Origin of the sequence: uncultured Aliivibrio sp., from assembly GCF_946479765.1 — a bacterium.
Lineage (GTDB): Bacteria > Pseudomonadota > Gammaproteobacteria > Enterobacterales > Vibrionaceae > Aliivibrio.
Genome location: NZ_CAMLHO010000001.1, coordinates 115,343 through 173,013, shown reverse-complemented (window position 1 = coordinate 173,013; position 57,671 = coordinate 115,343). Strand labels below are relative to the sequence as shown.

Annotated in this window: 48 protein-coding genes, 1 tRNA gene, 1 pseudogene and 2 riboswitches (2 of these 52 running past the window's edge); of the genes and pseudogenes, 38 read left to right on the top strand and 12 right to left on the bottom strand. The window is 41.0% G+C overall.

What is annotated here, in order from left to right; translation table 11 throughout:
• From Q1K78_RS00800 to thiH, 12 genes are all read left to right on the top strand, one after another.
• Positions 1-227, top strand: partial view of a YigZ family protein gene (locus tag Q1K78_RS00800; protein ID WP_300173366.1) — the end only. The gene continues 388 nt to the left of window position 1, outside the view; the window shows 227 of its 615 coding nt (coding positions 389-615); its start codon lies beyond the left edge, outside the window; it ends in the stop codon at positions 225-227.
• 53 nt (positions 228-280) lie between these two features.
• Positions 281-1,738, top strand: a complete 1,458-nt coding sequence (locus Q1K78_RS00795) for a TrkH family potassium uptake protein (protein WP_300173363.1) — start codon at positions 281-283, stop codon at positions 1,736-1,738.
• Between the two features lie 32 nt (positions 1,739-1,770).
• Positions 1,771-2,295: a menaquinone-dependent protoporphyrinogen IX dehydrogenase gene (gene hemG, locus Q1K78_RS00790; RefSeq protein WP_300173361.1), complete on the top strand. Its 525-nt coding sequence runs from the start codon at positions 1,771-1,773 to the stop codon at positions 2,293-2,295.
• A 118-nt stretch (positions 2,296-2,413) separates the two neighbouring features.
• A tRNA-Trp gene (locus Q1K78_RS00785) sits at positions 2,414-2,490 on the top strand.
• Between the two features lie 313 nt (positions 2,491-2,803).
• Complete coding sequence (locus tag Q1K78_RS00780; protein WP_300173358.1) at positions 2,804-2,998, top strand: hypothetical protein; 195 nt, start codon at positions 2,804-2,806, stop codon at positions 2,996-2,998.
• 103 nt (positions 2,999-3,101) lie between these two features.
• Positions 3,102-3,168: riboswitch (Fluoride riboswitch) on the top strand.
• A gap of 124 nt (positions 3,169-3,292) precedes the next feature.
• A complete protein-coding gene (locus Q1K78_RS00775; protein ID WP_300173355.1) occupies positions 3,293-4,672 on the top strand; it encodes a voltage-gated chloride channel family protein in 1,380 nt (459 codons plus the stop codon).
• A gap of 271 nt (positions 4,673-4,943) precedes the next feature.
• Positions 4,944-5,055, top strand: a riboswitch (TPP riboswitch).
• Between the two features lie 189 nt (positions 5,056-5,244).
• Positions 5,245-7,194 (top strand): phosphomethylpyrimidine synthase ThiC, encoded by a 1,950-nt coding sequence (gene thiC / locus Q1K78_RS00770; protein ID WP_300173353.1) that lies wholly within the window; start codon positions 5,245-5,247, stop codon positions 7,192-7,194.
• An 87-nt stretch (positions 7,195-7,281) separates the two neighbouring features.
• Positions 7,282-7,962, top strand: a complete 681-nt coding sequence (gene thiE, locus Q1K78_RS00765) for a thiamine phosphate synthase (RefSeq protein WP_300173350.1) — start codon at positions 7,282-7,284, stop codon at positions 7,960-7,962.
• The gene (locus Q1K78_RS00760) at positions 7,955-8,806 is read left to right on the top strand and encodes a HesA/MoeB/ThiF family protein (protein ID WP_300173347.1); all 852 of its coding nucleotides are present in this window, start codon (positions 7,955-7,957) and stop codon (positions 8,804-8,806) included. The genes thiE and Q1K78_RS00760 overlap by 8 nt, the downstream gene beginning before the upstream one ends.
• Positions 8,799-9,011 carry a sulfur carrier protein ThiS gene (gene thiS / locus Q1K78_RS00755; RefSeq protein WP_300173345.1) on the top strand — a complete coding sequence of 71 codons (213 nt, stop codon included), beginning with the start codon at positions 8,799-8,801 and terminating at the stop codon, positions 9,009-9,011. Before Q1K78_RS00760 ends, thiS begins: the two co-directional genes overlap by 8 nt.
• A 1-nt stretch (position 9,012) precedes the next feature.
• Entirely contained in the window at positions 9,013-9,783 is a 771-nt protein-coding gene (locus Q1K78_RS00750) for a thiazole synthase (RefSeq protein WP_300173343.1), read from the top strand.
• A 22-nt stretch (positions 9,784-9,805) separates the two neighbouring features.
• On the top strand, positions 9,806-10,918 hold the full coding sequence (gene thiH / locus Q1K78_RS00745) for a 2-iminoacetate synthase ThiH (protein WP_300173341.1): 1,113 nt from the start codon (positions 9,806-9,808) through the stop codon (positions 10,916-10,918).
• Positions 10,919-11,039: 121 nt separating this feature from the next.
• Here the strand turns inward: thiH and Q1K78_RS00740 are convergent, their stop codons facing one another.
• Both Q1K78_RS00740 and Q1K78_RS00735 read right to left on the bottom strand, forming a co-directional pair.
• Entirely contained in the window at positions 11,040-12,833 is a 1,794-nt protein-coding gene (locus Q1K78_RS00740) for an aminopeptidase P family protein (RefSeq protein ID WP_300173339.1), read from the bottom strand.
• A 64-nt stretch (positions 12,834-12,897) separates the two neighbouring features.
• Positions 12,898-13,863: a LysR family transcriptional regulator gene (locus tag Q1K78_RS00735; protein WP_300173336.1), complete on the bottom strand. Its 966-nt coding sequence runs from the start codon at positions 13,861-13,863 to the stop codon at positions 12,898-12,900.
• A 97-nt stretch (positions 13,864-13,960) separates the two neighbouring features.
• Between Q1K78_RS00735 and Q1K78_RS00730 the strand changes: the two genes are divergently transcribed.
• Entirely contained in the window at positions 13,961-15,190 is a 1,230-nt protein-coding gene (locus Q1K78_RS00730; protein ID WP_300173334.1) for a multidrug effflux MFS transporter, read from the top strand.
• A gap of 118 nt (positions 15,191-15,308) precedes the next feature.
• Positions 15,309-15,593 carry a hypothetical protein gene (locus Q1K78_RS00725; protein ID WP_065594514.1) on the top strand — a complete coding sequence of 95 codons (285 nt, stop codon included), beginning with the start codon at positions 15,309-15,311 and terminating at the stop codon, positions 15,591-15,593.
• Positions 15,594-15,670: 77 nt separating this feature from the next.
• On the opposite strand, the gene Q1K78_RS00720 is transcribed toward Q1K78_RS00725, so the two are convergent.
• Positions 15,671-16,579, bottom strand: coding sequence for a DMT family transporter (locus Q1K78_RS00720; protein WP_300173328.1), 909 nt, complete (start codon positions 16,577-16,579; stop codon positions 15,671-15,673).
• A gap of 126 nt (positions 16,580-16,705) precedes the next feature.
• On the opposite strand from Q1K78_RS00720, the gene rmuC reads away from it, so the two are divergent.
• Genes rmuC through tatC form a run of 7 tightly spaced genes read left to right on the top strand, consistent with a single transcriptional unit; the run spans position 16,706 to position 22,755 of the window.
• Positions 16,706-18,226 carry a DNA recombination protein RmuC gene (gene rmuC, locus Q1K78_RS00715; protein ID WP_300173325.1) on the top strand — a complete coding sequence of 507 codons (1,521 nt, stop codon included), beginning with the start codon at positions 16,706-16,708 and terminating at the stop codon, positions 18,224-18,226.
• A 56-nt stretch (positions 18,227-18,282) separates the two neighbouring features.
• Positions 18,283-19,047, top strand: a complete 765-nt coding sequence (gene ubiE, locus Q1K78_RS00710) for a bifunctional demethylmenaquinone methyltransferase/2-methoxy-6-polyprenyl-1,4-benzoquinol methylase UbiE (protein ID WP_300173323.1) — start codon at positions 18,283-18,285, stop codon at positions 19,045-19,047.
• Positions 19,048-19,057: 10 nt separating this feature from the next.
• Positions 19,058-19,681 carry an SCP2 domain-containing protein gene (locus Q1K78_RS00705; RefSeq protein ID WP_300173509.1) on the top strand — a complete coding sequence of 208 codons (624 nt, stop codon included), beginning with the start codon at positions 19,058-19,060 and terminating at the stop codon, positions 19,679-19,681.
• Positions 19,678-21,309 (top strand): ubiquinone biosynthesis regulatory protein kinase UbiB, encoded by a 1,632-nt coding sequence (gene ubiB, locus Q1K78_RS00700; protein WP_300173320.1) that lies wholly within the window; start codon positions 19,678-19,680, stop codon positions 21,307-21,309. The genes Q1K78_RS00705 and ubiB overlap by 4 nt, the downstream gene beginning before the upstream one ends.
• Positions 21,310-21,364: 55 nt before the next feature.
• The gene (gene tatA / locus Q1K78_RS00695) at positions 21,365-21,616 is read left to right on the top strand and encodes a Sec-independent protein translocase subunit TatA (RefSeq protein ID WP_300173318.1); all 252 of its coding nucleotides are present in this window, start codon (positions 21,365-21,367) and stop codon (positions 21,614-21,616) included.
• Between the two features lie 3 nt (positions 21,617-21,619).
• Positions 21,620-21,997, top strand: a complete 378-nt coding sequence (gene tatB / locus Q1K78_RS00690) for a Sec-independent protein translocase protein TatB (protein WP_300173315.1) — start codon at positions 21,620-21,622, stop codon at positions 21,995-21,997.
• A 2-nt stretch (positions 21,998-21,999) separates the two neighbouring features.
• Positions 22,000-22,755: a Sec-independent protein translocase subunit TatC gene (gene tatC / locus Q1K78_RS00685; protein WP_300173313.1), complete on the top strand. Its 756-nt coding sequence runs from the start codon at positions 22,000-22,002 to the stop codon at positions 22,753-22,755.
• Between the two features lie 1,700 nt (positions 22,756-24,455).
• Here tatC and Q1K78_RS00680 read toward each other — a convergent pair.
• Entirely contained in the window at positions 24,456-25,217 is a 762-nt protein-coding gene (locus Q1K78_RS00680) for a TatD family hydrolase (protein WP_300173310.1), read from the bottom strand.
• 135 nt (positions 25,218-25,352) lie between these two features.
• Between Q1K78_RS00680 and hemB the strand changes: the two genes are divergently transcribed.
• Positions 25,353-26,366 (top strand): porphobilinogen synthase, encoded by a 1,014-nt coding sequence (gene hemB, locus Q1K78_RS00675; protein WP_300173306.1) that lies wholly within the window; start codon positions 25,353-25,355, stop codon positions 26,364-26,366.
• A 186-nt stretch (positions 26,367-26,552) separates the two neighbouring features.
• On the opposite strand, the pseudogene gppA reads toward hemB, so the two are convergent.
• Both gppA and rhlB read right to left on the bottom strand, forming a co-directional pair.
• A pseudogene (gene gppA / locus Q1K78_RS00670) lies at positions 26,553-28,040 on the bottom strand (guanosine-5'-triphosphate,3'-diphosphate diphosphatase); the annotation flags it as partial.
• Between the two features lie 34 nt (positions 28,041-28,074).
• On the bottom strand, positions 28,075-29,379 hold the full coding sequence (rhlB, locus tag Q1K78_RS00665; RefSeq protein ID WP_300173304.1) for an ATP-dependent RNA helicase RhlB: 1,305 nt from the start codon (positions 29,377-29,379) through the stop codon (positions 28,075-28,077).
• 112 nt (positions 29,380-29,491) lie between these two features.
• Between rhlB and trxA the strand changes: the two genes are divergently transcribed.
• From trxA to fre, 6 genes are all read left to right on the top strand, one after another.
• On the top strand, positions 29,492-29,818 hold the full coding sequence (trxA, locus tag Q1K78_RS00660; RefSeq protein ID WP_300173301.1) for a thioredoxin TrxA: 327 nt from the start codon (positions 29,492-29,494) through the stop codon (positions 29,816-29,818).
• A gap of 238 nt (positions 29,819-30,056) precedes the next feature.
• Positions 30,057-31,316, top strand: coding sequence for a transcription termination factor Rho (gene rho, locus Q1K78_RS00655; protein ID WP_300173507.1), 1,260 nt, complete (start codon positions 30,057-30,059; stop codon positions 31,314-31,316).
• A gap of 159 nt (positions 31,317-31,475) precedes the next feature.
• Positions 31,476-32,471, top strand: coding sequence for a hypothetical protein (locus Q1K78_RS00650; RefSeq protein ID WP_300173298.1), 996 nt, complete (start codon positions 31,476-31,478; stop codon positions 32,469-32,471).
• A gap of 90 nt (positions 32,472-32,561) precedes the next feature.
• The gene (gene ubiD, locus Q1K78_RS00645; RefSeq protein ID WP_300173296.1) at positions 32,562-34,409 is read left to right on the top strand and encodes a 4-hydroxy-3-polyprenylbenzoate decarboxylase; all 1,848 of its coding nucleotides are present in this window, start codon (positions 32,562-32,564) and stop codon (positions 34,407-34,409) included.
• Complete coding sequence (locus Q1K78_RS00640; RefSeq protein WP_300173293.1) at positions 34,406-34,669, top strand: 2Fe-2S iron-sulfur cluster-binding protein; 264 nt, start codon at positions 34,406-34,408, stop codon at positions 34,667-34,669. Before ubiD ends, Q1K78_RS00640 begins: the two co-directional genes overlap by 4 nt.
• 89 nt (positions 34,670-34,758) lie before the next feature.
• Entirely contained in the window at positions 34,759-35,469 is a 711-nt protein-coding gene (fre, locus tag Q1K78_RS00635) for an NAD(P)H-flavin reductase (RefSeq protein WP_300173291.1), read from the top strand.
• Between the two features lie 123 nt (positions 35,470-35,592).
• Here the strand turns inward: fre and Q1K78_RS00630 are convergent, their stop codons facing one another.
• Genes Q1K78_RS00630 through hemC form a run of 4 tightly spaced genes read right to left on the bottom strand, consistent with a single transcriptional unit; the run spans position 35,593 to position 39,705 of the window.
• Positions 35,593-36,777, bottom strand: a complete 1,185-nt coding sequence (locus Q1K78_RS00630; RefSeq protein WP_300173288.1) for a heme biosynthesis HemY N-terminal domain-containing protein — start codon at positions 36,775-36,777, stop codon at positions 35,593-35,595.
• A complete protein-coding gene (locus Q1K78_RS00625; RefSeq protein ID WP_300173286.1) occupies positions 36,774-38,009 on the bottom strand; it encodes a uroporphyrinogen-III C-methyltransferase in 1,236 nt (411 codons plus the stop codon). The genes Q1K78_RS00630 and Q1K78_RS00625 overlap by 4 nt, the downstream gene beginning before the upstream one ends.
• Positions 38,006-38,767 carry a uroporphyrinogen-III synthase gene (locus Q1K78_RS00620; RefSeq protein ID WP_300173282.1) on the bottom strand — a complete coding sequence of 254 codons (762 nt, stop codon included), beginning with the start codon at positions 38,765-38,767 and terminating at the stop codon, positions 38,006-38,008. Before Q1K78_RS00620 ends, Q1K78_RS00625 begins: the two co-directional genes overlap by 4 nt.
• 2 nt (positions 38,768-38,769) lie before the next feature.
• Positions 38,770-39,705: a hydroxymethylbilane synthase gene (gene hemC, locus Q1K78_RS00615; RefSeq protein ID WP_300173279.1), complete on the bottom strand. Its 936-nt coding sequence runs from the start codon at positions 39,703-39,705 to the stop codon at positions 38,770-38,772.
• A gap of 255 nt (positions 39,706-39,960) precedes the next feature.
• Here hemC and Q1K78_RS00610 point away from each other — a divergent pair, with 255 nt between their 5' ends.
• On the top strand, positions 39,961-42,477 hold the full coding sequence (locus Q1K78_RS00610) for a class I adenylate cyclase (RefSeq protein WP_300173277.1): 2,517 nt from the start codon (positions 39,961-39,963) through the stop codon (positions 42,475-42,477).
• Between the two features lie 157 nt (positions 42,478-42,634).
• Positions 42,635-44,839 carry a DNA helicase II gene (gene uvrD / locus Q1K78_RS00605; RefSeq protein WP_300173274.1) on the top strand — a complete coding sequence of 735 codons (2,205 nt, stop codon included), beginning with the start codon at positions 42,635-42,637 and terminating at the stop codon, positions 44,837-44,839.
• Between the two features lie 54 nt (positions 44,840-44,893).
• Here the strand turns inward: uvrD and rarD are convergent, their stop codons facing one another.
• On the bottom strand, positions 44,894-45,805 hold the full coding sequence (gene rarD / locus Q1K78_RS00600) for an EamA family transporter RarD (RefSeq protein WP_300173272.1): 912 nt from the start codon (positions 45,803-45,805) through the stop codon (positions 44,894-44,896).
• A gap of 181 nt (positions 45,806-45,986) precedes the next feature.
• Between rarD and recQ the strand changes: the two genes are divergently transcribed.
• The 3 genes from recQ (at position 45,987) to polA (ending at position 52,152) form a co-directional block, all read left to right on the top strand.
• The gene (gene recQ / locus Q1K78_RS00595) at positions 45,987-47,822 is read left to right on the top strand and encodes an ATP-dependent DNA helicase RecQ (RefSeq protein WP_300173269.1); all 1,836 of its coding nucleotides are present in this window, start codon (positions 45,987-45,989) and stop codon (positions 47,820-47,822) included.
• 162 nt (positions 47,823-47,984) lie between these two features.
• Complete coding sequence (locus Q1K78_RS00590; RefSeq protein ID WP_300173267.1) at positions 47,985-48,656, top strand: 7-cyano-7-deazaguanine/7-aminomethyl-7-deazaguanine transporter; 672 nt, start codon at positions 47,985-47,987, stop codon at positions 48,654-48,656.
• Positions 48,657-49,356: 700 nt separating this feature from the next.
• Positions 49,357-52,152: a DNA polymerase I gene (polA, locus tag Q1K78_RS00585; RefSeq protein WP_300173264.1), complete on the top strand. Its 2,796-nt coding sequence runs from the start codon at positions 49,357-49,359 to the stop codon at positions 52,150-52,152.
• A 734-nt stretch (positions 52,153-52,886) separates the two neighbouring features.
• Here the strand turns inward: polA and yihA are convergent.
• Positions 52,887-53,534: a ribosome biogenesis GTP-binding protein YihA/YsxC gene (gene yihA, locus Q1K78_RS00580; protein WP_300173262.1), complete on the bottom strand. Its 648-nt coding sequence runs from the start codon at positions 53,532-53,534 to the stop codon at positions 52,887-52,889.
• Positions 53,535-53,821: 287 nt separating this feature from the next.
• Here yihA and Q1K78_RS00575 point away from each other — a divergent pair, with 287 nt between their 5' ends.
• From Q1K78_RS00575 to hemN, 5 genes are all read left to right on the top strand, one after another.
• Positions 53,822-54,439, top strand: coding sequence for a c-type cytochrome (locus Q1K78_RS00575; protein ID WP_300173260.1), 618 nt, complete (start codon positions 53,822-53,824; stop codon positions 54,437-54,439).
• 157 nt (positions 54,440-54,596) lie between these two features.
• Positions 54,597-55,238, top strand: coding sequence for a class I SAM-dependent methyltransferase (locus tag Q1K78_RS00570; protein WP_300173505.1), 642 nt, complete (start codon positions 54,597-54,599; stop codon positions 55,236-55,238).
• Positions 55,238-55,792: a Der GTPase-activating protein YihI gene (gene yihI / locus Q1K78_RS00565; RefSeq protein WP_300173258.1), complete on the top strand. Its 555-nt coding sequence runs from the start codon at positions 55,238-55,240 to the stop codon at positions 55,790-55,792. Before Q1K78_RS00570 ends, yihI begins: the two co-directional genes overlap by 1 nt.
• Positions 55,793-55,794: 2 nt before the next feature.
• Positions 55,795-56,286 (top strand): DUF2489 domain-containing protein, encoded by a 492-nt coding sequence (locus Q1K78_RS00560; protein ID WP_300173256.1) that lies wholly within the window; start codon positions 55,795-55,797, stop codon positions 56,284-56,286.
• Between the two features lie 106 nt (positions 56,287-56,392).
• Positions 56,393-57,671 carry the 5' portion of an oxygen-independent coproporphyrinogen III oxidase gene (gene hemN, locus Q1K78_RS00555; RefSeq protein WP_300173254.1) on the top strand. 95 nt of this gene lie beyond the right edge of the window, so the window shows 1,279 of its 1,374 coding nt (coding positions 1-1,279); the start codon lies at positions 56,393-56,395; its stop codon lies off the right edge, out of view.

Here is a 57,671-nt window from a genome sequence, read left to right as displayed (position 1 = left end):
TTGAAACGGAAGAAAAACGCATTACGGCTCATGTTATTTTGCATTGTGACTATAACTTAGTTAGTTTGGTCGAAACATTGCTTCACCAATACGAAGGACAACAAGTAAGTGCCGACTATAGTGATAAAGTTGTTATGACGTTAGAGCTAGAGAAACGTGTCATTACTGAATTTAAAACCGCAGTAATTAATAAAAGCGGTGCCAAAATTGAATTTCCAACCCAGTAATTCAGTTCATATAAACCATTAGGATGTGAGTGACGCGAAGCGTTCAATAAATCATGCAGTTTCGTTCAATTATTCGAATCGTGGGTATTTTACTCGCGGTTTTTAGTTTTTTTATGCTGGCTCCAGCTCTTGTCGCGTTTATTTATCGTGATGGTGCAGGTGTTCCGTTTGTTATTACCTTTTTCTTATTATTGGCTGGAGGCGGTGCGCTTTGGTTTCCAAACCGACAGCATAAACGCGAATTAAAATCTCGCGATGGCTTCCTCATCGTTGTACTTTTTTGGATGGTAATCGGCAGTGCCGGAGCGCTGCCATTTTTGCTTTCTGGCTCTCCTGATATTTCGATAACCAATGCATTTTTTGAGTCCTTCTCTGGTTTGACAACAACAGGGGCTACAGTTCTTACTGGGTTAGATCATTTACCTAAAGCGATCTTATTCTACCGACAACTCCTGCAATGGTTTGGTGGTATGGGTATTATCGTTTTGGCTGTTGCTATTCTGCCAGTGCTAGGCATTGGTGGTATGCAGCTTTATCGTGCTGAAATTCCTGGTCCTGTGAAAGATACTAAAATGACCCCCCGAATTGCAGAAACCGCAAAAGTACTTTGGTATATCTACTTAACCTTAACGATTGCTTGTACTTTAGCGTTTTGGGCTGCCGGAATGGATTGGTTTGATGCTATTTCTCATAGTTTCTCAACCATTGCGATTGGTGGATTCTCTACCCATGATGCGAGTATGGGCTATTTTAATAGCCCAGTAATTAATGGAATTACAGTGGTATTTTTACTTATCTCTGCCTGTAACTTCTCATTGCATTTTGCCGCATTTGCCTCAGGCGGTGTGCACCCTAAATATTATTGGAAAGACCCAGAATTTAGAGCGTTTATCTTTATCCAAGTGCTACTGTTTTTAGTGACCTTCTTATTGTTATTAAAGCACAGTACCTACGATTCAATTGGCGCAGCGGCAGATCAAGCGTTATTCCAAACCGTATCGATTTCGACAACGGCAGGTTTCACAACCACTAGCTTTTCTGAGTGGCCATTATTTTTACCTGTTTTATTATTGTTTTCTTCGTTCATCGGTGGTTGTGCAGGCTCAACCGGTGGCGGTATGAAAGTCATTCGTATTTTATTATTGTCACTTCAGGGCATGCGTGAGTTAAAGCGCCTTATTCACCCAAGGGCTATATTTACCATAAAGATTGGTACAAAGGCATTACCTCAACGAGTGGTTGATGCCGTGTGGGGTTTCTTCTCTGCTTATGCCTTGGTGTTTGTCATCTGTATGTTGGCATTAATTGCGACGGGCATTGATGAGTTAACTGCTTTCTCTGCGGTAGCGGCGACATTAAATAACTTAGGTCCAGGCCTAGGCGAGGTTGCGGTGCATTTTGGTGAGATAAATGATTCAGCAAAATGGATTTTAATTATCTCAATGCTATTTGGTCGTTTGGAAGTATTTACCTTACTTATTTTATTCACGCCGACGTTTTGGCGTAGTTAGTTTTTAGTATTAAAAAGTTTTAAGAGGTTACTGTGGAAAGAGTATTACTTCTTCACTCAAGCCGTGAAGGTCAAACGATTAAGATATTGGATTATATTGCGACTAAGTTCGGCGATGATGTTGATTGTCAGTTGGTGGATGTACATCAACCATTAACGGTGTCATTGTCAGATTATGATCGAGTAGTGATTGGCGCTTCTATTCGTTATGGTCACTTGAATAAAAAGCTGTATCAATTTATCGCTCAGAACCAAGCTGATTTAGAGCAAGCGAACGCTTCATTTTTTATCGTCAATCTTACTGCTCGTAAAGAGGGGAAAGATACACCAGAAACCAGTGCGTACTTTAAGAAGTTCTTACTTAAATCGCCTTGGGTTCCTAAATTGCAAGATACCTTTGCCGGTGCGTTGTTTTACCCACGTTATAATTTCTTTGACCGCTTTATGATTCAATTAATCATGAGAATGACGGGTGGAGAGACAGATCCAACCAAAGAAGTTGAATATACGAATTGGCAACGCGTTGATCAATTTGTTGAAAAGATTAAAAAAGGTTAAGTTTTATCCGTTTTTGATGAAATTGTGCGATAGAAGTAGAAATTTTAGTTTAGATGCTATTTTTTAGCATACTAGCTATGGATTTTCTTGTAAAAGTCATTACAATAGCACGCATAACAGGGGTGTAGCTCCAACTGGCAGAGCAGCGGATTCCAAATCCGCGTGTTGGGAGTTCGAATCTCTCCACCCCTGCCATATTTAGAGAAGGCTCATATCGAAAGGTATGAGCCTTTTTGCTATCTGGCATTTGGAAAAGAAAAAATAGGTTGGAAATGTTTTTCTAGTGTTCTGAATCTATACTTAAAAGAAAAGCAAGTGGGGTTGGTTCATTGATCTCAAAGACTTATGGGTGTGATGGAATGCTCTGTATGACTGTTATTTGAAGTTACTATTTATTGTTAAAAATGGTTTAGACGTTAAAGTAGTTAATTAATGTGATCTATGTCTTGTTTTTTGAGGCGTAGATAGTAAAATCTGCTGCTTAATTAATCTCTAGGGTTTTATAAAAATGAGTTACGATTTAGGTTCTGTTTATCTTGGTCAAATTGCGGCAAAGAACATGCTGAATGAAGCTATGTATGGCAAGCAACAACCAAGAAACAAAAAAACAGCAGTAACGAAAAAACTTTGGAAAGGATTCGAAAGTATTAATACTAAAATGGTGAAAGCGGTAAGTGGCTATACACCTGTATTAACTTGGTAAGTGATTTTACTGAATACGTTAAAAGGCGCTTAAATTTAGCGCCTTTTTATTTGCCATTTATAAATGATAGGAGTAGCATTTCATAGGTTGATTGGTTTTAGAACCGATCACGGGTGATGGATTCCCACCTTTAACCGCTCTAATTTAGAGATAATGATTCCTACTGTAGCGTACCCGATCGGATGACTCTATCATTATGGGGTAGATCCGTCTATAGTAGAGCCGTTTGTTATTTCTCTTCTCTCCTAAGATAGTCTATCCTTTTGATTAACCATATATTAAAAGATAGAACTTATGGCACACCCACTTAATCGTAATCTGCAAAATTTTTACCAAATGTTCAGATGGACACTGTTTGTGATCCCTGTAGCGCTATTGGTTGGTTCATTCAACGCCTTCTTTCTATGGCTATTAAGTGAGGCAACTCAAACTCGAATTGATAATCCTTGGTTGATTTACTTATTGCCTTTGGCGGGTTTAGTTATTGTTTATAGCTATCGTAACTGGGGTAAAAACTCTGCCGGTGGTAACAATTTAATCATGGATGAAATTCACCAAGCGGGTGAGGGTATCCCTGTCAGAATGGGACCATTAGTACTGCTTACCACGGTTATCACGCATCTATTTGGTGGTTCGGCGGGTCGAGAAGGTACAGCGGTTCAGATTGGTGGCGCAACGACGGATTTATTATCAAGAGTATTTAAGTTATCTGAAGATGACCGACGAATGATGCTAACCGCGGGTGTTGCCGCAGGGTTTGCGTCTATCTTTGGAACTCCATTTACAGGGGCTATCTTTGCGCTTGAAGTGTTGTTTATTGGACGTATTAAATTCAATGCCATTATTCCAGCGTTATTGGCCGCAATTCTAGCGAACGTCGTTGCTTCTGCTTGGGGGGCTCATCATACCCATTACCTAATTAGTTTTGATCAAGTCAGCACGTTATTTGGTCATGCGGTAGATATTGACTTGGTACTAATGGCTAAGGTAATTGTGGCCGCGATTGCGTTTGGTTTAGCGGGCTATTTATTTGGTGAATTAACTCATGGATTTAAAGACGTATTCAATGCCACGCTTAAAAATCCATATTTAATAGTGGTTGTTGGTGGCTTAATGGTCATTGCAATTACTCAACTTATTGGTAACTACGATTACATTGGTATCGGCGTATATCCAAGTCGAGATGGTGGTGTGAGTATTACCTCGGCGTTTAGTGCGGGTGGTGCTGAATGGTACAGTTGGATTTTGAAACTGCTATTAACGGCAATTACTTTGGCGGCGGGTTATAAAGGCGGTGAAGTAACTCCATTATTTTTTGTTGGTGCAACCTTAGGTAACTTCTTGGCGTGGGTGATGGGTGCGCCAGTTGATCTGTTTGCGGCATTAGGATTCTTAGCAGTATTTGCGGCAGCAACCAATACACCTTTAGCGTGTACCATCATGGGGGTTGAATTGTTTGGTGCGGATTACTTACCTTACTTTGCGCTAGCGTGTTATACGGCGTATTACTTTAGTGGTCATACGGGTATTTATTCTTCTCAACGTGTAGCGGTATCTAAAACACTTGAGCATGGCCGCGATCATGATGGTTCGAATAAAATTGGTTCTTACCGTGATTATAATTCGTCATGGTTAAAACATTTAGCGAAGAAACTAACTAAGAAAGACAAATAGTTTCACGTGAAACATGTAGTTTATAACGTGTTACTTAAGTTGAACCTAGTGTGCTTTGCAGTAAAAAAACACTTTGTCATCGATGTGTTACAACGTCAATTACATCGTTCTTTTTTACGGAGAAGCATATTAGGTTCATATTAATAAACCTAATATGCGTTCACTCACAAACTCAGCCAACCACTTCATAACTTCCTTTTCTTCCATTTCATTTCTTCAGCTCTTTCTTTATACTCCGACTACGTTCAGATTCTTATTAAGACAATCTGAAAGAAACTTGTCGGAGTGCTTAGTACTTTTATAGTACGAGCTGAGACCGCATTGCGGGATCCGTAGAACCTGATCAGGCTAATACCTGCGAAGGGAACAAGAGATAATTTTTATCTTAGTTTGTTAGTACTACTCGAATTATGTAATGATAAATCGTAGCTGAATTTTAGCTTTAATTTATTTGTCTAATTCATAGTATATAGGTATGCAGGTTTATTCTCTGTTGTATCTCAAACTAAGAACCTCTTGCTACAACTCAAATCCGACAAGCAATTATTCTATTTTTATCAAGGAATTTTGCTATGTCGTCAAGTCGTAAACAAGCATGTTTAGATGCTAAAACCAATATTGAATCGCTGTCGGTTCAACCATACCCAAACTCAAGTAAAGTTTATATCGAAGGCTCTCGTCCTGATATTCGTGTTCCAATGCGTGAAATTTCATTGGCTGATAGCTTAGTCGGTGGAACAAAAGAAAACCCAACACTAATACCAAACGAACCTATTCAAGTCTATGACACATCAGGGGTATATACCGACCCAAATTACGACATTGATGTTTACCAAGGGTTGCCTAAATTACGTGAACGTTGGATAGAAGACCGCACTGATACTGAAGTGTTGAAAGGGGTAAGCTCTGTTTATTCTCAAGAGCGCTTATCTGATGAAACACTTGATGAACTTCGTTATGGAAATTTACCCACGATTCGACGTGCCAAACCTCAACAATGTGTGACGCAATTACACTATGCTCGCCAAGGTATCATTACCCCAGAAATGGAATACATCGCGATCCGTGAAAACATGGGTCGTCAAAAATTTGCAGATGAACAACTAAATCATCAGCATCCTGGCCACAGTTTTGGTGCCAACCTTCCAAAAGAAATTACCCCTGAATTTGTTCGTAACGAAGTGGCAGAAGGCCGCGCTATTATTCCGTCAAACATAAACCATCCAGAGGCAGAGCCAATGATCATCGGTCGTAACTTCTTGATTAAAGTTAACGCCAATATTGGTAATTCTTCGGTCAGTTCGTCGATTGAAGAAGAAGAAGTAGAGAAACTGGTTTGGTCTACACGCTGGGGCGGCGATACCGTAATGGATTTATCTACTGGCCGAAATATTCACGAAACGCGTGAGTGGATTTTACGCAATAGCCCAGTACCAATTGGCACGGTTCCTATGTACCAAGCACTAGAGAAAGTGAATGGTGTGGCTGAGAATCTAAACTGGGAAGTAATGCGAGATACCTTAATTGAGCAAGCGGAGCAGGGTGTAGATTACTTTACTATTCATGCCGGTTTATTACTTCGTTATGTACCAATGACGGCGAAACGAGTAACAGGGATTGTTTCTCGTGGCGGTTCTATCATTGCAAAGTGGTGTTTAGCGCATCATCAAGAAAGTTTCTTATATACGCATTTTCGTGAAATTTGTGAGATCTGTGCAAAGTACGATGTTTCTCTTTCTTTAGGGGATGGTTTACGTCCGGGCTCAATTGCGGATGCTAATGATGAAGCACAGTTTGCTGAATTGAGAACGCTCGGTGAGTTAACTAAAGTCGCTTGGGAATACGATGTTCAAGTGATTATTGAGGGGCCGGGTCATGTACCAATGCATATGATCAAAGAGAACATGGACGAGCAACTCAAGCACTGTCATGAAGCACCGTTCTATACATTAGGTCCATTAACGACTGATATTGCCCCTGGGTATGATCATATCACCTCCGGGATTGGTGCGGCCATGATTGGATGGTATGGCTGTGCAATGCTTTGTTATGTCACACCGAAAGAACATTTAGGCCTACCAAATAAAGAAGACGTTAAGATTGGTTTGATCACCTATAAATTAGCCGCTCATGCGGGTGATTTAGCCAAAGGTCATCCGGGTGCCCAAATTCGAGATAACGCCTTATCAAAAGCCCGTTTTGAATTCCGTTGGGAAGATCAGTTTAATCTGTCACTTGATCCGATTACCGCTCGTGAATTTCATGATGAAACACTGCCTCAAGAGTCGGGCAAGGTTGCTCACTTTTGTTCAATGTGCGGGCCTAAATTCTGCTCAATGAAAATATCACAAGAAGTTCGAGAGTACGCCAAAGACACTGAACAAGTGGCGTTAGACCAAGCAATTAATATCAAAATGCTCGATGACCCACTTGAAGGTATGCGCCAAAAATCAGCAGAGTTTAAGGCCTCTGGTTCAGAGTTGTACCATCCTGCTGTAGATGCAGAACCCGTGAAAAGCTAACGACAGTTACCATTATTATTTTAATCATGAATGGTGGTGTTTCACGTGGAACACCACCTGTATGTCCTAAAAATAAAGGAGGTAAGTATGTTTGCTTTCCCTGCTATTGATATAAATAAGTTTAGGCTTTATCCCGTAGTGGATGATGTAAGCTGGATTGAAACGTTATTAAAACTCAACGTTCAGACTGTTCAGTTACGTATTAAAAATACAGAACAACCGGATTTAGAACAGCAAGTGATCAAAGCGATAGAGCTTGGTCGTCAATACAATGCACAAGTATTTATTAATGATTATTGGCAACTGGCAATTAAGCACCAAGCGTTTGGGATTCATCTTGGACAAGAAGATATAGAGATAGCTGATCTAAAGGCAATATCGGATGCCGGTATTTGTTTAGGATTATCCACTCATGATGACAATGAATTATTAAACGTAAAAGCGCTTAACCCTAGCTATTTAGCCCTAGGTCATATTTTCCCAACGCCAACTAAAGAGATGCCATCACAACCTCAAGGCCTAGTTAACTTAGCGAACAACAGAAAATTAGCGGGTGAAACACCAACCGTTGCTATCGGTGGTATTGATTTAACGGTGGCTGAGCAAGTGTGGCAAACCGGAGTTGATAGCATTGCGGTCGTTCGAGCTATCACTCAAGCCGACAATATAGAAAAAGTAGTCAATCAGTTTTCTGCGATTTTAGCCCAACCAAGAACATCCGATTACCTTATTAAATCGCAAAATACACTGGAGGTGATGGATGAGTAATTTATTGATGGAAGGATTAAATGATCAAGATTTCCTTCGTTATAGCCGACAAATCATGTTGCCTGATATTGGTGAGCGAGGACAGTTGTCTCTTCGAAATAGCACCGTGCTAATGGTTGGCTGCGGAGGGTTGGGATCATCTGTTGGAATGTATTTGACTGCTGCTGGTGTGGGAACGTTAATTATTGCCGATGGCGATGACGTTGATCTTAGTAACTTACAGAGGCAAGTGGTTTATCGTGAGCAGAGTATAAAACAGAATAAAGCGTTAGCGATGGCTCAAGAACTGCAATCGATAAACAAGACGATCACGATTGAGGTGATAACGAAGCATCTAACAGAACCTGCGCTTTCACGATTCATTACTCAGGTCGATGTTGTTCTGGATTGCACTGATAACTTAATAACACGCCACAATATTAATGCCGCCTGTGTTCAACATCAGGTGCCTTTAATTTCTGGCGCGGCGATTGGTTGGCAAGGGCAATTGATGTTGTTTTCAAATAAGAGTGATGAGTTAGGTAATACATCGTCGTCTTGTTATCACTGTCTGTTCCCTTTTATTGAAAGCCAGCAAACGAAGAGCTGTCAATCTTTCGGAATTGTTGGGCCAGTGGTTGGCATGATAGGTAATCTACAAGCCTTAGAAACCATCAAATATTTAACTCAACCAGAATGGATGAAATGGAGTTCACTTCATCAATTTGATGGTAAGTCATTATCTTGGTCGACGATGGGTATTCCCAAAGACCATTGTTGCCCTGTCTGTCAGTCACCAAGTGATTTACAAGGTGTTTCACGTGAAACCCATCATCATAAAGAGAGAGTACTGGTCAGTGAGTAATTTAATTAGTGTGGTGTTAAATGGTGTGGAGTATCGGGTTGAGAAGGGATTCTCGTTATTTGCGTTTTTATCTCATCAGAAAATAGAGACTCAGGGGTGCGCTTTAGCGATTGAACAGCAGGTTATCCCTAGAAGTGAGTGGCAGCAACGTGGTTTATCTGACGGTGAATCGATTTCTTTATTCCAAGCCATTGCAGGAGGCTGATATGACACAACCATTGATTATCGCAAATACACCATTTTCTTCTCGTTTGTTTACTGGAACAGGAAAATTCCCCAATTCATTAATAATGCAGCAGGCATTAATTGAATCAGGTTCTGAGCTTGCAACGATGGCATTGAAACGAGTTGATGTGAGCAATCCTGAGGATGACATTTTAAAGCCAATTATTACGGCGGGCATTAATTTACTGCCTAATACGTCAGGAGCTAAAAATGCCCGAGAAGCGATTTTTGCGGCTCAGTTAGCCAGAGAGGCGTTGCAAACTAATTGGTTGAAATTGGAAATCCATCCTGATCCCAAATACCTAATGCCTGATCCGATTGAGACATTAAAAGCGGCGGAAGAATTAGTTCGCCAAGGATTTATTGTATTGCCTTATTGTCACGCCGATCCGGTGTTATGCAAACGACTTGAAGAAGTAGGTTGTGCGGCAGTGATGCCATTGGGTGCGCCTATTGGGTCAAACAAAGGCATTGTGAGCCGTGATTTTTTAGAAATTATTATCGACCAAGCGAGAGTGCCGGTTGTGGTTGATGCGGGGATTGGTGCGCCATCTCATGCGGCGTTTGCGATGGAGCTGGGTGCTGATGCGGTATTGGTGAACACCGCGATTGCCGCAGCAAGAAATCCAGTGGCGATGGCTACAGCATTTAAGTTGGCGGTTCAGTCTGGACGGTTAGCGTATGAAAATGGGTTGGCGTCTGTGAGTTCTCAAGCGGTGGCATCGAGTCCGTTAACGGCATTTCTGGATTAATCATTCAGTTTAAGGAAAGACGATGACGTTTATTGATGAATGGAAAAAACTGAACTGGGATGAGGTCAAACTCTCCATCTACAGTAAAACAGCGCAAGATGTAGAAAGAGCGCTGAACAAACCAAAGCGTAATTTAGACGATTTTAAAGCGTTAATCTCACCAGCCGCTGAAGGGTATTTAGAACAAATGGCTCAAGAATCCGCGCGACTGACTCGCCAGCGATTTGGTCATACCATGGGGTTTTATATTCCTCTTTATCTTTCGAACCTCTGTGCAAACGCGTGTACTTATTGTGGGTTCTCGATGGAGAATCGAATTAAACGAAAGACCTTGAATCAAGATGAAATTGCTAACGAGATTGATGCGATTAAAGCGATGAATTTTGACAGTGTACTTTTGGTGACTGGAGAGCATGAAACCAAAGTTGGGATGAATTACTTCCGTGATACCGTTCCTCAAATTAAGCGGTCATTTAATTATTTGGCCATGGAAGTTCAACCATTAGATCAACACGAATACGCAGAACTAAAAACACTGGGTTTAGATGCTGTAATGGTGTACCAAGAAACTTACCATCCATCGACGTATGCGGAACATCATTTGCGAGGTAACAAAACGGACTTTAACTACCGCTTAGAAACGCCGGACCGATTAGCCAAAGCAGGGATTGATAAAATAGGCATTGGTGCCTTGATTGGTTTAGAAGAGTGGCGCACCGATTGTTTTTATGTGGCTGCGCATTTAGATTACTTGGAGCGTACGTACTGGCAAACAAGGTACTCGATTTCCTTTCCACGTTTGCGTCCATGTGAAGGCGCTTTGCAACCCAAATCAATCATGAGTGATAAGCAGCTTGTGCAGTTAATCTGTGCATACCGTTTATTAAATTCGGAAGTTGAATTGTCACTGTCTACTCGTGAGTCTGAACATTTTAGAGATAATGTATTACCGCTTGGTATTACCTCTGTTTCTGCAGCATCAAAAACTCAACCTGGAGGTTATGCAAATAACGAAGATGCATTAGAGCAATTTGCTATTAGTGATGAGCGATCAGCGTCTGCGGTTGCACAAGCGGTTAAGGCTAGGGGATTTGAACCAGTGTGGAAAGATTGGGAGCGAAGTTATTCGGGATAGTTAGTTTCCATTAAAATTGAGTGTTTCACGTGAAACCTATTTTTAAACTTTAATGGTTTTGAATACAAAAATGCCACGTTAATTCGTGGCATTTTAATTTTTAATAATTAGCTTAAGTTAATTAACTTTCGTAGCTTAATTCTACCGTTGCTTTTCTTAGCCATTCTTTCACTTCACCATCAACTAATGGACTAACGTCATCCCATACTTTTTGATGATAATTGTTTAACCAAGCAAGTTCTGGACGATTTAGCATATCGATATTGATTAAGCGTTTATCAATAGGGCAACGAGTTAACGATTCAAAACCAAGAACAGAGAAGTCGCCCTTAGTTTCAATTTCAACCACTAGCTCTAGGTTTTCGATACGAATACCAAATTCATCAGCGCGGTAATAGCCTGGTTCATTCGACAACACCATGCCTGGAAGTAATGCAGTAGTATTCACTTTTTTAGAAATACCCTGAGGGCCTTCATGAACACTTAGGAAGTGACCGACACCATGACCAGTTCCGTGATCGTAATCGTAACCTTGTGCCCATAAATGTTGGCGAGCAAGAATATCTAATTGATGACCAACAGTTCCTTTAGGGAAACGAGCAGACGCTAAGCCAATATGACCTTTAAGCACTAACGTAAATTGTTGTTTGATATCATCACTTGGTGTACCAACAGCAAGAGTACGTGTTATATCCGTAGTCCCGTCTGGGTATTGGCCGCCTGAATCAACGAGGTATAAGCTGTTCATCTGTAGCTTACCTGGTTCAGGTTGGTTTTCATGGTTGTAGTGACACATTGCCGCATTGCCAGCCGCCGCTGAAATAGTATCAAAACTTAAGTCAGCTAATGTTTCATCTTCTTCACGGAAGCCTTGAAGTTTGTCTGATAACTCAGCTTCGTCATGCAGTATTCCAGCGTCAACTTCAGCATCAAACCAAGTTAAGAATTTCACCATCGCAGCACCATCACGAATGTGACACGCTTTCATGCCTGCTTTTTCGGTTTCATTTTTTGCGGCTTTTGGTAGTAAACAGGGATCGGCGGCTTCGATGATCTCTGCACCAGTGTCAGTTAGTACTAATGACATCCATGCATTTGAGGTTGCAGAATCAACCAGTATTTTTTGACCAGAAAGTGATTCTAGAACTGATTTTAATTCTTCTGGTTTGTGTATTCGAACACCCTGACCAACATGCTCATTAAAATTAGCTGGTAGACGAGCAGGGTCTAAGAAAAAGTCGACGGTTTCGTCTGCATGAATAATCGCGTGAGAAAGAAGAACAGGCAAGCGAGAGACATCCAAACCACGAATGTTCAATAACCAACAGATAGAATCTAATTGGGTTAATAGGGCTGCATTAGCATTTTTCTTTGCTATTTCTTGAGCGATTTCTTTGCGTTTATCAGTACTTGATTGGCCTACAAATTTGAGTTCCATTAAGCGAACATCAGAGACTTTTACTTCTGGACGATCTGCCCAAGCAAGATCAATTGGATTATTGCTTACTGTTTCGAGAGTAACAAAACCTTCAACAGTCGCGATGGCACTTTTCAGCCATTGAGTAGTATGCATACGAGGGTCGATAGCGACTTTTGCATTAGTTGCTAGTGTCTCTTTAATCCACTCTAATAATGGTTCTTCATGAAGATGACGATATTCAAATACATCCGCAGGTACTTGTTTACGGACTTGGACAGTGTAACGACCATCAACAAAAATAGCGGCTTTGTCTTTAGTGATAACAGCAGCACCGGCAGAACCAGTGAATCCTGTTGCCCATAGTAGACGCTCATTGTGTTCTGGAATGTATTCACCTAGAAACTCATCTTCATGAGGGATAATAAGTGCGTCGAAATCTTGTTTGGCAAGCCATGAGCGAAGTTGCTCAATGCGTTGAGAAGTATGTGGATGCATCTGGAGTGTCCTTATTGTCCTATCCGTGAAGTTATGGTTCTGTCCGAGCTATAACCTAGCGCTTTTATCCCATATCTGCAATTGTTGATACTGATAAATTTTTACAGTGGCTGATTATGATATTGCGTAACCAACAATTTGCAGCATCATTGTCTTTTTGTTGATGCCAGAAAAGAGTGTAGGCCATTTGAGGCAACTCGGTAGGTAATGGCAATACCACCAGATTGAGTTGTTTCGCGATAAGCTTAATGAAATGACTGGGTGCGGTGAAAACGAGGTCGGTATGAGTACATAAGCTAGCGGCGCTATTAAAATCAGGTACGATGATCCCAATGCTGCGTTCAAGGCCTCGCTCTGCTAATTTATAATCTAATAGCCATTGGTCCTTACCATCGCAACGCACTTGTACGTGGCGTTGCTCAAGGTAGGTATCTAATGTCCATTCTTGAGTTAACACTGGATGGTCTGGACGAACCAAGCACATTTGGCTGTCTCGATAAATTTCTTGCCCACGAATATCGGCAGGGGTTTGCATGGTGATATTGGCGTATTTGGGGTCTAAATCTTTCCCTGTAATACCGATGTCCATTTCGCCAGATTGTAATTTCTTTAAGGTGTCAGTATCCCAAGCATGAGTATCCAGCATTACATTAGGTGCTTCATTTAATATGTACGACATAAAATGTGGCAGAAGTAGTGGATAAGTACTTTCTACTAATCCAGCACGAAAACGATAATGACTGTGTTGTGGGTCAAACGTAGAGGCTTCGGTTATGGTTTCAAGATGACTGAGTAATGTCTGTAATTGACTTTGAAGGTTGCGAGCTTTAGCTGTCGGTTGTAAACCATAAGCCGTTCGAGTAAAGAGTGGGTCGTTAAATTGCTCTCGTAATTTGGCTAAGTTTTTACTGACAGTAGATTGACTTAAACAGAGACGTTGAGCTGCGCGCGTGACGCTTTTTTCTTCCAATAATAAATGGAGGGTAAGCAATAAGTTCAGATCAACTTTACTCAGTTTTTCAAAAAACATAGAGATATTCCAAATGAGAATGTTAGATCTGAATATAAACCATTTCTGTTCATATCTCTAATTGGGTACACTCCGCGAACTATTTTAGGAGTTACACATGCACACGCCAGTTTCCGTTCAACCAGAAACATCATTAACGCAACAATCAGATAAAAAAATTATTGCCCTAATGGTGGTTTTGGTTTTATTTAGTCCCCTCGCTATTGATATTTATCTTCCCGCTTTACCTTTGATGGTTAGTGAGTTTCAAGTCGCCTCAACATTAGGTCAAGATACGATTACATGGTTCATGTTTAGTATGGGCCTTGGGCAGTTATTTGCAGGCCCGCTGGCTGATCGTTATGGTCGTCGTCCAATTGCATTAACAGGTATCATTATTTATGGCTTGAGTGCGGCCCTTGCTTATTCTGCTCAAGAAATGGAAATGCTATTAATTGCCCGTTTATTACAAGGCTTTGGTGCTTGTGCTACGTCAGTTGCTGCATTTGCCTCGGTTCGTGATTCATTTGGTGCTGAGAAAAGTGGCCGAATGATCAGTTACCTTAATGGCGCAATTTGTTTTATTCCAGCATTAGCCCCAATCTTAGGTAGCTACTTAACGATTCATTTTGGTTGGCGTTCAAACTTTAGCTTTATGGCCGGTTTTGCGTTGGTGAGTTTTGTTTTGATCGCGGTGAGTTACAAAGAAACAAAGCCAGTAGATACAGCACAGTCAGGGCGATTAATTAGTCCATCTCGTTATTGGTCAGTACTGCAACATCCCACTTTTTTATTCCACGCCACACTATGTATGTTGGCGATGGGCGTTATTTTGGCTTATGTCACATCAGCCCCTGTGCTTCTTATTGATAAGCTTGGGTTAACAATGCAAGAGTTTACCAATTGGTTTGCAGTAAATGCGGTACTTAACATTATGGCTTGTTTTGCTGCGCCTAAATTCATGGTCAGATTCGGAACTAAAAATGCATTATTATTCGGTCTAAGCATACTTGTTGCGGCTGGTGGATTAATGCTTGGGTTCCAACATATTCAGCAAGCTTGGGCGTTTATGATCCCGATTTTCTTCTCGTCAGTAGGCTTCGCATGGGTACTGGGTTCGGCGGCAGGTAAAGCATTAGCACCTTTTGGTGATAGAGCGGGTACTGCTGCTGCATTATTAGGGTTATTTCAAATGAGTGGTGCGGGCGTCATTGTTGGCACAATGCAAAGATTAGCACTCCCTTCTGCACAGCTCTTAACTTTAATGATGTGGCTTCTTATCCCTGGCTTGCTGATCCTATTAACGAAAACAGGGCAACGTTGGCATTCTGGTGTTATTACGGAATGATCTGTGCAAACTGAACATAAAAAGAACAGTTTTGTTTCTTAATATATTCAGTTAATCCGACTTTCAGTGTATATTCAGCATTATTACTAATATTGATAACTGAAAGGCAAAACACGCAATGTCGATGTCTATTATTGAAATGGCTCGTGTTCTAGAGCAGATGGAAGAGTCACCAGAAAAACTCATGTTTGGTAAACTTCTGTCTGAACTAGGAAACCAAAGCCAAGAGCGCGTAAGAAGTGCTGCGCGCCAAGTGTCTGTTCCAACATTGCGTGATCTTATTTACCAATTCCAAGTGGTAATTGAAGAGCGTAAAGGCGAAACTACAAAGAAATTAGCAGAAGAGATGGCAAAAGAAGGGGTATCCTTAGAAGACTTCCAAGCTTATCTAGCAAGTAAATAAGTACATTAGTATAAATAAAAAAAGCAGCGAATGATCGCTGCTTTTTTTATGCCTGAAATTTGAGTTAGGAATGAGGATTAACTTTCAGCCGTTTTTACTTGTTGTTTGTTCTTACCGTAGAATTGTTGTATCAATAAACCACAGACAATCATGATTAAGCCGATCAACGTTGATGGGTGTATTTCTTCGCCAATAATATTTGCGAGCAATAATAATGAAATAAAAGGAGACGCAAAAATCAGGTTACTAATGCGCGCGGTATTTTGAGTTAAACGTAATGCAGATAACCATAAAACAAAGGTGATCCCCATTTCAAATAATCCAACATAAGATACTGCGAGCCAGCCACTCATAGGGATATGCATCCAAGGAACACCTTCATAAATACTTAAGCCAACCGCAACCGGAAGTGCAACTAAGAAGCCAAGCAGCAAGCCTAAAATTGGGTCGGCTTTATTCTTGGTATTTAATATCCAGTAACCCGCCCAAAGTAGAGTTGAAAATAACGCTAATCCCACACCAAGTGGACTATCAAACTCTAGAGCCAAGACGTTACCTTTAGTTGCAATCACGATCACGCCTAAATAACCCAGCACACAAGCAATCCAATCTTGTTTTCTGATTTTTTGACCAAGAAAAACCGCAGCCATTAACGTAAGGGTTATTGCCCAACTGTAATTCAGAGGTTGAGCTTGAGAAGCGGGTAGCAAGTCATAAGATTTAAACAAAACTAAGTAATAAGCCAGAGGGTTAATTGCGCCAAGTAAAATGTAGTACAAAGGGTTTGCAACAAAAGTATCGATCAGTTTAGATAATGTTTTTTGATAAGCGGCAACAGCGACTAAGGCAAGAATAGACACTGCGCTAGCAATCGTCAGCATTTGAGTGGGAGTAAAATACTCCAAAGTGATCTTAAAGGCAGTGGCGACAGTTGACCATAAGAGAACCGCAGCAAGGCCAAATCCTAAAGCACGACGTTCGTTCATTGTTATTATTCTCAGTTAGAAGTCCATTTAGTGCTGAGTTTACCCGTGCTTGTAAAATAGTGTTAACTGGACATTTATCCAGTATCAAAATATCCTATAAGAATAAGTTTTTGTATTGAGTGAGTTATGGAATTTTTTAATCAATTTGGTGGGCACTTATTGTTTGGTTTTGCGGGAGCAAGCATTGCTTATGCCGTAGCACACGTCTTAGCAAAAAGTCGTAATCAGCAACAGTTAGCCTTGTTAGAGCATGAATTAGAATCAGAAAAAAAGCTCAGCAATAGTCAATTGTGCCAACTCAATCTGCAGCTAGAGAAACAGCAAACAGAATTAGATGAGTTGGATAGTGAGAGAGGTCAACTTGCTCAAGAGCAAAAACAATCTCATGGTCGATTAATGGCAGCAATGGAAAAGTTACGTTATTTTGAAGCGATTCAAAAAGAGAAAGAATTTTTAACTCAACAATTAGAGTTTTCACGCCAAGCTAATTCTAATGTAGAAGCGGAACTGCGAGAGCAAGAAGCACGTCATGAAGAAGAACGTAAATCGAGCCAAGAAAAGCTTGAGATGCTAGAGCGTGCAGAATTGCGTTTAAAGCAGCAGTTTGAAAATTTAGCCAATCAGTTATTTGAACAAAAAACCAAAACCGTTGATGAACAAAACAAAGTCAGTTTAGAGGGATTGCTGTCACCATTAAAAGAACAGTTAGAAGGATTTAAAAGACAGGTTAACGACAGTTTTGGTTTTGAAGCCAAAGAACGCCACACTTTAGTGCATGAAATTCGTAGCTTACAACAGCTGAATGAACGAATGACACAGGAAGCGGTAAACCTGACCAATGCACTAAAAGGTGACAACAAACAGCAAGGTAATTGGGGCGAAGTCGTCCTTGCTCGAGTGCTAAAAGAATCAGGGTTACGAGAAGGCCATGAGTACGATACCCAAGTCAGTATGGATGACGACGAAGGAAAACGTTTTTATCCTGATGTGATTGTTCACTTACCTGATGATAAAGATGTCGTTGTTGATTCAAAAATGACCTTGGTTGCCTATGAGCGATTTTTTAATAGCGATGATTTTAACCAAAAAGAGCAAGCGCTTGATGAGCATCTAATGGCGATTCGTGCGCATTTACGAGGCTTAAGTAAAAAGGATTACCACAAGTTAAATGGCTTGCGTAGTTTAGATTATGTTTTGATGTTCATCCCTGTTGAGCCTGCTTTTCAAGTTGCGATTGAAGCCGATCCTTCGTTGATATCGGATGCAATGGAACAGAACATTATTATCGTTAGTCCAACAACATTATTAGTGGCATTAAGAACGATTAGTAATTTATGGCGTAATGAAAGACAAAATCAGAATGCAAAAATCATCGCTGATCGTGCCAGTAAGCTATACGACAAAATGCGGTTGTTTGTAGACGATATGGAGGCCGTTGGTGGGTCATTAGATAAAGCCAATCAAAGCTACCAAGGTGCAATGAATAAATTAGCCACAGGGCGAGGGAATATTATTCGTCAGGCTGAAAGCTTTAAAGAGCTAGGTGTTGAAGTGAAGAGAGATATAAATCGTAAGTTTATTGAACAATCTTTTGAAGCAGATACGATGCAAACGCTTGGTGATAACGGCTTGGATAAAGTAGACTAGAGCGCTGCTGAATTCAGAGTATCGGTATTTAGCGAACAATCTCTAGAGGACTTAAAATGACGGACAAGATGCAAATAGCTGAAGAAACAACACACTTCGGTTTTACCACAGTCGCGAAAGACGAGAAAGTCGCGAAAGTTGCAGAGGTATTTCACTCGGTAGCAGCAAAATACGACATCATGAATGACCTTATGTCAGGTGGTGTACATCGTGTATGGAAACGATTCACGATTGATTGCAGTGGCGTACGTCCAGGTCATAAAGTTCTTGATTTAGCGGGAGGTACAGGTGACCTTACCGCTAAATTCTCACGTATTGTTGGTGATTCTGGTCAAGTTATCTTAGCGGACATCAACAATTCTATGTTGAATGTAGGTCGTGATAAATTACGTGATATGGGCATTGTTGGTAACGTAAGTTACGTACAAGCAAATGCCGAAGAATTACCATTCCCAGATGATTTCTTTGATTGTATTACTATCAGTTTCGGTCTTCGTAACGTAACAGACAAAGATAAAGCTCTGCGTTCGATGTTCCGTGTGTTAAAGCCGGGTGGTCGTCTGTTAGTTTTAGAATTCTCAAAACCGGTTCTTGAGCCGTTATCAAAAATCTATGACGCATACTCTTTTCACCTATTACCTAAAATGGGTGAGTTAATTGCTAACGATGCGGAAAGTTACCGTTACCTAGCTGAATCTATCCGTATGCATCCAGATCAAGAAACATTGAAAAGCATGATGGAAGAAGCCGGCTTTGAGCAAGCAAACTATTACAACCTAACGGGTGGTATTGTTGCCTTGCACCGTGGTTACAAGTTTTAAGGATAAGATGATGCCATTAGAACCGTTTGTAACAGGGGTAATGGAAACAGGGTTAAATACACTGTTAAAAGAATCGCCAGAAAGCAAAGTCGCACTGCTTCGATTAAAAGGAAAAATCATTCATGTTCACTTAAATGAAGTGAACAAAGATTTGTATTTTGTTTTTAGCCAGCAGCAAGTCGATATATTGTCTAAATTTGAAGGTAAGGCAGATTGTTATCTTGCGTTAAATTTATCGGTATTGCCGCAGTTGCGTGAGCAAAATAATATCACTCAATTAATTAAGCAGGATAAGTTGGTGCTTGAAGGGGATCTCAACCTCGCTCAGCAATTCTCTGCTTTGCTTCAAGAATTAAAACCTGACGTTGAAGAAAAACTTTCTCAATATACGGGTGATATTGTGGCTCATACTTTAGTTAGTGGCGTTAAAAACAGTGCTTGCTGGGTCAAAAAACAAATTACTCGCCAAACTCGTCATGCAGCTGAAGTATTAACTGAAGAGTGGAAGATTACCCCTGCGCCGTTAGAAATTGCGCATTTTTGTGATCAAGTATCTGATGTTGAAAATCAACTCGCAAAGTTAGATGAACGTTTAACACGATTATTAGCCAATAATCCAATGGAGCGCGCATGACGCCATCAGAGCTAAAACGCCTATATCATATAACCAAGGTTCAACTTGAATATGGATTGGATGAATTACTGCCTGATCATGCGTTAACTCAATTACCGAAGCGTTTACGTCGTGGCCTTTTTTGGATTAAAAACAAACATCCAGAAAAACCACTGGGTGAGCGCTTACGTTTAGCATTGCAAGAGCTTGGCCCTGTATGGATTAAGTTTGGTCAGATGATGTCAACTCGTCGTGATCTCTTTCCTCCGCATTTAGCAGACCAGTTGGCATTATTACAAGATCAGGTCGCTCCATTTAATGGTCAATTAGCCAAAGACCAAATGGAACTTGCGCTTGGTGGGCCATTAGAAAATTGGTTTACTGATTTCGACATTATTCCATTAGCGTCAGCATCAATTGCTCAAGTACATACAGCAAAGTTAAAAGAATCGGGTCGAGAGATCGTACTTAAGATTATTCGTCCTGATATCCGCCCAGTTATCGAAGCGGATATTCGATTGATGTATCGCATGGCACAATTGGTTGAGCGGCATATTCCTGAAGCGCGTCGCTTAAAGCCGGTTGAGGTCATTGACGAATACGAAAAAACCTTACTTGATGAGCTAGACTTAAGAAGAGAAGCCAGCAATGCAATGCAGCTGCGTCAGAACTTCGAAGGCAGTGAAGAATTGTATGTGCCTGAAGTGATATTGGATGTTAGTTCTGAAAACCTAATGGTGTCAGAGCGTATTTATGGCATTCAAGTATCAGACATCGAGCAACTAGAAAAAAATGGCACCAACATGAAGCTATTGGCAGAACGTGGAGTATCAGTTTTCTTTACTCAAGTATTTCGTGATAGCTTTTTCCATGCGGACATGCACCCGGGTAACGTATTTGTAAACCCGGAGAATCCGAAAAATCCACAATGGATTGGATTGGATTGCGGTATTGTTGGGACACTGAATAAAGAAGATAAACGCTACTTAGCTGAAAACCTATTAGGCTTTTTTAATAGCGATTATCGTAAAGTCGCACAATTACATGTTGATTCAGGTTGGGTTCCGGCAGACACTAATGTCGAAGAGTTTGAATTTGCCATTCGGCTGGTGTGTGAACCTATTTTTGCCAAGCCATTAGGAGAGATCTCTTTTGGCCATGTGTTATTGAATCTATTTAATACTGCACGTCGATTTAATATGGAAGTGCAACCACAACTGGTATTATTGCAAAAAACATTATTGTACGTAGAAGGGTTGGGGCGACAGCTTTATCCTCAATTAGATCTATGGGCAACCGCCAAGCCGTTTTTAGAAACGTGGATGGCAAAACAAATTGGACCAGCAGCCTTTATGACTGCTTTGAGTGAGAAAGCGCCATTCTGGGCAGAAAAATTGCCAGAACTGCCAGACTTAGTTTATGACAGTTTGCGCCAGGGCAAAGTTCTCAATCAACGAATGGATAAACTTTACGCAGGTTATCGTCAAAGTAAGCGCCAACAAGCAAAAGGACAATTCCTCTTTAATGTTGGATCAACTCTGTTGATTTGTTCTGCGGTGTTATTAACCAGTAACATTACTGTGTTAGCATCAATTAGTGCTGCTACAGGAGTTACGTTTTGGCTATTAAGCTGGCGAGCATATCGTTAATAAACGTTACTCTATTTAGCAATTTTTTAACCCCTAACACGCTGAGGAAATAAGCATGGGTGGTATTAGTATTTGGCAACTTCTTATTATTGCAGTAATTATTATTCTACTATTTGGTACGAAGAAATTACGCGGTGTAGGCAGTGATTTAGGATCTGCTATTAAAGGCTTTAAAAAAGCGATAAGTGAAGAAGACACAACAAAAGATGCGAAAAAAGACGCAGACTTTGTTGCACCTCAAAACTTAGAGAAAAAAGAAGCTGAAACAGTAGAAAAACCAAAGCAAAACGACAAAGAGCAGGCATAGCACGTGTTTGATATCGGTTTTTGGGAACTGATACTGATCTCTGTTGTTGGGCTTGTTGTATTAGGGCCAGAGCGTTTGCCAAAAGCGATCCGCTCGGTTGTTCAATTTGTGAGTGCGGCAAAAAGCATGGCGAATAACGTCAAAGATGAGCTGTCTCAAGAGTTGAAAATACAAGAGCTACAAGAAAATTTGCGTAAAGCAGAACAGATGAATATGGAAGACTTAGCACCTGATCTTAAAAAATCAGTTGAAGAGTTAAAGCAAGCGGCAGCTGATGTTACTCGCCCATATGCAAAACCAGAAAAAACAGCAGACACTCCAAAGGTGGATGCAGAGGTTCCGGTTGTATCTGATTCAACTTCTAAAACAAAAGCAGAGTAATTATGTCATCAGTTGAACACTCTCAGCCGTTGTTAACTCACCTATTAGAACTAAGAAACCGTCTTTTAAAGGCATTAATTGCCGTGATCGTGGTGTTTTTAGGTTTGGTTTGGTTTGCTAACGACATTTATGAGTTCTTATCTGCGCCTTTGGTAGAAAGATTACCAGCAGGTGCCACGATGATAGCAACTGATGTCGCGTCACCCTTTTTCACGCCCATAAAGCTGACTTTGGTGGCGTCGATATTTGTTGCTGTTCCCGTGATACTTTATCAAGTATGGGCATTTGTAGCGCCAGGACTGTATAAGCATGAGAAGAAACTTGTCATGCCTTTATTGTTTTCAAGTTCAATGCTGTTTTATGCGGGTGTTTCTTTTGCCTACTTCATCGTTTTCCCATTGGTGTTTAGTTTCTTTACTACCATTGCACCAGAAGGCGTACAAGTAGCGACAGATATTTCCAGTTACCTTGATTTTGTCCTAGCCTTATTTATGGCTTTTGGTATTGCTTTTGAAGTACCTGTTGCCATTATTTTGCTGTGCTGGACGGGTGCAACAACCCCTGAAATACTCAGAGAAAAGCGTCCATATATCGTAGTGGGTGCGTTTGTTGTGGGTATGATGCTGACTCCACCAGATATCATCTCTCAGACTTTACTTGCAATACCAATGTGTATTCTGTTTGAAATCGGTCTGTTCTTTTCTCGTTTTTATGTGAGAGAAAAAAATGAAGATGATATGGAACAAGACGAAGCATAATGCTTGATTGAGTACTAAAAATTGAAGAGCGCTGATTAATTTCAGCGCTTTTTTTATGACTCTCATAGGGATAGTATTTAGGCTTACTCGTACTACTTAGATATCTAAAGTGATCGAGATCACAGTTGTTTTTTGATGTCATCAAAGCAATAAGAGAGAAAGTAGAAACTCCGTGTGCGAGATCTCTCACACGAGAGTGAGAATTTACGCTTTATTTATAGCTAAATCTCGGTGGTTTTATTCTAAGTTGTTGAATTTAAACTACTTGATATTTTATTGTGAAATTTGAATATAATTTTTGGCAAAAATAGCAAAATAGTCTATTGCTGAAAAAAGGCAAAAGCGTAATCTTATTGGTGTCGGAAGGATGCTGACACGGAACAGGAACTAGCCAAGGATTTGGTAAGCTTCAGGATGAGGCACTCGATTACTTAGGATTAGTAATCGGCATGGATAGCGAAATGGACATTGAATGGACGCAATAGTAACTAAGATGGTTGCTACTAAGGAAAGATGATGGACACCTCTAGGATAGAGGAAAATGGATTGCACATCAGGATGATGTAACGGACACCGCTCAAGGAACAAGTGAAGAGAGTTAACTACGGACTGTTAACGGATCAGGATAAGATCAAGGACACCGCTAGGATGGCGAGAAAGGAATAAGCTGAAGGAATCAGCATACTATCAAGGATTTGATGCATGGAGCCCCATTAGTAGCCGGATTGCTGCGAGTAAAGTTATAACCCCGTTAGACGAGAGTCTGGCGGGGTTTTTCTTGTTTGGGGCAAAGTGAAAGAGCAGGGTTCAGATCGGTCGCAAGCTCCCTTAAAGGTTTCAGGGGTATGCGTAATGAGTTTATCTATACTAGCTAGAAACTATACGCTGCGCTAACTAGATACTATAAGAGCGAGTGTTGAGTATTTTCCTGAAACCTATTACTAAAAATCCATTACCCGTGTGCGAGATCTCTCACAAACAAGTGCGATTTTTCGCTTTATTTATGGATAAATATAGCCATTACTTAATTAACTTGTTGATACTTATCGGTATTCACTGTTTTTAAAAAATGACGATAATTATTTTTGCAAAAGTTTGAATTTAGTCTATTGCTGAAAATAATGAAAAGCGTAATCTTATTGGTGTCGGAAGGATACTGACACGGAACAGGAACTAACCAAGGATTTGGTAAGCTTCAGGATGAAGCACTCGGTTACTTAGGATTAGTAATCGGCATGGATAGCGAAATGGACATTGAATGGACGCAATAGTAACTAAGATGGTTGCTACTAAGGAAAGATGATGGACACCTCTAGGATAGAGGAAAATGGATTGCACATCAGGATGATGTAACGGACACCGCTCAAGGAACAAGTGAAGAGAGTTAACTACGGACTGTTAACGGATCAGGATAAGATCAAGGACACCGCTAGGATGGCGAGAAAGGAATAAGCTGAAGGAATCAGCATACTATCAAGGATTTGATGCATGGAGCACCATTAGTAGCCGGATTGCTGCGAGTAAAGTTATAACCCCGTTGGACGAGAGTCTAGCGGGGTTTTTCTTGTTTGGGACAAAGTAAAAGCCTATACGCTGCGCTAACTAGATACTATAAGAGCGAGTATTGTGACGTTGGAATAACAGCGTTAAAGAATCAGCTTTTTCTCTTATAGAAGCGATCTGAACTCTATTGTTTTCTCTTAAATCCCAAAAAGTCTTTTCGCATTCGCCGTCGTAATTGCATCCACATCCGCCAAACTCATTTCACGTAAATCAGCCACACGTTGCGCGATTAATTGCGTATACGCTGGTTCATTACGTTTACCACGATGAGGTACAGGTGCTAAATATGGGCAATCGGTCTCTAGAATTAAATAATCCATATTCAGATGAGGAATAATTTTATCCATTCCACCATTTTTAAAAGTAGAAACACCGCCTAATCCTAAATGAAAGCCTAGATCATTGATTGCTTTAGCTTCGTCAACCGAGCCACCAAAACAGTGGAATGTGCCTGATAACGAGCCATCTTGTTCTTGTTTTAGAAGGCTTAATGTTTCTTCAATAGAATCACGAGTATGGATAACAACAGGCAACTTCATCTCTTTTGCCCAGTTTAATTGGGTGATAAAAGCCATCTCTTGTTCAGCTTTAAAGGTTTTATCCCAGTATAGGTCAATACCTATTTCACCTACCGCAATGAAGTTATGCTTCTCAAACCAAGAGTGGATAGTTGCTAGGGTTTGCTTAACATCGGCGTTCACATAGCAAGGGTGTAAGCCCATCATTGAGCGACAAACATCAGGATAAGCCGCTTCGGTTTTTAACATTGGTTCGATAGAGTCTAAATCGATATTCGGCAATAAAATTTGATCAATACCTTGTGCTAAGGCGCGTTGAACCACCAAATCTCGGTCTTCATCAAATTCTTTCGCGTATATGTGAGCGTGGGTATCAATCATAATTAAGGCTCTTTTATTAAAATTATATTTTCTATCATACCAAGTTAATCGTAAAAATCAGATCTCTAAGAAAATTTGGATTCAAAAGACGATGGGTATATATTGAATGCATCATAAATACAAAAGGAGCTCAGTGTGTCTGTATCCATTCTAGGTGCGTTTCCAAACCGTCGTATGCGTCGTATGCGTAAGCATGAATTTAGCCGTCGTCTAATGGCTGAGAACCAGTTAACCGTAAATGATTTAATCTATCCAATGTTTGTGCTGATGGGCAAAGATCGTCGTGAAAGCGTAGATTCTATGCCTGGCGTTGATCGTTTATCGATTGATTTACTGCTTGAAGAAGCACAGCGTTTATATGAGTTAGGGATCCCTGCAATCGCATTGTTCCCGGTTGTGTCTCAGGACGCAAAAAGTTTATGTGCCGCCGAGGCTCATAATCCTGAAGGCCTTGTTCAACGTGCCGTTAAAGCATTGAAAGAGCACATTCCTGAGCTAGGCGTGATCACTGATGTGGCATTAGATCCGTTCACCACTCATGGACAAGACGGCATCATTGATGAAGATGGTTACGTAATGAATGACATCACAACGGAAGCCTTGATCAAACAAGCGCTTTCTCACGCTGAAGCGGGTGCGGATGTTGTTGCACCATCAGATATGATGGATGGTCGTATTGGTGAAATCCGTAAAGCACTAGAAAAAGCGGGTTACGTTCATACACAAATCATGGCGTACTCTGCAAAATATGCCTCTTGTTACTACGGCCCGTTCCGTGATGCGGTCGGTTCTTCGTCTAATCTTAAAGGCGGCAATAAGAAAAACTACCAGATGGATCCAGCCAACAGCGATGAAGCAATTCATGAAGTGGCAATGGACATCAATGAAGGCGCAGACATGGTGATGGTGAAACCAGGCATGCCTTACTTGGACATCGTTCGTCGTGTTAAGACTGAGCTTCAAGTGCCTACATTTGCTTATCAAGTATCTGGTGAGTACGCGATGCATAAAGCTGCGATCATGAATGGTTGGTTGAGTGAGCGTGATACGGTGATGGAATCGTTATTGTGCTTTAAGCGCGCAGGTGCTGATGGCATTCTGACTTACTTTGCGAAAGATGTCGCTGAATGGTTGGCGGAAGAGAAATAAAAGCAGGGTTCAGATCGCTTAGCTAACTAGAGGCTATAAGAGCGAGAATCTTGAATGTTGTAAGCTCTTTATTTAAAAAATAAAAAAGCATGATGATTTTAGTTAATCATCATGCTTTTATTTTTCCTGAATCCTAAAACAAGTACCAATCCGGTTTTTGCTTTTGCTCTTATAGAAGCGAAGCGTTCTAGCCTCTATAACTAAATCCAAACCAATATTTGTCTGCTTATCTGCTTCAATTTCCAACTCCGCTCTAGTGAGAGGATTTTTCGCTAACCATTTCTTATCAATCGACAATGATAAAACATCGTCTTTTTCAGAAAGAGTGATAGATGGAACCAAAGATACATCGCGACGATGAGTTAAAATAATCGCCAAGCGTAAAATGCGTAACATACGTTGAGCGGATAAGTCAGAAACCGCGTGTTGGGTTGGCATTGCTGAGAATTGCTCACGGTAGCGACGAAGTAATTCACCCAATAGGTGCTTCTGCGCGCGTGTATAACCGGGTAAATCTAATGCATTAATTAAGTAAGCAGAATGTTCGCCTGCTTTTTTATAATCAATACACATTCCTAATTCATGTAGTTGAGTTGCTGCTTTTAACAATGGCAGAGCTTGAGGTTCATTCAACCAATCAGCGCCGCATTGTGCGACAAGTTGTTCTGCTAATTCGGTAACCTGTTCGGCATAAGCACAATCTAATTGATAGCGTTGTTGCACACTACAGATGGTGCGTTGGCATACTTCATCGTGCTGAAGGGCTTCGATCATACCGTAACATAAACCTTCACGCAGAGCGCCACCAGCCAATGTCATCGAATCGATATCTAATAATTCAAATATAGCGATAAGAATGGATAAACCACTTGGAAACACTAAGGCGCGCTCCAGAGTTAATCCATCAATATCTAATTCTTCTAAATGTTCATATTGCATTGCTTGTTTTTGAAGGCGCTTAAGCTTGGCTAAGGTGATGACCTCATCCATGCCTTGCGCCAACATAATTTCTTGCAATGCTTGCACCGTACCACTTGCTCCAACACAAGTCTGCCAACCAAGGTCGGTATACTGTTGTAAGATTGGAGCTAACGTCTCTTTTGCGCCAGTAATCGCCGCATCAAAGTTGTTTTTGGTTAATGCACGGTCTTTAAAATAGCCTTCAAGCCAAGTCACACAACCCATTTTTAGACTTGTGAGCGCTTGTGCTTCAAAACCTTCACCAATAATGAGCTCTGTACTTGCGCCACCGATATCAACAACCAATCGACGTCCGCTTCCACCAGAAGTGTGTGCAACTCCTTGATAAATAGTACAAGCCTCTTCTTCACCCTCGATCACATTAATATCATGACCTAGGATTTGATTGGCTTTTTGTAAGAAGACATCCGCATTAATCGCGGCACGCAATGCTGCGGTTCCGACAATGCGAATGTTTTCTATAGGAATGTCTTGCAAACGCTCTGCAAATAAGCTCAAACAATCCCACCCACGCTGCATAGCTTCATGGCTCAGTGTGTTGTTTTCATCTAATCCCGCAGCTAAACGTACTTTACGTTTGATTTTAGCCATGGTTTGCACACTACCATTTATATGACGCACAACAAGCATATGGAAGCTATTGGAGCCCAAATCAATGGCGGCATACATAGGTGATACTGTTGAACTTTTCATAACATCCTTTTATCTTCTTACCATAGAACTCAAATTAATCTTGAGGACTACGAGGCTGACGTGGACGAGAAAACTTACGATTTCCGCCTTGACGTTGACCATTATTGTTATTGCTACGACGATTTTGTGGTGGACGGCGTTGAAGTCTGATTGGTGCTGGTAAATCTTCAATTAGTGCCGATGTATCGTAATCAGATTGTGGAATTGAATGCTCAATGTATTCTTCAATTGCTGGAAGATTAATTGCGTATTCTTCACATGCGAAACTGATAGAGTTACCGCTTTCGCCTGCACGACCAGTACGACCGATGCGGTGAACGTAATCTTCGGCTTCGTTAGGTAAATCGAAGTTAAATACGTGAGTTACTTGTGGGATATGTAGACCACGAGCTGCTACATCGGTAGCAACAAGGATATCAACATCACCCTTAGTAAATTCTTCTAAAATGCGTTCACGTTTTTTCTGTGGAACGTCACCAGTAAGAAGACCAACACGGTGTTTATCAGCCGCTAGATGTCCCCAAACTAATTCACATTTGTGTTTAGTATTGGCGAAAATGATAGCACGGTCAGGCCATTCTTCTTCGATTAGCGTCTGAAGAAGTGCCATTTTGTGATCGTTTGAAGGATAGAATAATTCTTCCTGAATACGATGACCTGTCTTTTGGTCCGGTTCTACTACAACGTGTTCTGGCTCTTGCATGTGTTCAAAAGCAAGCTCTTGTACACGGTAAGATAGCGTTGCAGAAAACAGCATGTTCAAGCGTTCTGTTGGCGCAGGCATACGACGGAAGATAAAGCGAATATCTTTAATGAAACCTAAATCGAACATACGATCGGCTTCATCAAGTACAACTACTTGAATCATCTTAAAGTCGATGTGACCTTGCTTATAGAAGTCGATGATACGACCGGTAGTACCGATCAAAATATCAACGCCTTGCTCAATTACTTGTTGTTGTTTTTCATAACGTTCGCCACCGTAAGCTAACGCGGCTTTTAGACCCGTGCTTGCGATTAGTGACTCTGCATCTTTATGAATTTGAATCGCTAATTCACGCGTTGGTGCCATGATGATGGCACGCGGTTGCGTAATTTTACGACCTTCAGGAGCAGGTGTCGTTAATAGGTGATTAAAAGTAGCAGTAAGGAACGCTAGCGTCTTACCTGTGCCCGTTTGGGCTTGGCCTGCAATGTCTTGGCCGGCGAGCAGTACCGGCAATGCCTTAGCTTGAATAGGAGTACATTTAATGAACCCCTGTGCATTCAAACCATCAAGGACCTGAGGCTGTAAACCTAGGTCGGCAAACTTTTGCTCTGTGATGTGCGTGTTTTTCATTGCTATAGAATATCAGTTAAAGCTTGCAATACGAAACGTATTCCATTCAAATAGAGCATCAATTTGCTGGTTATCATCAAATCAGCCTTTAAATTTAACGTTGGAGTTGACGATGAGCGACAAAATTTTGCAGCTTACAGATAGCGGTTTTGAAGAAAGTGTGATCAATGCAGCGGGCCCAGTACTAGTAGATTTCTGGGCAGAATGGTGTGGTCCTTGTAAAATGATTGCTCCTATCCTGGATGAAATCGCCGATGAGTACGAAGGCCGATTAACGATTGGTAAATTAAATATCGATCAGAATGCAGAAACACCACCAAAATTTGGTATTCGTGGTATTCCAACACTTCTTTTGTTTAAAGATGGTGGCGTCGCTGCAACGAAAGTGGGTGCACTTTCTAAAACTCAACTTAAAGAGTTTCTTGATGCAAACCTATAAGATAGGGTGCAATTAAGTCAGATAGAACCGTATATAATGAGAAATTATGTGCGGTTTTGTTTTATCTGAGCTAAGCTAAGGTTAGAAATCAGGGCCAAGCCCTAGACTAAAATGCGAATAAGTGATAGTTTATCGGGCGTATTTCATACGATTTCATTTCTGACCGAGCTCGAAGGTCATCCATTCTTAAATCAACTAAAGATAGAATCTGATTTTGACTAAACAACTACCTACCACTATGAATCTTACTGAACTTAAAAACCGACCTGTATCGGATCTTGTTGCTCTTGGCGAATCATTAGGCCTAGAAAACCTAGCTCGTCTAAGAAAACAAGACATCATCTTCTCCATCCTTAAGCAACATGCGAAAAGCGGTGAAGACATCTTTGGAGATGGTGTTCTTGAGATTCTTCAAGATGGCTTTGGTTTCCTTCGTTCAGCAGATTGTTCTTACTTGGCTGGCCCGGATGATATTTATGTATCTCCAAGCCAAATTCGTCGTTTTAACTTACGTACTGGTGATACGATTGGCGGAAAGATTCGTCCACCAAAAGATGGCGAGCGTTACTTCGCACTTCTTAAAGTAAACGCCGTTAACTATGACCGCCCAGACAACGCACGTAATAAAATCCTTTTTGAAAACCTTACCCCTTTACATGCAAACGATCGTTTACGCATGGAACGTGGTAATGGTTCAACAGAAGATATTACAGCGCGTATTCTTGATTTAGCATCACCGATTGGCCGTGGTCAACGTGGTCTGATTGTTGCTCCGCCAAAAGCGGGTAAAACAATGCTACTTCAAAACATCGCCCAAAGTATTGCTCATAACTACCCTGAGTGTGAGTTAATGGTTCTGCTTATCGATGAACGTCCAGAAGAAGTAACTGAGATGCAACGCCTTGTTAAAGGTGAAGTAATTGCGTCTACGTTTGATGAGCCAGCGTCTCGTCACGTACAAGTTGCTGAAATGGTTATTGAGAAAGCGAAACGTCTTGTCGAGCATAAAAAAGATGTGGTTATCCTATTGGATTCAATTACTCGTCTTGCTCGTGCGTACAACACAGTTATTCCATCATCAGGTAAAGTTCTTACTGGTGGTATTGATGCCAATGCATTACATCGTCCTAAGCGCTTCTTTGGTGCGGCTCGTAACGTTGAAGAAGGTGGTAGTTTAACTATCATTGCAACGGCACTGGTTGATACTGGCTCTAAAATGGATGAAGTTATCTACGAAGAGTTTAAAGGTACTGGTAACATGGAATTGCATTTGAACCGTAAAATTGCGGAAAAACGTATATTCCCTGCGATTGACTTTAAGCGTTCAGGTACTCGTCGTGAAGAGTTACTGACGAAGACTGATGAACTACAGAAGATGTGGATCTTACGCAAGATTGTTCACCCAATGGGTGAAGCCGATGCAATGGAATTCTTGATTGATAAACTATCAATGACGAAGACTAATGATGAGTTCTTTGATGCGATGCGTCGTCAGTAACTGATATTTTTCTCAATTATTGGTACTAAGATCGATAAATAATGAAACGCTGCCTATTAGGTGGCGTTTTTTGTTGATTATCTGTTAACTTGACTGCATTATCATTTGTACTAGGCTTGATAAGGAGTATCAACTTAGTTCATTTAAGGAGAGTAACCTATGCAACAAGGACTGTTAGCATCAATCCTCCTCTCGGTAAGTTTGCTGGTTGGTCAGGCATCAGCCTCTGAAATTCAACCTAACTTTGCACAGAGTTTATTGGGTGATCAGCAACTCAATAAGAAGGTAGATGAACTGCATCAATATTTAGTTGATGGCGACATCATCACGCTTAATTTTTCTCTCGATCGTCTCTCTATGCCACAGCAAGAAGCAGTACGTTTCATGCTCGTGCAACAGATAGAACAGCAACAACTAATCCTAGACCCTAAAGGAACTATTTGGTTAAAGCAGCAGCTTTCTATTCACCCTACCTACACGATTAAAGAGCAAGGTAATGGCTATGTGGTGACTAAACTGGCCTTTGATTATTCTAGTATTGCTTCTCGTGTATTAAGCCAAATGTCAAAAGACCAACAAGTGTTGGATTTTATTCTTGCGGCTGAAGAGCATCGTTTAGTGTTATCGGAATGGTTGGTGGGTGAACCTCATGAAGTTCGCGTTCGTCAATCCATTGTATTGGCTGAATTAGACAGCTTAACACCGGAAGCCTTAGAGTATCTTGTCTCTCAGATCACCGATGACCCATTGTCTGTTTGGTTACCAACCACAGAAGTCATGGTGCGTTTGGCGCAGCTCTCTCAAAATAGTGATGTGTATAAAATCTTATGGAAAATGCGCACCGATCAGCACAGTATTGCTGAGCTTGCTCGTCTATCGACCGTAGCGCCAGACCCATTTGCAACACAGCAAATAATGGCTGCCACTAATAACCCGTCTTTAAAACAGAATGCGTTTGCCTCACTCGCGCAGCTTCATCCGCTTCCTCAAAATGTTCAGGTGTTCTTACTTGCTAAGATAGATCATATTCAAGACGGTGGTGCGGTAGCTATGCATTTGGCTAATTATGGGCATGCGCCTTGGTTAGAAAGTTTGTCAACGACTCGAAATAAAGTACGTAAACAACACGTAGGTTTAGCGCTATCACAGCGTTAACGTAATTTGATCCAACTCTAATGGATGTGGGTTGGGGATATGCCATAGTTTGGGTATAATCTATCCAAACTTCACTACATGTAGATAGCGATGCAATATAAGGATTTACGCGACTTTCTCGGTCACTTAGAAGAGATTGGCCAGCTAAAACGCATTTCACACCCCATTGACCCTCATTATGAAATGACAGAGATCAGCGATCGTACTTTACGAGCTGGAGGTCCTGCATTGCTGTTTGAAAATCCTATTGGTTATGACATGCCAGTGCTCACTAATTTATTTGGTACTGCTGAACGTGTTGCGATAGGCATGGGGCGTCAAGACGTTCTGGAACTGCGTGAAGTTGGTAAATTATTAGCCTATCTAAAAGAGCCGGAGCCACCACAAGGGTTTAAAGACGCGCTTAATAAATTGCCGGTATTCAAACAAGTATTGAATATGCCAACCAAGAAAATTCGTAAAGCACCTTGCCAGCAGATCGTATGGCAGGGTGATGACGTTGATTTGGATAAACTTCCAGTAATGAGTTGTTGGGCTGATGATGTTGCACCTCTATTAACTTGGGGGTTAACTATCACGAAAGGCCCAAACAAAAAACGTCAGAACTTGGGTATTTATCGTCAGCAAAAGCTCAGTAAAAATAAAGTGATTATGCGTTGGCTTGCTCATCGTGGTGGTGCGTTAGACTTACGTGACTGGATGGAAACTAATCCGGGCGAACCTTTCCCTATCTCTGTCGCATTTGGTGCTGATCCTGCCACTATTTTAGGTGCCGTTACCCCTGTTCCTGATACTTTATCTGAATACGCTTTTGCCGGTCTTTTACGTGGCAGTAGAACTGAAATTACCAAATCGATTAGTAATGAGTTAGAAGTACCAGCCAGTGCTGAAATTGTACTTGAAGGGTATATCGATCCAACAGAGTTCGCTGATGAAGGGCCTTATGGCGATCACACCGGTTACTACAATGAAGTTGAAAAGCATCATGTCTTTACTGTAACTCACATTACGATGCGTAAAGACCCTATTTATCACAGTACCTACACCGGTCGTCCGCCAGATGAACCTGCCGTATTGGGTGTGGCATTAAATGAAGTGTTTGTGCCAATTCTACAAAAGCAATTCCCAGAAATTATTGATTTTTACCTGCCACCAGAAGGGTGTTCATATCGAATGGCAGTAGTGACGATGAAGAAACAATATCCTGGTCATGCTAAACGCGTGATGATGGGGGTATGGTCGTTCTTGCGTCAGTTTATGTACACTAAATTTGTTTTGGTATGCGACGAAGAAGTGAATGCACGAGATTGGTCACAAGTGACAGCCGCAATGTCTCAGCATATGGACCCGTTTCGAGATAGTTTGATGATAGAGAATACGCCTATCGACTCACTAGATTTTGCCTCACCAGTAGTTGGCTTGGGCTCAAAGATGGGCTTAGACATTACTAAGAAGTGGGACGCAGAATTAGCACTGTCACCAAATGTCGAATTGTCAGCGATAGATACAGGTAGCGAGCATATTGAAGGCTGCTTAGCTGAGTTAACGAAAGAATTTCCAGAAATTATCGATATTCACTTACAAAATGACAATGCCAATATGGTTGTCGTGTCGATTAGTAAACAAGTCTCTGGTAATGGAAAGAAAATCATGGAGGCGGTTTGGTCTCAGTTTGATGAGAACAAGTTTGTTATCGTGTGTGACGGTGATGTCAATGTGAGTGATTGGAATGACATTATTTGGGCTGTGACGACGCGAATGGATCCAGCAAGAGACACATTATTCCTGAAAAGCGAAACGAGTCATTCAAAAGTGGGTCTAGATGCGACCAATAAATGGGAAGACGAATGCCTTCGTGAATGGGGAACTCCAATCAAAAAAGACCCAGAAGTCGTCGCTAAAATTGACTATATTTGGGATGAATTAGGTATTTTGTGAAAAAAATAACCTTACTCCCACAGCAAAAAGAATTCAGCATCAAAGAAGGACAAACGATCCTTGATGCGGCATTAGAATCGGGCATTAATTACCCAAATCGATGCCAAGTAGGTGCATGTGCCATGTGCTTATGTAAAAAGTTAGAAGGGGAAGTTGAATACGATTTAGAACCACTTCTAACCGACAAAGAACAACAAGAAGGGTGGGTATTTGCGTGTCAGGCAACAGCAAAAAGTGATTTAGTGCTGTTGTTAGAATAAATCCAGCCTTTATAATAACGTTACTCAACATAATAATTACAGCGTATAAGTACCATTTTAAAATAGGTATTAGCTGAAAAAGGAAAGTCATGCCAATCAATTGCAAAGTAAAGTCTATCGAGCCGTTGGCTTGTAATACTTTTCAAATATTACTTCACCCAGAGCAGCCCGTCGCGTTCAAAGCGGGCCAATACTTAATGGTTGTAATGGGAGAGAAAGACAAGCGTCCGTTCTCAATCGCAAGTAGCCCTTGTCGTCATGAGGGTGAAATAGAACTTCATATCGGCGCGGCTGAACATAATGCTTACGCAGGTGAAGTGATTGAATCAATGAAAGCCGCACTGGAAAATGGCGGTGATATTCAAATTGATGCCCCTCATGGTGAAGCGTGGATCCGTGAAGACAGCGAGCGCTCAATGTTGTTGATTGCGGGTGGTACAGGTTTTAGTTATGTGCGCTCAATTTTAGATCACTGCATCAGTCAAAACATCCAAAAACCAATCTTCCTATACTGGGGTGGCCGTGATGAGCATCAACTGTATGCAAAAGCAGAGATAGAAACCATTGCAGCAGCACATAAGCACATTACCTTTGTACCAGTAGTAGAGCAAACTGCAGGTTGGACAGGAAAGACTGGTAATGTACTTGAAGCGGTAAAAGCCGATTTTAGCTCATTAGCTGATATGGATATTTACATTGCAGGTCGTTTTGAAATGGCAGGCGCAGCACGTGAGCAGTTCACGACAAAGAAGCAAGCAAAGAAAGAACAACTTTTTGGTGATGCATTCGCCTTTATTTAAGTTTGGCTCTTATAAACTTGGCTCTTATAAACTTAGCACTTAGCTGATATCAATAAAATGAATACCAATAAAAATGCCACCTCATTATGAAGTGGCATTTTTTATGATTATAACTAAAGAGTATTAAGCATCAGAGCCCATCATGGTTAAGGCTTTACGAGAAAGATCCGCCGCCGCTTGTTTACGGTTTTGCTTATCCAATACACGAGCAAGGTAAGCATAGTCAGACATATCTTCACGAACCTCTAATGCCGCCTCAAAATGCTCACGAGCAGGTTGCCATTTCTCGGCGCGCATATACAACTGACCAAGTGTGCTTTGAATAACAGGATTACGAGCATCATAATTCGCCATGCTTTCAAGTAATACCGTCGCAGGGTGATAATCCGCTAGATTCAAGGTTGGTAATAGCGCAACTAAGCGGTCATCACTGTACTTTTTCAGATTATCACGCAAGATAATATACGCTTCTGAATCCGCCTTACGTGAATGTAATTGTTTAATCAAACAGACCAATACAGGAACGTGTTTTTTTAACTTCTTAGGTAACGCATTCCAATGCTCTAATAATCCAGCGGTTCCTTGTTTACTTGCGATGAGTTCCATTAATCCACACTCTGCTTTTTCTTCTAACTCTAATGCTTGTTGATCAGAGATAAGGCTAGCTTTAGTCAGAGGGTGAATAATATGTTTCAGCGCTTGCCACTCGTTAAGTGCTAAATAACACTCTTTTAATAGCTCAAGTAATACCGGGTTACGAGGATAATCGACTTTAACTGATTGCAGCGTAGCAAGAGCAAACTCATATTGCTCTTCGCGCATTTGTAATTTAGCGCTGGTTAACGCGACCGCCAATCGACTGTCTGATTGCTCAGAAGCCAACTGCAAATATTTATCACGCTGTACTATTTGCTTTCGACCTTGAGCGGCTTCTGCTGCGGCAAGATAGTTTAATAGTGGAAAGTCATTATGGCGTCCGCCTTTAGTTATTAGACGTTCAGCTTCTTTCCATTCACCCTCATGTAGTTTAATCATACCTTTAAACGTGTTGTAGCGTGCTTTACGTAAATGGCGAGCACTGAACCAACCACGAGTAAAGTTGCTAACAGAGAGAATACGTTTAACGATTATCTCCAGTAAAAACAATCCAGCGATTAAGGCACCGATAAAGATAACCAATGTTGTTAAGCTCATTTCAATCGTTGTATCTGCGACTGAGATAAGAACATACCCTTGTTGATCGGCAAATGTCGTTCCTACGATTAATCCACCAACTAAAACAATGGCTAGAAGAAGTAATCGGATCATGATTTACCTCCTTCTGTCGCTTCAGCTTGTTTCATTGGGGCTGCTTTTTCTTTTACAGGACTCGCTTTTACAGATGTTTCACCAATTGCGTCTATATTACGACGTAAACGCTCAGAAATTAAATCAGACAACAGTGCTTGAGTTTTCATTTTTTGTGGATAACGTACATCTACTTTGAATTTTTCTAGTGAGTCTAGCTGAGCCATAAAACTCTTAACAGCAGGATCATCTTGTTGGAAGTATTGAGAAGACCATAGCTTGGCACTTTCTAATGAGGTCGCATACACTTCACTTTGTTCGCGATATAATGCTGTAGCAGCAAGCAGTAACTTACCTTTAATGTTCTCTTTTAGGTAAAAGTGCTGCTCAGGACTAAGTAAAGGAATGACATTGCCTTCACGTACTCGATAAGTAATGAAGTGACCTGCAAAATCATCCAGAGACTGCATTAAGTTTGACTGCCAGTCATTGATGTTAGTTGATACTTCTTTCTTTTTAATCACATCAGCTTCAGGAAGCACTGCGCTAGCCAGAGGTAAGGTATTGATTTGCTGTTCAAGGCTGTTTAGTTTTAATACCAAGCCGTCACGGTCAATTAATGGGATCGCCTTTAGAGTGGAGATATCACTCGCCATTGCACGACGTAATGGCATTAAGCTTGGATCGTTTAATGCTGAAATACGCTGATCAGCATTTTCCATCAAGCGTGTTGCACTTACCACATCATGCTCAAGCCATAACTTACGGCCCGCCATTTTTACTAAGTAGTCAGCTTCGGCAAGTAACCAATCGTTTGGGCGACGACCTTTAACATCAGCAATAGCTAATTGAAGGCTAGCAATGCTTTTGTCTTGCTGCTGCATTAAAACGGTAGCCTTACGAACAATCTCATCGGCTTTATCTGTAATGCGTTGTTCTGCGGTTACTAATTTTGCATCAAAGGTACTGTCAGCACTTTTTAGTTGTTGTTCAAGCTGTGCTATTTTAATTTGTTGTTGAGTAGTCTGGTGTTGCGAGGCTAAGAAACTGCCGCCACTTAATAGAATCGAAATGATAATGGCAAGAGTGCCCAAACGACGGCCTTTTTTATCGACCAGTACTTCTGCTTTTTGAGTGGTTGCTGAAGTAGCTGTTTGTTCTGTTTTCTTCTGTTCTTTTGCTGTGGCAGAAGAAGGGGTAACCTGTGCTGCTTTTTCTTTTGAAGCAGGTGGTTGATTATTATTTTGTGTCATTTGAAAGTCCCATCATGATGATGCTCACTGAGATAGTGCAGCAAGTCGGAATTAGAGGCTCCGCCAACCGTTTCAATATGTTGATAACCAAGTTGTTGGCCAAGTTGGTTAATTCGTTCACTAGGTACTAATAAGCGACAACTTAATACCCAATCTAAATCGGTACCAGCAAATTGCGAAGTGAAAAAAGAGAGTTGTTCGCCGCTGGTGATAATTAATGTATCTACGTTATTATTTTGCCACTCTTTGGTTTTTGTTGAGCCATTAAATGGGGTGGATTTTCGTTGGTAAGTTTCACAGTAAGTGACTTTTACGCCGAGTTCTTCAAGCGCGTCGAAAATGAGGTCTCGTCCACCGTTACCACGTAGAATAATGGCCTGTTTTCCTGCCACGTTTTTTAAAACAGGAAGCGCGAGTAAATGTTCACTGTCGCTAGGCGTCGGAAAGTGTACTGGATCTGAAATATAGGTTCTGAGGTATTGAGCGCTCTTTTGACCAACGGCAAGGTAATTTATCCCTTTTTTCCACGAAATTTGCTGCAATTGCAAGTGATCTTGTGAGTGTTGGACGGCATGTTGACTGACAGCAATAATAAAATCTCCCTCAGAGAGAGAGGAAAATAGTGCAGGCAGTTGAGAGAGCTCTTTACCTGGATGAATCGTAAGTAGAGGGTGAGAAATAGCAGGATGCCCTAATTGATTCAGAGCATCACATAATGCTTGGCTCTCTTGCTCTGGGCGAGTCACCAAAATCGTCATCGTTAAGCGTCAGCGTATAGGCGATCGAGAATATCTTTCGCGCCGTCATTAAGCAGTTGTTCAGCTAATTGAGTCCCTAAGGCTTCAGCGTCAGAAACCGATCCTGTGATCTCGCCGCGTACCATGATAGAGCCATCTGGTTCACCAACTAAAGCACGTAACCAGATTTGGTCACCATCAATTAACGAATAGCTACCGATAGGTACCTGACAGCCACCTTCAAGACGGTTATTCATTGCTCGTTCACACAATACACGATGTGCAGTTTCTGGGTGATTTAATGGCGCAAGCAGAGCACGGATACGATCATCATCGAGGCGTGTTTCAATACCGACTGCACCTTGACCTACCGCAGGTAAAGATTGTTCTGGTTCAATTGAGCTTTTAATTCTGTCTTCTAAGCCCAAACGGATAAGGCCAGCACAAGCGAGAATGATTGCATCGTAGTTACCATCGTCTAGCTTTTGTAGGCGAGTGCCTACATTACCGCGAAGATCTTTGATGATTAAATCAGGGCGAGCTTCTTTTAGTTGGCATTGGCGGCGTAAACTACAGGTACCGACAATAGCTCCTTGTGGTAAATCTTCAATACAAGTGTAAGTATTAGAGACAAATGCATCACGCGGATCTTCACGCTCACAGATCGTTACTAGACCTAAACCTTCAGGAAAATCAACAGGTACATCTTTCATTGAGTGAACCGCAAGATCAGCACGGCCTTCAAGCATAGCAACTTCAAGTTCTTTAACGAATAATCCCTTTCCGCCCACTTTTGCTAATGGCGTATCAAGAATGATGTCGCCTTTCGTTACCATGGTAACAAGTTCCACTTCCAAACCAGGGTGAAGAGACTGTAGTGCGTCTTTAACAAAATGAGCCTGCCATAGTGCTAAAGGGCTTTTACGAGTGGCAATACGAACTGGTAATTGCTGTGACATAGTAGTATCCGATTAAAATAATTACCTTATCCTACCACTACTTGAGGGTGAGGTGAAAATACAGGATGACAACAGTGTGATTATAGGTTAAAAACGACACCTTAAATGGTAGGGATGCCTATACTTTCAGTAAAGGCATGAACTTTACGCCCGCAGTGAAAAGTGTTATCTTGATCACGTTTTTAGTCGGTATTGGACGAATCCTATCCAATATTAACCGTCATCCTTGATGACAAGATGAGTTAGGCTTTCTATTTGCAAACCTATATTGAAACATTAATCACGCGCCAGCAATGTCTCACCGAACAACGTATCGAGCGCGCATTAGCATTAATGAAGCCACTTGGGCAAGAGATCTTCCATCAATTGCCATTGCTATTGCATTTCAATCACTCGGAACTCCCGGGATTTGTTGAAGGTGCACCTAGTGGTATTAAACAATTTCATGCAAATAAAAAGCAGCGTGAGTGGATGGCTCAACTGACGCTACGTTATCCTCTGTCTACCTCAAACCAAGGCAATATTCTTGGTTTGTATTCTATGGGTAGTACCTCTTCGATTGGCCAAACTGTCGCTAGTGACCTTGATATTTGGGTCTGTATCCCAGAAAGCCTGCCAGCTGAGAAAAAAGCCTTATTGCAACAAAAGTGCGATGCTCTAACTGAATGGGCAGCGCAGTTTTATATTGAAGCAAACTTTTTCTTAATGGAACAAAATCGTTTCCGCGACGCTTATTCTGAAGAAATGACCGGTGATAACTGTGGTTCGTCACAGCATCTTTTGTTATTGGATGAGTTCTATCGTACTGCGGTATGTCTTGGCGGACAGCAGCTACTATGGCAGATTATTCCTCCAGAGATGGAAGAGAGCTATGATGAATACGTTGATCAGCTTTGTCAGAGTGGAGTGATCCGTAAAGAAGAGTGGATCGACTTTGGTCGGTTAAATTACATCCCTGCGGAAGAATATTTTGGTTCGAGTTTATGGCAGCTTTATAAGAGTATTGATTCACCCTTTAAGTCGGTTTTAAAAGCGATATTATTGGAAGCGTATTCTTGGGAATATCCGCACACTCAATTGTTAAGTATTGATAGTAAACGTCGTTTCTTTGCCGAAGAGCCTGATCTCTATGGTATGGATGCGTATTATTTAATGCTGGAAAAAGTGACGCGTTATCTTGAGCGAACCAATGATATGGCTCGTTTAGAACTGGTACGTCGCAGCTTTTATTTAAAAACGCATGAGAAATTATCTCGTAAACAAAGCCAAGATTCGGTGGAGTGGCGTCGTAAAGCCTTAACAGAATTAACGTCACAATGGGGATGGTCGCAAGCTACGATTGTAGAGCTTGATTCTCGTCGTTCTTGGAAGGTTGAACAAGTTAAAAAATCGCATAATGATTTGCTTGAAGCCTTGATGCAAAGTTACCGTAACTTGATCCGTTTTGCGCGGAATAATGACATAACATCATCGATCAGTCCTGAAGATATCAGTATTCTTGCTCGTAAACTTTACGCTGCGTTTGAAGAGCTTCCAGGCAAGGTTACTTTACTAAACCCGCAAATTTCTCCAGATCTGCATGAAGCGGATTTAAGCTTTATTGAAGTGCAAGATACTGGCATTAATAAAGCGGGTTGGTACGTATATAAATACCCATTAATCGCAAAAGAACTAATGGGTGCGAAGCACTTAGAACACAATCGATATTTAAGTAAATTGGTAGCGTGGGCTTTCTTTAATGGTTTGCTCACTGAATCGACACGTTTGGATGCCGTGGTGCGTCAAGCAGATCTGAATATCGACAAGTTCTATCAAATGGTGAGCGATCTAAGAAATACGTTCTCTGTTAATATGCCGCGGCCGACCAAAGAAGAGCTAGGTAGCCCTTGTGAAGTACGCCAACTCTCTATTTTTATTAATTTAGAAAGTGATCCGACAGAGACATTGAAGATAAAACCTGAACGCATGAATCAGGTGGATGCGGATATTTTCAGTTGTGGCAGTAGCCAGGATAATTTGATTGGCAGTGTGGATTTGGTATACCGAAATTCATGGCATGAAGTGAGAACACTTAACTTCAGTGGTGAGACCGCAATTTTAGATGCGCTAAAAACGGTGTTATGCAAAATGCACAAAGATGCGGCGCGTCCTGAGTCTGTCGATGTTTTCTGCTACAGCAAGCAAATGCGTGGCATCATTCGTAATAACATTTATCAGTTATTGGCCGAGTGTATTGAACTTCGTTTAAAGCCAGTTGAAAATAACGAGAAACGTCGTCGTTTTAAAGGCATTAAAATTGGGTCAACCATGTATGGTTTGTTCTTTGAGCGTCGTGGTGTGTCGATTCAAAAACTAGAAGATTCAGTACAATTTTACTCAAGTATTTCAACCAATAAAGCCATTGGCTCAACGACCATTCCTTTAGGTGACAGCAGCGGTATAGTGATCCCTGATGTGGTGGATTCGTTTGCAAGTGAAGGGTTAATTCAATTTTTCTTTGATGCATCAGAGTATAATGATGATGGTTTTAATATCTACGTATTAGACGAAGAGAATAAGGTTGAGATTTATCATGAATGCTATGGCAGCAAAGATGACATGGTAAACAGTATTAACCATTATTACACGTCAAGTCGCAACAATGTTGATTTGGACGCTCCAGATAAAGTGAACTTCAATTTGCCTCAGTTCTATGATGTCGTGTACAGCGAAGCCAAAGAAGCGTCAGTGCTTTCTTATCGTAGTGGACAGCAACAGTATAAATCAAAGTAAGCATAATTCGATCTCAATACACTTTAAAATAAACAAAGCTAAGCGGTTATTCTGTCTTAGCTTTGTTCAATTCAAAAGCAAATCTAGCCTCTAGGTTGGGTCTCACCTCATTTCAGTATATACTTCACTCACATGTATAAATAACCAGTGTGATGTGATGGACGTTTCTTTTCTTCTTGATGGTCTTAATGACAAACAGCGCGAAGCCGTAGCCGCTCCGTTAGAAAACATGCTTGTACTTGCGGGTGCCGGTAGTGGTAAAACTCGAGTACTTGTTCATCGTATCGCATGGTTAATGCAAATCGAGCAAGCGTCTCCTTTCTCTATTATGTCAGTGACATTTACTAACAAAGCGGCAGCAGAAATGCGTGGTCGTATTGAAGAGTTAATGCATGGCAGCGCTGGAGGTATGTGGAATGGTACTTTCCATGGTATCTGTCACCGTATTCTTCGTGCGCATTATCTTGATGCTAAATTACCAGAAGGTTTCCAAATTATTGATTCTGATGATCAACAGCGTTTACTAAAGCGTTTGATCAAAGCTCAAAATCTGGATGATAAAAACTGGCCTGCACGTCAAGCGGCTTGGTTTATTAATGGTAAGAAAGATGAAGGGCTACGTCCGAATCAAATCAATACGTTTAACGATCCTATCGCGCAAACCTGGCTAAAAGTATATACCGCTTATCAAGAGGCGTGTGATCGTTCTGGTTTGGTCGATTTTGCTGAAATTCTACTTCGTGCACATGAATTACTGCGTGATCACAAACACGTTCGTGAACATTATCAAGCACGCTTTAAGCATATATTGGTCGACGAATTCCAAGATACCAACAACATCCAATACGCTTGGTTACGCATGATGGCGGGTTCGGATTGTAAAGTGATGATTGTGGGTGATGATGACCAATCTATCTATGGCTGGCGTGGTGCGCAGATCGAAAATATTCAGAAATTCTTAGATGAGTTTATCGGTGCGAAAACCATTCGTTTAGAGCAAAACTACCGTTCAACCGCTAACATCCTAAACGCCGCCAATGAACTGATCAGTAACAATACTGAACGCATGGGTAAGAAGTTATGGACTGAAGATGCTGATGGCGATCTGATCTCTATTTACTCTGCTTATAACGAAATGGATGAAGCCCGTTTTGCGGTTGGGAAAATCAAAGAGTGGCGTGATAACGGTGGCGCATTAGAAGATAGTGCGTTTTTATACCGTAATAACGCCCAATCTCGTGTATTAGAAGAAGCCTTAATTCAAGCAGGGCTGCCGTATCGAATTTATGGTGGCATGCGATTCTTCGAACGACAAGAGATCAAAGATGCCTTGTCTTATCTACGTTTAATGAACAATCGTCATGATGATGCGGCTTTTGAGCGAGTAGTGAATACGCCAACACGTGGTCTGGGTGATAAAACACTAGAAACCGTACGTTTTGCTGCGCGTGAACGCGGGGCTACTATGTGGCAAGCCAGTCTTGCTTTGATTGAAGAGCAAGTATTACCGGGTCGTGCAGCTGGCGCATTAAGCCGTTTTATCGAGCTGATTAATGCATTAGAAGATGATACGCGCGATTGTCGTTTACATGAACAAACGGACCAAGTGATCAAAAGCTCGGGTCTGTTTACGATGTATGAACAAGAAAAAGGCGAAAAATCAAAAGCGCGTATTGAGAACTTGGAAGAATTGGTTACCGCAACTCGTCAGTTTGATAAGCCGGAAGAAGCTGATGAAATGACAGATTTAACCGCTTTCTTAACCCATGCCGCATTAGAGGCGGGTGAAGGTCAAGCTGACGAATTTGAAGATGCCGTTCAGCTGATGACATTACACAGTGCCAAGGGTTTGGAATTTCCATTAGTATTTATGGTGGGTGTTGAAGAAGGCATGTTCCCAAGTCAAATGTCAACAGAAGAAGCCGGGCGCTTAGAAGAAGAACGCCGTCTTTGTTATGTTGGTATGACACGTGCGATGGAAAAACTGTATATCATTTATGCCGAAACTCGTCGAGTGTATGGCCAAGAGAAATACCATAAACCGTCACGCTTTATTAAAGAGCTACCAACCAACTGTGTTGAAGAAGTTCGTATGAAAGCGAAAGTAAGCCGAACGGGGTCTTACGGTAGTTATGGTTCTCAAGAGAGTTCATCTGAAAGTCGATTTGGTCAGAAAGCGATTAATAATAACTTTAATGAAACCGGTTATGCATTAGGCCAACGAGTGAGGCATCCTAAATTTGGTGAAGGTACTATCATCAATTTTGAAGGTGCAGGTGCGCAAGGCCGAGTACAAGTTGCTTTTAATGGTGAAGGCATTAAGTGGCTTGTGACTCAATATGCCAAGTTAGAGTCAATGTAGCATCGAGTTATGTAGAGTATAAAAAAAGAGAGCGGATTCGCTCTCTTTTTTGTTTTAAACAGCCATTTTTTTCTTTTTGTTAAACAGCCAAGCATCCATCGTAAAGATAATTAATGCTCCCCAAATAAAGGCAAAGGTTATCGCTTTATCTGCACTAAAAATCTCATCATATAGCCCCACAGCAAGAATAAACATCAAACTTGGTCCGATATATTGAAAGAAGCCTAAGGTTGATAGTTTCAATCGTGTTGCCGCCCCCGTAAAGCACAGCAGAGGAACGGTAGTAATAATACCAGCAGCAATGAGTAGTAAATTTAGGTTGGTTGAGTTCTCTGCAAAATTAGAGGTTGGAGAGTCTGCAATAAACAATAGGTAAGTTGCCGCTACTGGTAATAGAACTAACGTTTCAATGAATAAACCTGATTGTGCATCCATAGCGACTTTTTTTCGTAATAAGCCATAGAAACCAAAGCTGCAAGCTAGGGCTAATGCAACGATAGGGATAGACCCAAAAGTAATTAGTTGAATAAGTACGCCAATGGTTGCAAAGACAACCGCAAGCCATTGCAGTTTTCGTAATCGCTCACCTAAAAAAAGCATTCCGAGCATGACATTAAAAATAGGGTTGATGAAATAACCGAGACTGGCATCAAGCATATGATCAGCCGTTACCGCCCAAATGAAGATTAGCCAATTCGCGCCTATCAATACGCTACTTGTCACTAGATAACCCATTTTTCGTTTATCTTTTAGTGTATTAGCAACGGTTTTCCACCCTTTAGATAGACACAGTAATCCAGCCAAAAAAAAGAACGACCAAATAACACGGTGGCTTAAAATCTCAAAGGGGGAAACTTCATTGATGGTTTTAAAATAAATAGGAGCAATGCCCCACATGGTATAGGCACTAATGGCAAAAAAGACCCCCTGACGAGTGCGCTGTTGTTCGAGTTCAGTGGTTGGCATAAGTAGATTCTTAACGGAGTAATGTAACGGGAAAGGTGTCTTTATGATCACACCTTGTATGCGTTGTTATGCGACGAAGTATAGAGGGCGGTGTCGAATGTGCCTAGTTTTTTCCTATTGTTCTTTTCCTCACCAATAACGATAGGTAGAATGACACTTCCGTATTATTAATGAGTGTTTTATGTCCAGCATTACAGCAGAACAGCCAATGAAACAGGTATCACAGAGCCAAACTGTTTTAAGAGATGTTTTTGGTTATCAAGAATTTCGTGTTGGACAAGAAGAAGTCATTAATGCCGCGCTTGAAGGTCAAGACAGTTTAGTGATCATGCCTACTGGTGGTGGTAAATCACTGTGCTACCAGATCCCCGCCTTAGTGTTTGAAGGCTTAACCTTGGTTATTTCGCCATTAATCTCATTAATGAAGGACCAAGTTGATCAATTAAAAGCCGATGGGGTACAAGCTGAATGCTTAAACTCGACGATTGATCGTGATGTTCAAGTGTCGATCTGGAACCGAGTCAATTCTGGCCAAGTAAAAATGCTGTATGTGTCACCAGAGCGCGTGATGATGCGTGATTTTATGGAGCGTTTAGAGTCTCTGAACTTATGCATGATTGCAGTAGATGAAGCGCATTGTATTTCTCAATGGGGGCACGATTTCCGTCCTGAATACGCATCTTTAGGCCAAATCAAACAACGCTTTCCTAATGTACCAATCATGGCACTAACGGCAACGGCTGATGACGCGACTCGTAAAGATATTTTAAGTCGCCTTTCGCTACCAAATCCTCATGAATATTTGGGCAGTTTTGATCGTCCAAATATTCGCTATACCGTGTTAGAAAAACACAAACCAGTCAGTCAAATAGTTCGATATCTTGCGACGCAGAAAAACCAATGTGGTGTTATTTACTGTGGTAGCCGCAAAAAAGTAGAAATGCTGACCGAAAAACTCTGCAATAACCACATTCGAGCGGCGTCTTATCATGCTGGTCTGGATTTGGATGAACGTAATTATGTGCAAGAAGCGTTTCAACGTGATGACATTCAGATCGTTGTTGCTACGGTTGCGTTTGGTATGGGGATAAATAAATCAAATGTACGTTTCGTGGCGCACTTTGATATTCCTAAGAACATCGAATCTTATTACCAAGAGACAGGACGAGCAGGGCGTGATGGTCTGCCAGCAGAAGCCGTAATGCTTTATGATCCTGCTGATATTGTGTGGTTACGTAAACTCGTAGAAGAAAAGCCTGAAGGGCCTCAGAAATTGGTAGAAAGCCACAAGCTCAATGCAATGACCGCCTTTGCAGAAGCGCAGACGTGTCGCCGCCAAGTCCTTTTGAACTATTTTGGAGAATACAGCCCTAAACCGTGTGGTAACTGCGATGTCTGTTTAGATCCACCAAAGCAATTTGATGGGACAGAAGCCGCACAAAAAGCCTTGTCATGTGTCTATCGAGTAAACCAAGGTTTCGGTATTGGTTATGTAGTAGAAGTACTACGAGGCTTGAAAATCGCACGAATTCGAGAGCATGGCCATGACAAATTATCGACTTATGGTATTGGTAAAGAGCACAGTCATGAATATTGGGTCAGTATTATTCGTCAGTTGATCCATAAAGGATTATTGGCGCAAAACATTACTCGAAATTCGACGCTGCAATTAACCGAAGAAGCGCGTCCGATCCTAAGAGGGCAAGAAGCGTTAGAGCTTGCGGTTCCACGACTTGATACCGCAGCGAAAACGGCGAAGTCAGAGAAATTAAATAATCGTCATTATGATAAGCAGTTATTTGCTAAATTACGGAAATTGCGTAAATCGATTGCTGATCGTGATGACTTGCCGCCTTATGTCGTCTTTAGTGACGCCACATTAATGGATATGGCCGATATTACGCCAACGTCATATGGTGAAATGTTAGCGGTGAATGGTGTAGGGCAGAAGAAGTTAGAAAAATACGCCGATCCATTTTTAGATTTAATTGAAATGCACATTACCGGGCAAGGATAAGTCATAAGTCTATTTCCGTCGGTTTTATGTCTTGTGTGCAAAAGCGGTTAATGTATAATCACCGCCCTGAAAATTGGCTAGAGTCACTATATAAATAAACGGTGATTTTAGCTTTGTGTTTAATTTGGGTTCCCTCGCCCCCAATGACAAAAAGGTACTTATATGAGTACATTTACGCCCGCGCAAAAGCGCAACGCTTTATCCTTCCTTGTAGTGTTCCACCTCGTAATTATTGCATCAAGTAACTATTTGGTTCAGATCCCATTCACTTTGTTTGGCTTTCATACCACTTGGGGTGCATTTACCTTTCCATTCATTTTCTTAGCGACAGATTTAACGGTTCGGATCTTTGGCGCAAAAATGGCAAGAAGCATTATCTTCTTTGTTATGTTGCCAGCCTTAGCGGTCTCTTATTTTTTATCTGTTGTCTTTTTTGAAGGGCAGTATCAAGGTTTTTCACAGCTTGGTGAGTTTAACTTGTTCGTAGCACGTATTGCGATCGCAAGCTTTATGGCTTATTTGCTTGGACAGATATTAGATGTTCATGTGTTTAACCGTCTTCGTCAGCTAAAACAGTGGTGGGTAGCTCCAACGTGTTCAACTCTGTTTGGTAACGCAATTGATACCTTGGCGTTCTTTGCCATTGCTTTCTATCAAAGTCCAGATGCTTTCATGGCAGAGCATTGGACGGAAATAGCGCTTGTGGATTATGGCGTTAAACTGGTGATTAGTTTGGGTCTGTTTGTTCCTATATATGGTGTATTACTGAATTATCTCATTCGTAAATTAACATCAGAAGGACATCAATTAGCGACTCAATCTTCTCAATCGTAGGGTTAAGATAGAATGTATACAAGGTCAGCAATTAGCTGGCCTTCTTTAGCGGTCTATCTTATTGAATTTTAAAGTATTTACTAATTAGGTGAGATTCTTTCTCATTTAACTGTTGCAAAGTAAGTGAGAATGGTTATTATTACGTTGTCTTCGGGGGATAATGCTATTGCAGTTTACTCTGTACCATTTCAAGAAGGCACGACATTGCTCACATTGCTTCCAGTGTACATCAGCTATATGAATAGTGGTGAACGTTCCTAAGTTAACGGCTACCATTATTCTTTTTTGCTGAGCGGCGCTTCTTTTAGAAGTCGTCGCTTTTTTTTGTCTGTTTTTTGAGTTATCTGCAAAATTTACTATAAATTATGCGCTTTAAAATGGTTTGTTTTTTAATCGGAAATAGCATGGTTAATATTATTGTCCACAAAGCATGATCAACTAAGGATCTCTTTGTTGATCATTTGAATTGAGCTAAGCTTTTGATTTGTTAGTTTTAAATTCACTTTTTTTAAATGAATAAAATAGTTATTAATTGTACGAAAAATAATTACAAACAGAGTTATCCACAGAAGTGAGTTGTATGTAATTCTGAATTTTTGATAAATAAAACAAGAAAAAAGGAATGAAGAGCAGCAATTTGATGTGGCTTGGGTATAAAATGAAACTCATTGATCATAATAACCTCTGGATAATACCGACTATGGCAAGAATTCCTGATAATCCATTCATCTTAGTGGATGGCTCTTCGTATCTTTTTCGTGCGTATCACGCAGCACCTAACTTTACTAATGGCGAGGGACAACCAACGGGTGCGGTGTATGGCGTGATCAACATGCTGCGTAGTCTCCTAAAGCAATTTGAAACAAACCGTATCGCGGTTATTTTTGATGCGAAAGGAAAAACCTTCCGTAATGATATGTATCCAGAGTACAAAGCGAATCGTCCCCCAATGCCGGATGATTTGCGTTGCCAAATCGAGCCGCTGCATAAACTGATCAAAGCAATGGGTTTACCGCTGATCTCTATCTCAGGCGTAGAAGCCGATGATGTGATTGGTACTTTAGCATCGCAAGCATCAAAAGCGGGTATTCCAGTGCTGATCAGTACTGGTGATAAAGATATGGCGCAATTGGTTGATGAGAACGTCACATTAATTAATACCATGACGAATGTGATCATGGGACCTGAAGGTGTAGAAGAGAAATTCGGCGTGCCACCAGAGCTGATTATTGATTATCTCGCACTGATGGGTGATACCTCAGATAACATTCCGGGTGTTCCTGGCATTGGTGATAAAACAGCAAGAGCACTATTACAAGGTGTGGGTGGCTTAGATGCGCTTTATGCCAATCTTGATGATATTGCACCATTAGGTTTCCGTGGCTCAAAAGGCATGGCGAAAAAGTTAGAAGAGAATAAAGAAGGGGCTTACCTTTCTTATGAACTAGCGACCATTAAGCTTGATGTTGAATTAGAGCAGCGACCTGAAGAGCTTGTAAAACAAGACCCAGATGTTGATGAATTAATCCAGATGTTTGGTCAGATGAATTTTAAACGTTGGCTAACCGAAATGCTGGACGGCAGTGACGGTAAGATCGTTTCACATGAAACATCAGCAAATAGAAAAATCGATTCATCATCAGATAATGTTGAAGAAGAGACGATTGTTGCAGCTCAAGTCGATCGTTCAAAATACGAAACCATTTTAACCAAAGACGCATTTTTATCTTGGTTAGAAAAGTTAAACAACGCTGAAATTACTGCTTTTGATACTGAAACAGACAGTTTAGATTACATGGTGGCTAACCTTATTGGTTTGTCGTTTTCTGTCGAAGAAGGTGAAGCTGCGTATGTTCCTGTTGCTCATGACTATCTTGATGCCCCTGAGCAACTTGATCGTGATTGGGTTCTTGAGCAATTAAAACCGTATTTAGAAGACGACAACAAAGCAAAAGTGGGTCAAAACTTAAAATACGATGCAAGTGTATTAGCGCGTTACGATATCGAGATGAAAGGGATTAAGTTCGATACCATGTTGGAGTCATACGTGTATAACAGTGTAGCAGGCAAGCACAACATGGACAGCCTAGCACTGCGCTATCTACAACATAATACGATATCATTTGAAGAGATAGCCGGTAAGGGTAAGAAGCAACTAACCTTTAACCAAATTGCACTAGAGCAAGCAGCGCCGTATGCGGCGGAAGATGCTGACATCACGCTGCGTTTACATAACGTATTACATGCAAAATTAGCCGATGATGAGAAGTTAAATTCTGTATTTATAGATATTGAGCTTCCTTTGATCTCTGTACTTTCTCGTATGGAAAGAAAAGGGGTTTATATCGATGATATGCTGCTTTCTGCACAATCACTTGAGATTGGACTACGTCTAGACGAGCTAGAAAAAGCAGCGTATGAAGTTGCAGGGCAAGAGTTTAATATGAACTCACCAAAGCAACTTCAAGTCATTCTATTTGAAAAAATGGAACTGCCAGTCATTAAGAAGACACCATCAGGAGCCGCTTCAACCAATGAAGAAGTACTGCAAGAGTTGGCGTTAGAGTATGAATTACCTAAGTTGATTTTAGAGTATCGTGGCTTAGCGAAGTTAAAATCTACCTATACCGATAAACTGCCGAAGATGATTAACCCATCAACAGGCCGTGTTCACACGTCTTATCATCAAGCGGTAACAGCAACAGGTCGTTTATCCTCGACCGAGCCAAACTTACAAAACATTCCAGTCCGTAATGAAGAAGGCCGCCGCATTCGCCAAGCGTTTGTTGCCCCTCATGGTTGGAAAATTCTCGCAGTCGATTACTCTCAAATTGAATTGCGTATCATGGCGCATTTATCTCAGGATAAAGCGTTATTAGAAGCATTCTCAGCAGGTAAAGATATTCACTCAGCAACCGCGGCAGAAGTGAAGGGCGTATCGATAGAGGAAGTGACATCTGAAGATCGTCGTCGTGCTAAAGCCATCAACTTTGGCTTGATCTATGGCATGAGTGCGTTTGGTTTGGCGAAACAGATTGGCATCTCTCGTGGTGAAGCGCAAGATTACATGAATGTCTATTTCGAGCGTTATCCTGGTGTAATGCAATACATGGAAGAGACTCGTTTACTGGCAACAGAGCAAGGCTATGTTGAAACCTTATATGGACGACGTTTGCACTTACCTGAAATCAATGCGCGTAATGCGATACGCCGTAAAGCTGCGGAACGTGCCGCGATCAATGCGCCAATGCAAGGTACAGCAGCAGACATTATCAAAAAAGCGATGATCTTGGTTGATAACTGGATTGAAGCAGAAGGTAATGGCCGAGTTAACTTACTAATGCAAGTACACGATGAATTGGTATTTGAAGTGCAAGAAGACGCATTAGAAGAAGTGACTCAGAAAGTAACCGCCTTAATGGAAGGTGCCGTGACATTAGATGTGCCTCTTATTGCAGACAGTGATTTTGGTGACAACTGGGATGAAGCCCATTAACCAATAATGTTGTTCTAAAATGTAATTAAAGTGTTACTGATTAAATTGTAATTCAGTTACATCTGAAATTAAAACTATGAGCCAGCGCACGCGTTGGCTTTTTTTTACCTCAAATAAAGTGAGCTATGTCAGGTGTATGTTGTGTTTTTATGAACGAAACTGAAAAAAAATTACAAAAAAAGGTTTTCAAAACTGTTCGTTTGTTGTACATTTATCTGTGTAGGGTACAGAGGTAAAGATGTTCTATCTTTCAGACCTTTTGTTTCACGTTATTGGATTTGGCTAAATTCAACCGCCTCAGTCAACCTTTTTGACTGGGGCGTTTTTTCTTTCTAGGCCTTCAAAAATCATTTCTTGTTTTTCTCCCCATGTACTTCTTTTTGTAACTTTCCCACAGTATGTAATTTTTATTACACGTTATTATATTGATAATTTATACATATAATTATCTTAAATAATTGTTTTTTAAATGAATGATTTTGTTTTTAGACGTTTTTTAGAAGATTTCTAAGATGATGTGAAGTTTACGAATAGTAGAGGGGGGATTGCTAGGAAGTGGTGGTTGTTTCATGAGATGGTTTGGTGCATGATGCGCGACAGAAAAACAATAACACCTCTTTATCTCTCCCATTTCCCCACCTGTTAAGGTGGGGTTATTTTTATCACAGGCTATACCTGTTATATCAATCTATATGAATAACAATACTCATATATAGATGGATAGTTAGATGTGATTACTCAGCATCTAGGTTTTTAATCAATTCTTCATCGATTTCAAAAGCAGGTGCAAACCATGTATCTAATTTTGCACGCAATAAATCAACACCAATGCCTTTCAATGAAGAGAAAGCATCAACAGCCACTTCACCACCAAATTCTAATGAAGCTTCACGAATTTTTAGCACTTGAGTTTGACGAGCACCACTTTTAAACTTGTCAGCTTTAGTCAGTAGCACTTGAACTGGAATCGATTGATCGACAGCCCAATAGATTAATTGTTGGTCAAGGTCTTTCATTGGATGACGGATATCCATCAATACCACTAAGCCTTTTAAGCACTGGCGCTTCTGTAGGTATTCACCTAATGATTTCTGCCATTTCTTTTTTAGCTCGATAGGAACTTGAGCAAAACCGTAGCCAGGTAAATCCACAATATGACAATTCTCATCCACTTTGAATAAGTTAATCAGCTGTGTTCGACCAGGAGTCTTAGACGTTTTCGCCAAACCTCTTTGATTTGTTAAGCGGTTTAATGCGCTTGATTTTCCTGCATTAGAACGACCAGCAAAAGCAACTTCAATACCTTCATCTTCAGGTAAATGGCGAATATCTGGTGCACTGGTAATAAAGTGGGTATTTTGGTAGTGAATGATTTTGCTCACTGTTAACTCCGTCTCGACTGAAACCAAGCTGTAGATAATGATCCAAGTAGGATTATTGTAGTCAGCTGATTACTTTTTTGTGAAAATGTGTAAAATAACCGCATTAAGGTTGTCATTATTAACGTTATGGTGACAAACTTAGAACAAAAACGGTAAAGGTCGCTCATTGTATCATGCTGTAGCCAATTTAGAGCGGTACTGGAAGCTTAATATCCAACACAATGTAAATAAATCCTATTTAAAAGGATAACTCATTGTGAGGGAACGATAATAATAAATGGAATGTCATGAAAAAATTAGCGCTGATATTAACTCTCCTAGCTAGTTGCTCAACATGGGCTCAAGGAGATATCGAAGCTGGAAAGCAAAAATCCGTAACCTGTACGGCTTGTCATGGTCAAGAAGGTAACAGTACTCTGACCCAATACCCAAACTTAGCGGGTCAACATGCTGGTTATCTTGAAAAGCAGATCAATGAATTTAAATTAGGTATGCAAACTCAAGGTAAGCAAGGCCGCATGGATCCAGTAATGGGTGCAATGGCAATGGGCGTTGATGAGCAAGGAGCCAAGGATATTGCTGCGTATTACGCCTCTTTACCTATGGCTGATAATACAACCCCTGAAGAATCTATCCCTGAAGGTAAAGCATTGTATTTCGCTGGTGATATGGAACGTGGGATCACGGCGTGTGTTGCGTGTCATGGCCCTCGTGGCAATGGCACATCACTGTCTGGTTTCCCTAAAATTTCTGGTCAGCATTCTGATTACGTAAAAGCGCAGTTAGAAAAATTCCGCTCTGGCGATCGTGCAAATGATATGAATGGTATGATGCGTGATATTGCGAAGAAGCTGACAGATGAAGACATTGCTACCTTGTCTCAATATGTTGGTGGATTACATTAATTTTTTAATGTAATTTCAGTCTACATCAAGACCAAATTTAAGAAGCAGCTCTCGTGGCTGCTTTTTTTTATTAAAAAAGCGTTAAAACGATTATCTTTACACCAGTATCGGGTATACTTCCCGCCCTAGAATTTTCAGGGAGTGAAGTGAGTTTATGATGCAATCTTGCCCTTTGTGTCAGCATTCACAGGCTGATAACTTCCATCAAGATAAGCATCGACGCTATTATCGTTGTCGGCAATGTTATCTTATTTATGTGGATGAGGCAGATCGTTTCGACGCCGAGGCTGAAAAAGCTCACTATGATTGCCATGAAAATAATCTTGACGATGAAGGATATAAAACCTTCTTATCACGATTTTCTGAGCCCTTGTTGCAACGTGTTGGTAAGACACCTCAACAAGGTCTAGACTTTGGATGTGGCCCTGGACCATTGCTTGCTCATATGATGAGAGAAGCGGGTCACCATATCGAACTCTATGATATTTATTACACACCAGATAAGTCCGTGCTTACTAAGCAGTATGACTTCGTCAGTTGTACAGAAGCTATTGAGCATTTTTATCAACCTCAAAACGAATTGGAATTGTTATTGAGCTTGATAAAACCTGGTGGTTGGTTAGGTATCATGACGAAACTAGCCAGGGATGAAAGCGCGTTTGCCACTTGGCATTACAAGAGTGATTTAACCCATGTCAGCTTTTTCAGCAAAGCAACGTTTGAGTTTGTAGCACAGCGCTACCAGCTTGATGTAGAGTTTGTTGGAGAGGATGTCATTTTACTGAGGAAAACCCAGTAATGAGCCGTTCTAAAAAAGCCCGTACTCCGGGAATGGCGAGTGAGCCAGTAGTTGTAACACGTAACCGTACCGATCGTGACGTAGACAGTCGTGAAATTAAGCGTAAAAAGAAACGTAAAGGCCTAAAAGCCGGTGCTCGTAACGTTGAAAGTGATTCAGAGAAAGCACGTCGTTTTTCTCAGAAGAAAGATCCTCGTATTGGCAGTAAAAAACTAATTCAACTTGTTGTTGAAGAGAAGAAGAAATCAAGCAAGCAAGAGCGTCGTCTAACTAATGAGCAAGAATTAGCTCAATTAGAAAATGATGCACAGCTAATGGTTCTTCTGGATCGTATTGATAATGGTGAAAACCTAGGTATGGGTCTGCAAAAATACGTCGATGAGAAATTAGCGCGCATCGAACACTTAATGGGTCGTTTAGGCTTATTAGATGACGAAGAAGCTGAATTAGAAGAAGAAATTGCAGAATTTCCTGAATTTGCTGATCGTAAAGCGAAAAGCGACGACGATCTACTAGCGGATTTTGATAACTTCAATATGGATGATTTTAAATAATTATGCCTACAGTAACCCTGTTAGCACTGCTTGGCGGTGCAATTATTCTTGCGTTGGCTAGTTATGCTGGCAGCTTACTGATGAAGTTAAAAAAGCAGAAGGAACTGCAAGCACAACACAGAAAATTGGCGATACAGAAGCGTAACGCCAATATTTTTGAGAATGTGGTTTTACTTTGCCAAGCAGGAATGCAAGAGCAATGTGATTACTCAGAGCTGTCTATTCGCTTATACTGCATAATGGATTATCTGCAAGAAGATGATCGTATTGATGTCGAGACGGAATACCCAGCATTGTCTGAGTTGTATCACGTGGTTAAAGATATGCCGCGTGGTGATGAACGACAAGAATTAGCGAAACAAGATCGAATGAAAGACAATTTAGTTCGAACTAAAGCTGAAGCTCGTTTGCAAGATACGATTAAAATTGAGATCCAGCAATTACACGATCGCATCAAACCACTGAATCAAAAAATTGATATTAAAATGATCTGATCGACACTTCTATTTCTTATTGCATTGAAGTCATCGGCTTTATGGAGCAAATGTTTTATGATGCAAAGAATAGTGTCAATGCAGATATAAAGAGATGGAAGTAGTCATGTCAAATCAACAAATAGTATGGGACCAAGAGATCATTGAGAAGTATAACTACTCAGGCCCTCGTTACACCTCTTACCCAACGGCTTTAGAGTTTCACGAAGCGTATACTCCTGCTGAATTCGATATGGCGTGTACTCAGTACCCAGAGCGCCCACTGTCTCTTTATATTCACATCCCATTCTGCCATAAGTTATGTTATTTCTGTGGCTGTAATAAAGTGATTACTCGTCACCACCATAAAGCAGACATCTACTTAGACTCATTAGAGCTAGAGATCCGTCAGCGTGCAGCACTATTTACTGAACGTAAAGTGACACAATTGCACTTTGGTGGCGGAACACCAACCTTCTTAACGAAAGTACAATTCACGCGTCTTATGACATTATTGCGCGGAGAGTTTAACTTTGAAGAGGGTGCAGAGATCAGCATCGAAGTAGACCCGCGTGAAATTGAGCTAGATATGCTTGACCATTTGCGCGACGAAGGCTTTAACCGTCTAAGTATTGGTGTGCAAGATTTTAATAAAGAAGTTCAGTTGTTGGTTAACCGTGACCAAGATGAAGATTTCATTATTTCAATGGTAGAGCGCGCTAAACACCTAGGTTTCCGTTCAACGAACCTTGATTTGATTTATGGCTTACCAAAGCAATCTGCCAAATCACTGGCGCTAACCATTAAGCGAGTACTTGAGATGGAACCGGGTCGTCTGTCTGTATTTAACTATGCACACATGCCAACTCTGTTTGCCGCGCAGCGTAAAATCAAAGATGCTGATTTACCAGCACCCGCTGAAAAGTTAGTCATGCTACAAGAAACCATCGAAACATTGACTGGCGCAGGCTATCAATTCATTGGTATGGATCACTTTGCTTTGCCGGATGATGAGCTAGCCATCGCACAGCGTGAAGGCATTCTTCACCGTAACTTCCAAGGTTACACAACCCAAGGTGAGTGTGATTTATTAGGAATGGGCGTGTCAGCTATCTCTATGATTGGTGACAGCTACGCACAGAACAAGAAAGACTTAAAAGAATACTACGCACAAGTAGACGATAAACGTCATGCTCTGTGGCGTGGTGTTGCACTAGACCAAGATGATTTAATCCGTCGTGAAGTGATTAAACAGCTGATCTGTAATTTCACATTAGATACGAAAGCGATTGAAGCCGAGTTTAGTTTAGATTTTGATAAATACTTTGCTGAAGACATTAAATTACTGCAAACGTTTATTAACGATGAGTTAGTCACTATGCACGAAGGGCGTATTGATGTTGAAC

Coding starts and splice junctions, on each gene's coding strand:
- Q1K78_RS00795 (WP_300173363.1), top strand. CDS start 281: ATGCAGTTTCGTTCAATTATTCGAATCGTGGGTATTTTACTCGCGGTT.
- Q1K78_RS00780 (WP_300173358.1), top strand. CDS start 2,804: ATGAGTTACGATTTAGGTTCTGTTTATCTTGGTCAAATTGCGGCAAAG.
- Q1K78_RS00775 (WP_300173355.1), top strand. CDS start 3,293: ATGGCACACCCACTTAATCGTAATCTGCAAAATTTTTACCAAATGTTC.
- thiC (WP_300173353.1), top strand. CDS start 5,245: ATGTCGTCAAGTCGTAAACAAGCATGTTTAGATGCTAAAACCAATATT.
- thiE (WP_300173350.1), top strand. CDS start 7,282: ATGTTTGCTTTCCCTGCTATTGATATAAATAAGTTTAGGCTTTATCCC.
- Q1K78_RS00760 (WP_300173347.1), top strand. CDS start 7,955: ATGAGTAATTTATTGATGGAAGGATTAAATGATCAAGATTTCCTTCGT.
- Q1K78_RS00750 (WP_300173343.1), top strand. CDS start 9,013: ATGACACAACCATTGATTATCGCAAATACACCATTTTCTTCTCGTTTG.
- thiH (WP_300173341.1), top strand. CDS start 9,806: ATGACGTTTATTGATGAATGGAAAAAACTGAACTGGGATGAGGTCAAA.
- Q1K78_RS00740 (WP_300173339.1), bottom strand. CDS start 12,833: ATGCATCCACATACTTCTCAACGCATTGAGCAACTTCGCTCATGGCTT.
- Q1K78_RS00735 (WP_300173336.1), bottom strand. CDS start 13,863: ATGTTTTTTGAAAAACTGAGTAAAGTTGATCTGAACTTATTGCTTACC.
- Q1K78_RS00730 (WP_300173334.1), top strand. CDS start 13,961: ATGCACACGCCAGTTTCCGTTCAACCAGAAACATCATTAACGCAACAA.
- Q1K78_RS00725 (WP_065594514.1), top strand. CDS start 15,309: ATGTCGATGTCTATTATTGAAATGGCTCGTGTTCTAGAGCAGATGGAA.
- Q1K78_RS00720 (WP_300173328.1), bottom strand. CDS start 16,579: ATGAACGAACGTCGTGCTTTAGGATTTGGCCTTGCTGCGGTTCTCTTA.
- rmuC (WP_300173325.1), top strand. CDS start 16,706: ATGGAATTTTTTAATCAATTTGGTGGGCACTTATTGTTTGGTTTTGCG.
- ubiE (WP_300173323.1), top strand. CDS start 18,283: ATGACGGACAAGATGCAAATAGCTGAAGAAACAACACACTTCGGTTTT.
- Q1K78_RS00705 (WP_300173509.1), top strand. CDS start 19,058: ATGCCATTAGAACCGTTTGTAACAGGGGTAATGGAAACAGGGTTAAAT.
- ubiB (WP_300173320.1), top strand. CDS start 19,678: ATGACGCCATCAGAGCTAAAACGCCTATATCATATAACCAAGGTTCAA.
- tatA (WP_300173318.1), top strand. CDS start 21,365: ATGGGTGGTATTAGTATTTGGCAACTTCTTATTATTGCAGTAATTATT.
- tatC (WP_300173313.1), top strand. CDS start 22,000: ATGTCATCAGTTGAACACTCTCAGCCGTTGTTAACTCACCTATTAGAA.
- Q1K78_RS00680 (WP_300173310.1), bottom strand. CDS start 25,217: ATGATTGATACCCACGCTCACATATACGCGAAAGAATTTGATGAAGAC.
- rhlB (WP_300173304.1), bottom strand. CDS start 29,379: ATGAAAAACACGCACATCACAGAGCAAAAGTTTGCCGACCTAGGTTTA.
- trxA (WP_300173301.1), top strand. CDS start 29,492: ATGAGCGACAAAATTTTGCAGCTTACAGATAGCGGTTTTGAAGAAAGT.
- rho (WP_300173507.1), top strand. CDS start 30,057: ATGAATCTTACTGAACTTAAAAACCGACCTGTATCGGATCTTGTTGCT.
- Q1K78_RS00650 (WP_300173298.1), top strand. CDS start 31,476: ATGCAACAAGGACTGTTAGCATCAATCCTCCTCTCGGTAAGTTTGCTG.
- ubiD (WP_300173296.1), top strand. CDS start 32,562: ATGCAATATAAGGATTTACGCGACTTTCTCGGTCACTTAGAAGAGATT.
- fre (WP_300173291.1), top strand. CDS start 34,759: ATGCCAATCAATTGCAAAGTAAAGTCTATCGAGCCGTTGGCTTGTAAT.
- Q1K78_RS00630 (WP_300173288.1), bottom strand. CDS start 36,777: ATGATCCGATTACTTCTTCTAGCCATTGTTTTAGTTGGTGGATTAATC.
- Q1K78_RS00625 (WP_300173286.1), bottom strand. CDS start 38,009: ATGACACAAAATAATAATCAACCACCTGCTTCAAAAGAAAAAGCAGCA.
- Q1K78_RS00620 (WP_300173282.1), bottom strand. CDS start 38,767: ATGACGATTTTGGTGACTCGCCCAGAGCAAGAGAGCCAAGCATTATGT.
- hemC (WP_300173279.1), bottom strand. CDS start 39,705: ATGTCACAGCAATTACCAGTTCGTATTGCCACTCGTAAAAGCCCTTTA.
- uvrD (WP_300173274.1), top strand. CDS start 42,635: ATGGACGTTTCTTTTCTTCTTGATGGTCTTAATGACAAACAGCGCGAA.
- rarD (WP_300173272.1), bottom strand. CDS start 45,805: ATGCCAACCACTGAACTCGAACAACAGCGCACTCGTCAGGGGGTCTTT.
- recQ (WP_300173269.1), top strand. CDS start 45,987: ATGTCCAGCATTACAGCAGAACAGCCAATGAAACAGGTATCACAGAGC.
- Q1K78_RS00590 (WP_300173267.1), top strand. CDS start 47,985: ATGAGTACATTTACGCCCGCGCAAAAGCGCAACGCTTTATCCTTCCTT.
- polA (WP_300173264.1), top strand. CDS start 49,357: ATGGCAAGAATTCCTGATAATCCATTCATCTTAGTGGATGGCTCTTCG.
- Q1K78_RS00575 (WP_300173260.1), top strand. CDS start 53,822: ATGAAAAAATTAGCGCTGATATTAACTCTCCTAGCTAGTTGCTCAACA.
- Q1K78_RS00570 (WP_300173505.1), top strand. CDS start 54,597: ATGCAATCTTGCCCTTTGTGTCAGCATTCACAGGCTGATAACTTCCAT.
- yihI (WP_300173258.1), top strand. CDS start 55,238: ATGAGCCGTTCTAAAAAAGCCCGTACTCCGGGAATGGCGAGTGAGCCA.
- Q1K78_RS00560 (WP_300173256.1), top strand. CDS start 55,795: ATGCCTACAGTAACCCTGTTAGCACTGCTTGGCGGTGCAATTATTCTT.